The sequence below is a fragment of the Paenibacillus sp. Soil724D2 genome (assembly GCF_001427935.1).
Taxonomy (GTDB): Bacteria; Bacillota; Bacilli; order Paenibacillales; family NBRC-103111; genus Paenibacillus_E.
Genome location: NZ_LMRY01000018.1, coordinates 1 through 57,671, shown reverse-complemented (window position 1 = coordinate 57,671; position 57,671 = coordinate 1). Strand labels below are relative to the sequence as shown.

At 46.1% G+C, this 57,671-nt stretch carries 51 protein-coding genes, 6 tRNA genes and 1 rRNA gene (1 of these 58 running past the window's edge); 15 read left to right on the top strand and 43 right to left on the bottom strand.

Going from position 1 to position 57,671, the window contains the following annotated elements; genetic code table 11:
• From ASG85_RS17300 to ASG85_RS17275, 6 genes are all read right to left on the bottom strand, one after another.
• Nucleotides 1–615 carry the 5' portion of a response regulator gene (locus ASG85_RS17300; protein WP_060647207.1) on the bottom strand. Its footprint begins 963 nt before the window's first position, so the window shows 615 of its 1,578 coding nt (coding positions 1–615); its start codon is at nt 613–615; its stop codon lies beyond the left edge, outside the window.
• A gap of 118 nt (nt 616–733) precedes the next feature.
• Entirely contained in the window at nt 734–1,552 is an 819-nt protein-coding gene (locus tag ASG85_RS17295) for a carbohydrate ABC transporter permease (RefSeq protein WP_060647205.1), read from the bottom strand.
• Nucleotides 1,553–1,591: 39 nt separating this feature from the next.
• Nucleotides 1,592–2,455 carry a carbohydrate ABC transporter permease gene (locus ASG85_RS17290; RefSeq protein WP_060647203.1) on the bottom strand — a complete coding sequence of 288 codons (864 nt, stop codon included), beginning with the start codon at nt 2,453–2,455 and terminating at the stop codon, nt 1,592–1,594.
• A gap of 134 nt (nt 2,456–2,589) precedes the next feature.
• Nucleotides 2,590–3,933 carry an ABC transporter substrate-binding protein gene (locus ASG85_RS17285; protein ID WP_060647201.1) on the bottom strand — a complete coding sequence of 448 codons (1,344 nt, stop codon included), beginning with the start codon at nt 3,931–3,933 and terminating at the stop codon, nt 2,590–2,592.
• 223 nt (nt 3,934–4,156) lie between these two features.
• On the bottom strand, nt 4,157–4,624 hold the full coding sequence (locus tag ASG85_RS17280) for a YhcH/YjgK/YiaL family protein (RefSeq protein ID WP_060647200.1): 468 nt from the start codon (nt 4,622–4,624) through the stop codon (nt 4,157–4,159).
• Between the two features lie 11 nt (nt 4,625–4,635).
• Nucleotides 4,636–5,583: an N-acetylneuraminate lyase gene (locus tag ASG85_RS17275; RefSeq protein WP_060647197.1), complete on the bottom strand. Its 948-nt coding sequence runs from the start codon at nt 5,581–5,583 to the stop codon at nt 4,636–4,638.
• Between the two features lie 171 nt (nt 5,584–5,754).
• Between ASG85_RS17275 and ASG85_RS17270 the strand changes: the two genes are divergently transcribed.
• Both ASG85_RS17270 and mscL read left to right on the top strand, forming a co-directional pair.
• The gene (locus ASG85_RS17270) at nt 5,755–6,621 is read left to right on the top strand and encodes a helix-turn-helix domain-containing protein (protein WP_060647195.1); all 867 of its coding nucleotides are present in this window, start codon (nt 5,755–5,757) and stop codon (nt 6,619–6,621) included.
• A 141-nt stretch (nt 6,622–6,762) separates the two neighbouring features.
• Nucleotides 6,763–7,230 (top strand): large conductance mechanosensitive channel protein MscL, encoded by a 468-nt coding sequence (mscL, locus tag ASG85_RS17265; RefSeq protein WP_057303350.1) that lies wholly within the window; start codon nt 6,763–6,765, stop codon nt 7,228–7,230.
• 25 nt (nt 7,231–7,255) lie between these two features.
• On the opposite strand, the gene ASG85_RS17260 is transcribed toward mscL, so the two are convergent.
• The 5 genes from ASG85_RS17260 to ASG85_RS17240 all read right to left on the bottom strand — a co-directional run bounded on the left by ASG85_RS17260 (nt 7,256) and on the right by ASG85_RS17240 (nt 11,184).
• Nucleotides 7,256–8,017 carry a (S)-benzoin forming benzil reductase gene (locus ASG85_RS17260; RefSeq protein WP_060647194.1) on the bottom strand — a complete coding sequence of 254 codons (762 nt, stop codon included), beginning with the start codon at nt 8,015–8,017 and terminating at the stop codon, nt 7,256–7,258.
• A complete protein-coding gene (locus tag ASG85_RS17255; protein ID WP_235550154.1) occupies nt 8,018–8,854 on the bottom strand; it encodes a hypothetical protein in 837 nt (278 codons plus the stop codon).
• Nucleotides 8,851–9,054, bottom strand: a complete 204-nt coding sequence (locus ASG85_RS17250; RefSeq protein ID WP_060647189.1) for a copper ion binding protein — start codon at nt 9,052–9,054, stop codon at nt 8,851–8,853. The genes ASG85_RS17255 and ASG85_RS17250 overlap by 4 nt, the downstream gene beginning before the upstream one ends.
• A gap of 192 nt (nt 9,055–9,246) precedes the next feature.
• A complete protein-coding gene (gene add / locus ASG85_RS17245; RefSeq protein ID WP_060647187.1) occupies nt 9,247–10,293 on the bottom strand; it encodes an adenosine deaminase in 1,047 nt (348 codons plus the stop codon).
• A gap of 207 nt (nt 10,294–10,500) precedes the next feature.
• Nucleotides 10,501–11,184, bottom strand: a complete 684-nt coding sequence (locus ASG85_RS17240; RefSeq protein WP_060647185.1) for a DNA alkylation repair protein — start codon at nt 11,182–11,184, stop codon at nt 10,501–10,503.
• Between the two features lie 123 nt (nt 11,185–11,307).
• On the opposite strand from ASG85_RS17240, the gene ASG85_RS17235 reads away from it, so the two are divergent.
• The 4 genes from ASG85_RS17235 to ASG85_RS17220 all read left to right on the top strand — a co-directional run bounded on the left by ASG85_RS17235 (nt 11,308) and on the right by ASG85_RS17220 (nt 15,252).
• On the top strand, nt 11,308–12,105 hold the full coding sequence (locus tag ASG85_RS17235; protein WP_060647183.1) for a Cof-type HAD-IIB family hydrolase: 798 nt from the start codon (nt 11,308–11,310) through the stop codon (nt 12,103–12,105).
• A gap of 150 nt (nt 12,106–12,255) precedes the next feature.
• On the top strand, nt 12,256–13,875 hold the full coding sequence (locus ASG85_RS17230) for a long-chain fatty acid--CoA ligase (RefSeq protein WP_060647181.1): 1,620 nt from the start codon (nt 12,256–12,258) through the stop codon (nt 13,873–13,875).
• Nucleotides 13,876–13,881: 6 nt separating this feature from the next.
• Entirely contained in the window at nt 13,882–14,340 is a 459-nt protein-coding gene (locus ASG85_RS17225) for an acyl-CoA thioesterase (protein WP_057303342.1), read from the top strand.
• Nucleotides 14,341–14,400: 60 nt separating this feature from the next.
• On the top strand, nt 14,401–15,252 hold the full coding sequence (locus ASG85_RS17220; RefSeq protein WP_060647225.1) for an SDR family oxidoreductase: 852 nt from the start codon (nt 14,401–14,403) through the stop codon (nt 15,250–15,252).
• 448 nt (nt 15,253–15,700) lie between these two features.
• Here ASG85_RS17220 and ASG85_RS17215 read toward each other — a convergent pair whose 3' ends face one another.
• From ASG85_RS17215 to ASG85_RS17190, 6 genes are all read right to left on the bottom strand, one after another.
• Entirely contained in the window at nt 15,701–16,795 is a 1,095-nt protein-coding gene (locus ASG85_RS17215; protein WP_060647179.1) for a GGDEF domain-containing protein, read from the bottom strand.
• Nucleotides 16,796–16,929: 134 nt separating this feature from the next.
• Nucleotides 16,930–17,802 carry a carbohydrate ABC transporter permease gene (locus ASG85_RS17210; RefSeq protein ID WP_082562171.1) on the bottom strand — a complete coding sequence of 291 codons (873 nt, stop codon included), beginning with the start codon at nt 17,800–17,802 and terminating at the stop codon, nt 16,930–16,932.
• Nucleotides 17,803–17,830: 28 nt separating this feature from the next.
• On the bottom strand, nt 17,831–18,706 hold the full coding sequence (locus ASG85_RS17205; RefSeq protein ID WP_060647177.1) for a carbohydrate ABC transporter permease: 876 nt from the start codon (nt 18,704–18,706) through the stop codon (nt 17,831–17,833).
• 72 nt (nt 18,707–18,778) lie between these two features.
• Nucleotides 18,779–20,125 (bottom strand): extracellular solute-binding protein, encoded by a 1,347-nt coding sequence (locus ASG85_RS17200; RefSeq protein ID WP_060647175.1) that lies wholly within the window; start codon nt 20,123–20,125, stop codon nt 18,779–18,781.
• Between the two features lie 122 nt (nt 20,126–20,247).
• The gene (locus tag ASG85_RS17195) at nt 20,248–21,807 is read right to left on the bottom strand and encodes a response regulator transcription factor (protein ID WP_060647173.1); all 1,560 of its coding nucleotides are present in this window, start codon (nt 21,805–21,807) and stop codon (nt 20,248–20,250) included.
• The gene (locus tag ASG85_RS17190; protein ID WP_060647171.1) at nt 21,804–23,600 is read right to left on the bottom strand and encodes a sensor histidine kinase; all 1,797 of its coding nucleotides are present in this window, start codon (nt 23,598–23,600) and stop codon (nt 21,804–21,806) included. Before ASG85_RS17190 ends, ASG85_RS17195 begins: the two co-directional genes overlap by 4 nt.
• Nucleotides 23,601–23,752: 152 nt before the next feature.
• Here ASG85_RS17190 and ASG85_RS17185 point away from each other — a divergent pair, with 152 nt between their 5' ends.
• The 3 genes from ASG85_RS17185 to ASG85_RS17170 all read left to right on the top strand — a co-directional run bounded on the left by ASG85_RS17185 (nt 23,753) and on the right by ASG85_RS17170 (nt 26,595).
• On the top strand, nt 23,753–24,412 hold the full coding sequence (locus ASG85_RS17185) for a transcriptional regulator (protein ID WP_057303336.1): 660 nt from the start codon (nt 23,753–23,755) through the stop codon (nt 24,410–24,412).
• The gene (locus tag ASG85_RS17180) at nt 24,409–25,551 is read left to right on the top strand and encodes an alanine racemase (RefSeq protein WP_082588124.1); all 1,143 of its coding nucleotides are present in this window, start codon (nt 24,409–24,411) and stop codon (nt 25,549–25,551) included. Before ASG85_RS17185 ends, ASG85_RS17180 begins: the two co-directional genes overlap by 4 nt.
• A 579-nt stretch (nt 25,552–26,130) precedes the next feature.
• On the top strand, nt 26,131–26,595 hold the full coding sequence (locus tag ASG85_RS17170) for a RidA family protein (RefSeq protein ID WP_060647167.1): 465 nt from the start codon (nt 26,131–26,133) through the stop codon (nt 26,593–26,595).
• A 427-nt stretch (nt 26,596–27,022) separates the two neighbouring features.
• Here ASG85_RS17170 and ASG85_RS17165 read toward each other — a convergent pair whose 3' ends face one another.
• The 7 genes from ASG85_RS17165 to ASG85_RS17135 form a co-directional block, all read right to left on the bottom strand.
• Nucleotides 27,023–28,753: a methyl-accepting chemotaxis protein gene (locus ASG85_RS17165; protein ID WP_057303334.1), complete on the bottom strand. Its 1,731-nt coding sequence runs from the start codon at nt 28,751–28,753 to the stop codon at nt 27,023–27,025.
• A 130-nt stretch (nt 28,754–28,883) separates the two neighbouring features.
• On the bottom strand, nt 28,884–29,915 hold the full coding sequence (mglC, locus tag ASG85_RS17160; protein WP_057303333.1) for a galactose/methyl galactoside ABC transporter permease MglC: 1,032 nt from the start codon (nt 29,913–29,915) through the stop codon (nt 28,884–28,886).
• Between the two features lie 18 nt (nt 29,916–29,933).
• A complete protein-coding gene (locus ASG85_RS17155; RefSeq protein ID WP_057303332.1) occupies nt 29,934–31,451 on the bottom strand; it encodes a sugar ABC transporter ATP-binding protein in 1,518 nt (505 codons plus the stop codon).
• A gap of 144 nt (nt 31,452–31,595) precedes the next feature.
• Entirely contained in the window at nt 31,596–32,669 is a 1,074-nt protein-coding gene (locus ASG85_RS17150) for a galactose ABC transporter substrate-binding protein (RefSeq protein WP_414858749.1), read from the bottom strand.
• Between the two features lie 111 nt (nt 32,670–32,780).
• On the bottom strand, nt 32,781–33,764 hold the full coding sequence (locus ASG85_RS17145; RefSeq protein ID WP_060647164.1) for a substrate-binding domain-containing protein: 984 nt from the start codon (nt 33,762–33,764) through the stop codon (nt 32,781–32,783).
• Nucleotides 33,765–33,776: 12 nt separating this feature from the next.
• Nucleotides 33,777–35,504, bottom strand: a complete 1,728-nt coding sequence (locus ASG85_RS17140; RefSeq protein ID WP_156389971.1) for a sensor histidine kinase — start codon at nt 35,502–35,504, stop codon at nt 33,777–33,779.
• An 81-nt stretch (nt 35,505–35,585) separates the two neighbouring features.
• The gene (locus ASG85_RS17135; RefSeq protein WP_060647162.1) at nt 35,586–37,244 is read right to left on the bottom strand and encodes a response regulator; all 1,659 of its coding nucleotides are present in this window, start codon (nt 37,242–37,244) and stop codon (nt 35,586–35,588) included.
• 752 nt (nt 37,245–37,996) lie between these two features.
• Between ASG85_RS17135 and ASG85_RS17130 the strand changes: the two genes are divergently transcribed.
• The 3 genes from ASG85_RS17130 to ASG85_RS17120 all read left to right on the top strand — a co-directional run bounded on the left by ASG85_RS17130 (nt 37,997) and on the right by ASG85_RS17120 (nt 41,444).
• Nucleotides 37,997–38,953, top strand: coding sequence for an AAA family ATPase (locus ASG85_RS17130; RefSeq protein ID WP_060647160.1), 957 nt, complete (start codon nt 37,997–37,999; stop codon nt 38,951–38,953).
• A 3-nt stretch (nt 38,954–38,956) separates the two neighbouring features.
• Nucleotides 38,957–40,108 (top strand): DUF58 domain-containing protein, encoded by a 1,152-nt coding sequence (locus ASG85_RS17125; protein WP_060647158.1) that lies wholly within the window; start codon nt 38,957–38,959, stop codon nt 40,106–40,108.
• A gap of 223 nt (nt 40,109–40,331) precedes the next feature.
• On the top strand, nt 40,332–41,444 hold the full coding sequence (locus tag ASG85_RS17120; RefSeq protein WP_060647156.1) for a DUF4129 domain-containing protein: 1,113 nt from the start codon (nt 40,332–40,334) through the stop codon (nt 41,442–41,444).
• Between the two features lie 210 nt (nt 41,445–41,654).
• Here the strand turns inward: ASG85_RS17120 and ASG85_RS39600 are convergent, their stop codons facing one another.
• On the bottom strand, nt 41,655–41,789 hold the full coding sequence (locus tag ASG85_RS39600; RefSeq protein ID WP_268796124.1) for a hypothetical protein: 135 nt from the start codon (nt 41,787–41,789) through the stop codon (nt 41,655–41,657).
• A 619-nt stretch (nt 41,790–42,408) separates the two neighbouring features.
• Complete coding sequence (locus ASG85_RS37935; protein WP_156389970.1) at nt 42,409–42,558, bottom strand: hypothetical protein; 150 nt, start codon at nt 42,556–42,558, stop codon at nt 42,409–42,411.
• A 62-nt stretch (nt 42,559–42,620) separates the two neighbouring features.
• On the opposite strand from ASG85_RS37935, the gene ASG85_RS37930 reads away from it, so the two are divergent.
• Nucleotides 42,621–42,791 carry a hypothetical protein gene (locus ASG85_RS37930; protein ID WP_156389969.1) on the top strand — a complete coding sequence of 57 codons (171 nt, stop codon included), beginning with the start codon at nt 42,621–42,623 and terminating at the stop codon, nt 42,789–42,791.
• A 100-nt stretch (nt 42,792–42,891) separates the two neighbouring features.
• On the opposite strand, the gene ASG85_RS17115 is transcribed toward ASG85_RS37930, so the two are convergent.
• Nucleotides 42,892–43,158, bottom strand: coding sequence for a zinc ribbon domain-containing protein (locus ASG85_RS17115; RefSeq protein ID WP_063860312.1), 267 nt, complete (start codon nt 43,156–43,158; stop codon nt 42,892–42,894).
• Between the two features lie 189 nt (nt 43,159–43,347).
• Between ASG85_RS17115 and hprK the strand changes: the two genes are divergently transcribed.
• Nucleotides 43,348–44,262, top strand: coding sequence for an HPr(Ser) kinase/phosphatase (hprK, locus tag ASG85_RS17110; RefSeq protein WP_060647154.1), 915 nt, complete (start codon nt 43,348–43,350; stop codon nt 44,260–44,262).
• Nucleotides 44,263–44,296: 34 nt separating this feature from the next.
• Here the strand turns inward: hprK and ASG85_RS17105 are convergent, their stop codons facing one another.
• Entirely contained in the window at nt 44,297–44,776 is a 480-nt protein-coding gene (locus ASG85_RS17105; protein WP_162257269.1) for a hypothetical protein, read from the bottom strand.
• Between the two features lie 221 nt (nt 44,777–44,997).
• Here ASG85_RS17105 and ASG85_RS17100 point away from each other — a divergent pair, with 221 nt between their 5' ends.
• Complete coding sequence (locus ASG85_RS17100) at nt 44,998–45,963, top strand: hypothetical protein (RefSeq protein ID WP_057303322.1); 966 nt, start codon at nt 44,998–45,000, stop codon at nt 45,961–45,963.
• Between the two features lie 105 nt (nt 45,964–46,068).
• Here ASG85_RS17100 and ASG85_RS17095 read toward each other — a convergent pair whose 3' ends face one another.
• The 15 genes from ASG85_RS17095 to rrf all read right to left on the bottom strand — a co-directional run.
• Nucleotides 46,069–48,072, bottom strand: a complete 2,004-nt coding sequence (locus tag ASG85_RS17095; protein ID WP_060647151.1) for a transglycosylase domain-containing protein — start codon at nt 48,070–48,072, stop codon at nt 46,069–46,071.
• A gap of 146 nt (nt 48,073–48,218) precedes the next feature.
• Entirely contained in the window at nt 48,219–49,097 is an 879-nt protein-coding gene (locus tag ASG85_RS17090) for an aldo/keto reductase (RefSeq protein WP_060647150.1), read from the bottom strand.
• 151 nt (nt 49,098–49,248) lie between these two features.
• On the bottom strand, nt 49,249–50,907 hold the full coding sequence (locus ASG85_RS17085; RefSeq protein ID WP_060647148.1) for a thiamine pyrophosphate-binding protein: 1,659 nt from the start codon (nt 50,905–50,907) through the stop codon (nt 49,249–49,251).
• 5 nt (nt 50,908–50,912) lie between these two features.
• A complete protein-coding gene (locus tag ASG85_RS17080; protein WP_063860313.1) occupies nt 50,913–52,706 on the bottom strand; it encodes an ATP-binding protein in 1,794 nt (597 codons plus the stop codon).
• A gap of 27 nt (nt 52,707–52,733) precedes the next feature.
• Nucleotides 52,734–53,624 carry a diguanylate cyclase gene (locus tag ASG85_RS17075; protein ID WP_162251225.1) on the bottom strand — a complete coding sequence of 297 codons (891 nt, stop codon included), beginning with the start codon at nt 53,622–53,624 and terminating at the stop codon, nt 52,734–52,736.
• A 49-nt stretch (nt 53,625–53,673) separates the two neighbouring features.
• Complete coding sequence (locus ASG85_RS17070) at nt 53,674–54,711, bottom strand: HD-GYP domain-containing protein (RefSeq protein WP_060647146.1); 1,038 nt, start codon at nt 54,709–54,711, stop codon at nt 53,674–53,676.
• Between the two features lie 272 nt (nt 54,712–54,983).
• Nucleotides 54,984–56,060: a hypothetical protein gene (locus ASG85_RS17065; protein ID WP_060647143.1), complete on the bottom strand. Its 1,077-nt coding sequence runs from the start codon at nt 56,058–56,060 to the stop codon at nt 54,984–54,986.
• A 333-nt stretch (nt 56,061–56,393) separates the two neighbouring features.
• Nucleotides 56,394–56,729, bottom strand: coding sequence for a hypothetical protein (locus tag ASG85_RS17060; protein ID WP_060647141.1), 336 nt, complete (start codon nt 56,727–56,729; stop codon nt 56,394–56,396).
• Between the two features lie 242 nt (nt 56,730–56,971).
• Nucleotides 56,972–57,045: transfer RNA gene (locus ASG85_RS17055), tRNA-Pro, on the bottom strand.
• 26 nt (nt 57,046–57,071) lie between these two features.
• Nucleotides 57,072–57,148 (bottom strand) — tRNA-Arg (locus ASG85_RS17050).
• A gap of 9 nt (nt 57,149–57,157) precedes the next feature.
• Nucleotides 57,158–57,232: transfer RNA gene (locus ASG85_RS17045), tRNA-Gly, on the bottom strand.
• 39 nt (nt 57,233–57,271) lie between these two features.
• A tRNA-Leu gene (locus ASG85_RS17040) sits at nt 57,272–57,351 on the bottom strand.
• A gap of 20 nt (nt 57,352–57,371) precedes the next feature.
• Nucleotides 57,372–57,444, bottom strand: a tRNA-Lys gene (locus ASG85_RS17035).
• Nucleotides 57,445–57,451: 7 nt separating this feature from the next.
• Nucleotides 57,452–57,528: transfer RNA gene (locus ASG85_RS17030), tRNA-Met, on the bottom strand.
• 50 nt (nt 57,529–57,578) lie between these two features.
• Nucleotides 57,579–57,671, bottom strand: a 5S ribosomal RNA gene (gene rrf / locus ASG85_RS17025); the annotation flags it as partial.

Below are 57,671 nucleotides of genomic sequence, written 5' to 3'. Positions count from 1 at the left end.
GTCCAGATTCATATCCTTATCCTGCTTGCCTCGTACATCTTCCCTATTTATGCTTAACGAAATCAATACGTACGAATCCGTCTCCAGCCACTGCATACCCCATACCTGAAGCCGGTGATGAATATGCTCCTGCAGTGCCGTCTTTTGCATACACAGCCCCTGCACAAACTTTTCCTGCAGCGCTTCTGTGCCTAGACGGGCATAAGCGATTTGATTCTTAATCTGGTCCTGACTGATGAGCTCGCGTTGAACCATGTCATATACGACACCGATTTTTTCGGCAAGCTCCTCTTTATGGATCGGCTTTAGGATGTAGTCGATCGCTCCCAGTTGAATACTACGCTGGGCATATATAAAATTATTGTAGCTGCTGATCACAATGACCTTTGGCCCGTATGCCAACGCTTTCACGGACTCCAACATATCTAAACCAGTCATCTCCGGCAGCAGAATATCTGTTAAAATGATTTCCGGTCTGTATTGTTCGATTAGCTCCAAAGCCTCCTCGGCCGTGTGAACCGCGAAAACTTGTTCAAAGGGCAGCTGGCTGTGGTCAATGACCTCCTGAATTCCCCTTAAGATGTCTACCTCATCTTCAACGACAATGATTTTCACACAATCAACCCCCATTACACAATTATAACCCGAGATCGATGCGTTGTTACATCGAAGCACAAGAAGAAGACCAAGATGGCAAGCCACAGGTCTTCTTTCTCAAGTAATGGCCGTCTGCCTATCCTTTTACGGATCCTAACGTGATTCCTTTAATAAAGCTTCGCTGCAGCATTAGGAAAAAAACGATCATCGGAATGGCTGCCAACGACGCCCCCGCCATGGCATAGCCGTAATTCACGTTGTTCTCGGAATACGTAATCGTCGAGATGCCGAGAGGGAGCGTCAGCTTCTCCTTGGATTGCAAAATAATAAGCTGCCATAAATAATCGTTCCACGTGTGCATAAAGGCGAAAATCGATAGCGCCCCAAGCGCTGGCAGGAGGAGCGGCAGTACGATCGTTGCAAACAAACGAATTTCGCCGGCGCCGTCTATTCTAGCTGATTCAACGATTTCATCGGGAATCGATTTGGCAAACTGCCGTACAATGAACACCCCGAACGGAAAGGCGATCGCAGGCAGGATGACCCCCAAGTAGCTGTCAATCAAGCCGAGCTCTCTGCAAATGATGTACAAAGGAACCAGTGTAACCTGAGTCGGCATCATCATCGTGCCAATGACAACAAGGAAAAATAATTTATCACAGGGAAATTTCTTTTTGGCATACGCGTATCCCGCCATTGCTGAGAAAACAACGACAAAAACGACAGTTACCAAGCTCGTAAACACACTATTGAACAACCACAGCGTCGCTGGCGTCGTGGAGAAAATATGCTCATAGTTAAGAAGTCTGAACTGGGATGGGATCCATTCCGGGGGAATAGCCCAGATCGATACCTGAGTTTTAAAGGAGCCTGTAATCATCCAATATAACGGGAAAACAAAAACGATTGAAGCCAACAAAAGCAACGCATACCTGGAAACAACCTGTAATTTCATCTGCTTCAATTCTCCTCTACCCTAATCTACGCTGTTATTTTAGTCCGATTTGGATTTCATGAGTCGGAATTGCAGCAGCGAGATTACTAAAATAATAAAAAACAGGACGACGCTTTGAGCCGATGCTTTACCAAATTCCAGAGATACGAAAGCTGTCCGGTAAATGGTGTACACGAGTGATTCCGTTCCATGATACGGACCGCCGCCGGTAAGCAAATGGATGACGACGAATATTTGGAACACGCTAATGGTCGAGGTGATCACAATTAATACCGTTGTATGGGAAATCATCGGAAGCGTGATACTAAAGAACGATCGCAGCGGACCAGCACCATCGATTTCAGCAGCTTCATACAACTCTTTCGATACGCCATCCATCGCCGACAAATACAAGATAATAGGCTGACCGACCATCCAAGTGAGAACAACCCCGGATAGCGCTAGAATCGCGCTCAACTGCCCTGAAAACACATCAACCGCACCGAAACCGAGCTTCTCTGAAAAATACTTGATAATGCCAAAGCTAGGATTATACATCCAGCCCCAGACCAAGGAAAGTACGACCGGCGTGCTGACCACCGGCAAATAAAACACGAGTCGAAAAAAGCTTTTGCCAAGCTTATGGAATCCCTGCATCAATGCGGCGAAGACTAACGAAATGACGACGACGCAGGGAACGATGATCAGAACGAAATAAAACGTGTTGACAAACGCTTTGCGAAACAACTCTTCCCCGAATAAACTACGGTAATTTTCCAATCCAACGAAAGTGGAGGAATAAATGTCAGCTTCAAAAAAGCTTAAGTAAAACGTATAAAATAACGGAAGAATCATAAAAACAGTTAAAAATACCAGGTTAGGCCCGATAAAAAAATAACTCCACATCCATTCACGAAGCTTCATCTGCAAATCACCTCAGCTATCTTCATCATATCGTAGGCAGTTAAAACACTTTCGTCCCAGTACTGTGAGACAGACTAGGACGAAGTGACTTCACAGACCGTATTCTTCTGAATATACTTCGATAAACATTTTTCTCACTTCTTGGCTGCCAGTTCGTTTGCATTTTTCACGAAATCGTCAAGTGCCTGTTTCGGACTCTTTGCTTTCAGAAAAGCGGCTTGCATTTCCGGATAAAACTTTTGTCTTAGCGTAGAGAAGTACGCTCTGTTCTTACCTAAATCGACGATTTCCAATTTGTTAAGCTGCTCGAACAACTGGGAGGCATCTTTATTCTGAATCTCGTAAGTGCCTGACTTGCGCGCTGCTATCCCATAAGTCGCCTTGTTAATCGCTTTAATATTTTCCGGCTTGGTCAAAAACTTCACGAACTCGATAGCCATTTTTTTCTTTTCCGAATCGTTCTGTTTAAAAATCGCGTACCCGTTTTCGCCAGTAACTGTGATCCGAGGCGTCACCCCTTCTTTCACGACGGGGATGATTCCGAACGGCTCCACGGACGGATCGACCGCGCCATTCTTCTTCCCAACTTCCAGATCACCGTATACTGGTGATGTGTGATTCAAAACGGCCAGCTTGCCTTGCTTGAATAGCTCAAAATTCGCATTTACATCCATGGTAGCGGTGCCTGGGGCAACCAGCCCTTCGTCTTGAAGACTCAGCATGAAGGTTAGTGCTTCGACACCTTCGGGACCGTTAACGGTGTACTGCGTGAAATCCTTGTTCGCCCACTGGGCGCCGGCGGAAAGCAAATTGCTAACCATCAGTTGGTCCGCTTGCTCGCTTTTGGCAAAATAAGCGATGCCATACGTATTTTTATCGGCCACCTTCTTTAAGGCGTCCTTCATTTCATTCCAAGTCCAAGAGCGATCCTGTGGCACAGATACCCCTTTTTTCTCGAAAATGGTTTTATTCAAGAAGACAACCTGCGGAACACTCCCTAAAGGTAGCGCAAGCAACTTCCCATTGATCGTACCCATGTTGAGAAACGCTTCTTTCCAGTCTGCCTTATCCTCTTTCACGACATCATCAAGCTCTTCTAACACACCGTTTCGCGCATGCTTGCTGATCCGAATCGGTATGTTATCGTACAAAACATCTGGAGGATTATTGCCCGCGACAGCTACGTTAACCTTCTGCTCGATGTCTGAGAACGGCACGGATTCGACTTTCACCGTTACATTCGGGTGCAGCTTTTGGAATTCTCCTGCCTTCTGCTTCTCCCAATCTCCATAATTCTTGCTATCGTAGCCTTCAATATCCTTAAACCCCGTGCCTGCCCACATGGTTAGCGTCACTGGCTTGGCGTTACCGCCTCCTGCTGCTTCTCCGCCGGCTTGCGGCTTGGGATTCGACGTGCATCCCGCTGCAACACCCGTAATTAATAAAACGACGACTCCCTTTTTCACTAAATTCTTCATATTGTCACCCCTGTGTCTTTTGTGGTTAACAATCACAATAAAACAATAAAGTAATTTGTTACTTTGATTATAAAGAACAATGCAGCACCGTTTAAACATGCGTATATTAGCATTTTACAATACATATTTAATTTCTTTGGGCAGCATTATTGAGAAAAACATCCCGAACCGACAGCAGCGCTTCAACGCCATCCATGATCCGAGATGTCTCTTTACACTTTCCTCAAAACAATTCACGATGGATTTTGACAACAAGCTTCACTAAGTGAACGCCGTCCCCAGAATGGCAGTTAGGGCGGTGAACTTCCCCAGGCCAATATATGCTGAAATCTCCTGCCCGGAGCAAAATGCGCTTCTCGTTCTCAACATGCTCAAAGAGCGCGTAATCGCTCTCCTCCAGCCGATCTTCCACCGCGCTGTTGTTGCCAGAGGCCGTGGCGAAACCCTGCCACTCCTCTCCTTCCACTACGAGATGGATGTCTGCGTGCTGCGCATGGATTTCAGCAAGCCGTTCCTCAAATGCTCCAGTCGTCGGACTCTGCTTCATCACGTACATCAGCTTTCCTTCAATCTCGAGCGAAGACGGCATGTCAGCGACATTCACTTTGGCGACGAATGAGAGCGCGCGGCGCACAGCATCCCCGTATTGGCATTGGTTTTGCTCCCACTGGTTCATCGTATCAAAAATCAAAGCGATCTCTCCTAACGTTCGGTGTTCGCAACGAATCGGTAACGGCGCAGTACATCACTCTGCGCATAGAACGTCTCGATCTGCTCCCGCTCTTCGGCAGTGAATTGCTTCAATGGCTGACGGACGACTGGCGTTGCCAAGACGCCTTGAAGATACAGCATGTATTTCTCATAGGCGAGAACATCGAACTGAATCATGTGCGCTATTACCTTGTTGGCTTCCGCTTGCATAGACTGCAACGACGCCATAGGCGGGTTCTCCTCCGTCGAGATAAGCTCATACATCTGAGCGAACAATCCGGGCATCATATTGAACGTGCTGCCAATGGCGCCATTTGCACCTGCATATGCGCCGCCAGTATAAACTTCGTCATGTCCGTTATAGATAAGGAATTCTTGTCCGCATCTTGCGCGAATTTGCTGCATTTCAAACAGATTAAGTGAAGTAAATTTGACGCCTATACATTGCGGATGACGGCTCATCTGCTCGTAGAAGTCCATGGACAGGCTAACTCCCGTTGCACCAGGGAAATGATAGACGATCATTGGCAGTGACACAGCCGCCATGATCGATTCGTAATGCTCACGTATTTCTTTCATTGACACTTTATAATAAAACGGAACGACCGCGGATACGGCATCGACGCCTTGAAGTTCGGCATGCTTAGCCAGATTGATCGATTCCATCGTACTGATGCATCCAACATGCGCAATAATGGTTACGCGCCCGTTTGTAATCCGGACGACCGTATCCAACACCAGCTTGCGCTCTTCAGTTGTCAAAATAAACCCTTCACCGGTGCTTCCGCCTACGTAAAACCCGTGAATTCCTTGCCTGATTTGATGCTCAACCAGACGGGCTAGAGAATCAAAGTCGATAGCACCATTCTCGTGCATCGGAGTCAGCAGTGCTGTAAAGATGCCGTGAAACGCGTTGCGGTTTTCGATTGTCTTAGTCATATATTTTCCATCTCCCTTGCGCCACTGCGCATCATGTAGTTAGGTAATGACTGTATTGTAGCTCGCAAAGCAGCAGCTCATATTTCAAATTTTTAATATTCCTATCATTTCTTTACGAAAACGAAGCAGTTATAATGGTGCTACAAAGATCAGGAGGCGAAACAGCGTATCATGTACCCTCAATACCTTTTCGAATACCCGAATATCGACTCGGACTTTCCTTTTCATATGAAGAAAAAGAAGTATACCTCGGTCCCTTCCCATCGTCATGATTTTATCGAATTCTCATTCGTGCTGGAGGGAAAAGGTAAAGAACGGATTAACGGGACCGAGCATGACATGCTGCCCGGCACGATTGTACTCCTGCTTCCTTATCAGATTCATGAGTACCAAGCCGATGCAGACGAGACACTGCTGATGTATATTTGCAATTTTGATATGAAGCTGCTCACTTCAGGACCTGAATCCGCTTGGGGCCTGCATGAGTTTTTACTCGGCCGTGACAACACCCAGCCGGCTCACATTCAATTACAGGGCAAAGCTTACGAGGAAGGCCTCCGACTGTGGGAACGCATATACAATGAACACGATTCATCATTGGCCTGGAGGCCGATCATGCTCAGATCTCTGCTGCTGGAAGCGTTGTCGTTGTTTGTCCGAAACAGCGACAACCACGAAACAGCACGGACGGAGAGGCAGCGTACCGTATCCTCAAAGGACATTTGGTCCGTCGTGCAATATGTTTACGATCATTATTTGGACCCATTATCCTTAACGTCATTATCCGAACAGTTTCACATTCATCCGACCCAATTGAGTACGCATTTCGGGGAATCGTTCGGCATCCACTTTGTTGATTTCCTGCATGAGCTTCGGATTCGCCATGCCTGCAGCCTGCTGATTTCTTCCAATCTGCCCATCTCTCACGTAGCGTATGAGTCCGGATTTTCCTCATATCCCACGTTTTCACGTACGTTTCTGCGCATTAAAGGGATGACACCGAGTCAATACCGGAAGCAGCAGGAACGAAGACACTGAACCTAAAGCCAAGAAATTTCCGTCAAGATTGGCACAAAAGTAGGAACGAACAACCATCCTACAAACACCCTCCAATTGTTTGCGTGCAATCAAATATGCTACAATACTAACAATTATTGTCTCATGGGGGTAAGCGAAGCGATGCTGAAGGAATTTAAAGATTTTGCGTTCAAAGGGAATATGGTAGATTTAGCAGTTGGGGTTATTATCGGGGGCGCTTTCGGGAAAGTCATTACGTCTATCGTGAATGATTTGATCATGCCGCTTGTTGGGCTGCTAATTGGCAAAGTGAAGTTCAATGATCTATTTATTTCATTAAACGGCGTTCATTACAATACCCTTAAAGATGCGGTTGCAGCCAGTGCGCCTACCTTTAATTACGGACAATTTATTTCAACTTTCCTAGACTTTTTAATTGTTGCTTTTGTCATTTTCCTTGTTATTAAACAGCTTAGCAAGTTCCGTAAAAAAGAAGAGCCGAAAGAAAAAACAGTAACATCCAAATCTTGTCCGCACTGCTTGTCCGAAATTCCCGTACAAGCTACACGCTGTAAGTTCTGTACTTCAGAGCTGTCATCAGGTACTGCTGTGTCAGGGAGCATTCAATAAGGTATGGTAAAAAGCCCGAATCGGATTACATCGATTCGGGCTTTTTGGTGCGCAGATCGGCGATCTCGCCTTGCGCAAAAGCGTTTGTCTGCAGCAGCTCAAGCAGCTGCCTCGCTGTAGCTTCGGGCGATTGCAGCTCGCCCTGCTCTTTGAGCTGGACGAACCTGCTCACCTGCGGGAAGTCCACTTCTTCAGCAGCGCGAATCTCCCGCTGCATATCCGTGTCAACCACACCCGGCGCGATGGAGTAAATCTCCACCGGGTGCGGTTGGTTCATCTGCTCGACGCCTACGCAGCGCGTCAGCATATCGAGCCCGGCTTTGGCGATGCAGTAGGCACCCCAGCCGGGGTAAGGCTTCTTCCCCGCGCCCGAGGAGATGCCGACGACCCGCTTCATGATCGGCCACGCCTGCGTGAGCCGAATGAAGCTGTTCGTCAGCAGCGCGGGCGCGATGAGATTGACCTGCAGGCTGCGCTGCAGGTCGTCATGGTCTGCTCGGCCGATCGACGTCATCGGCTCGAGCATGCCAGCATTATTGATGAGCGTGATGGAATCCGCTTCATCCACCGTGCAGAGGATTCGCTCCATGAGCGAATCCAGGCCTTGCGTGTCCGCCAAGTCGTAAGCGTGGAAGGTAAGTGTACCTTCCGCGCGCAGCGCCTCTTGGCGCAAAGCTTCACTGTAGCTGCGAGAAATGCAGTGAATCGCAGCTCCCTGTTGTAGAAGCTGCTGAATGATCGCAGCACCGAGTCCTTTTGAACCGCCTGTAATAATATACGTTTCCATTTACGGCACCTTTACGACAAACGGAACTGTTATCACTTGACCATCCCGTTGAAATTCGCCCCATATTTTATAAATTCCACTCTTCGGAAATGATGTCTTGAATTTGGCTTCTGGCCCTGATGATTTCTCATCTACAGGATGAACATGCAGATATTGGTCTGCTTTCTCATCAAGAATAACCACATGTCCTACTGCACCTAAATAGGGCTGTAAATTGGTTATTGCCGCTTTCGTAGCTGCATCCTTAAAGGTATAGGTCAAATTCAGGTCCATTCCTGCCATGAGATGATCAGCCGCCAGCGATATCTCCATACCATTCACCGTTGCGGTAAGCTTACTGTCTGGCTGCAAGGCTATGGCTGGCGCAGCTTCTCCACCTGCTTGGATAACGTGACTTTTGACTATTTGCGCTTGCCCGCTAGGTTTAAAGTCAGCGAACAACTTATAGTTCCCGCCTGCAGGAAGCGCTGTACGAATCGTGAATAGTCCCTTACCTTGATAGGTCGGGTGAATGTGCTTGTAATAGGAAAGATCCTGGCTAACCAGAATAAGATGCATCTTTTTCTCATGGTTTAGGTCAAACTCATCTACAGATTTCCCATCTTTATCAAGGATCTGTATCGTCATCTCAGTTTCTTGTTTGGCTTGTACGGGGTCAGACGAAAGCTTAAATACGGCCTGAGTACCGTCTTTATCCGCCGATTCACCGCTGCCATGGCCAGCATGTTCCTGTTCTTTATTTTCTGAATGAGCTGAGTGTTCGGTGGTTGTTGCTTTACCACAAGCACTCAATAATATAGCCGCTGTGAGGAGAATTACGCCTATTTTCTTCATCATTGCACCACATCGTAGCCTTGCTCTTCGATCGCATCTTTGATCGCTTCCATGCTAAGCTTACTTTCATCAAACTGTACTTCGACTTCTTTGTTAGCCAGATTCACTTTGCCTTCTGCACCCAGCTCCTTCACCGCTTTCTCAACCGAATTCACACAGTGATTGCAGGACATTCCATCAACTTTCAAAATGATAGTAGACATTCCAACACTCCTTCTATTATGTTAAATGATCTCATTAGGGTATTCATTGTTTGAGCAGTTCATCCACAACGGCCTTTGGCTTCTTTGAATACCGATATTAGATTTATAGTATACCCCCCTATCCTATATTGTCAAGTCTCATAAAAAAAGAACCCGCTGCCTGATCGCAACGAATCCTCTCTCATTAAGCTACTAGTTGAGCACGCCTAAACTACTCATTTCCTCTTCCATCTCTCGTCTTAACGACAGCTTATCATGATCTTCCATAAAAGCGGCATCTACGCCATTCATGATCAGTTTAACCAGCTCCGGTGTTGTAAAGCCAAATCGCTCTTTGAGTACCCGGTATTCATTCGTAATATTGGTTCCGGATACACTGGGGTTATCTGTATTAATCGTTACGACCAGCCCTTGCTCCAAGTATTCGCGAATCGGATACGTTTCCCAACCGGAAACGGCCTTCGTTTGGATGTTGCTGATCGGGCACATTTCGAGCGGGATACGGCGATCCTTGACCATTTCCAATATGGACTTGTTCTCCTTCAATCGAACACCATGCCCAATTCGAACAGCGCCGAGATTCGTAACGGCCTCAAACACGTTCTTCGCTCCCGCTGCTTCTCCAGCATGGATTGTGACTGGAATACCAAGTCTTCCAGACTCCGCAAACACCTCCCGGAAATATTCCGGCGGATACGACGCCTCATCACCAGCTAAATCGACAGCGACTAAGCCTTTCCCTACATACTTAGCAGCCGCTTCGATCACTTCTAGGTTGCTTTCGCAAGAGTGATTTCTCATGCAAATCGCAATAACGCCGACTCTCACAGCAAAATCACGCTGTCCCCGCTTCATTCCCTCTACCACATGATGAATCGTTTCCTCAACCGTCAAACCGGTGTTCCGGTGCAGCTGCGGTGCGAAACGAACTTCTACATATCTGCAATTATGCTCAGCGGACTGTTCGACAACCTCATAGGCAACCCGCTCCAAGGCTTCAGCTGATTGTAAAAACCGTGTAGTAAAATCAAATTTGCTTAAATATTCAATGAGACTCCCACACTCCTCACCTACTCGCATATGCGGAATGAGTCCATCTTTATCATAAACAGGGAGTTCAATACCTTGCCTACGAGCGAGATCCAGAATCGTCTCTGGCTTCACACTGCCATCCAAGTGCAAGTGAAGATCAACCTTGGGTAATCTCGCTAATAGATCGTTAGCCCGCATGTTATTCATCTTCCATCTCTCCTTTTTCTTTCATTCTCGTAACGCGCTTTTAAAGAATTTTAATAACTTTACTCGAATGTTATGATTATGTCAATATACATGACAATATTTCATTTTATTAATATATGCGTCAGGTATAATGACATTGCATGAATTTCTGGAAATAAAAAAGATCCACACAAGGATTTATTCATTCCCCTCTGTGGATCTCCTATTTCATTTTTCATTACGATGAATCACTTTCAACGCTTCCCGCACGCTTAGCGGCGAAAGCTCTGTACTTGCAACGAAAGACTGCACCGCCGCAGGGTCTGTCTTCGAATACTCACGAAGCGCCCAGCCTATTGCTTTGCGGATGAAGAATTCCTTCGAATCGGCCATGCGCCTGATACAGCTAAACAGAAGCGGTACATCCGTCCGTTGTTTATATTTTAGTTGGAACAATATCGCCGTTCTTTGCAGCCACATATGATCCGAAGCCAGCCACTTATCCACATAGGATGGAATCAACTCAGGAAACCTCTGCAAATGAAAGCCGATTAAGTGATCAGCGATCATATCCACGGTGTCCCACCACGATTTGGTCACGACGAAATGCTCCAAGACATCGATATGCTCCCGTTCTGCAGTCTTTCGCAGCCCAGTTAGGACCAATAATGCCGTGTAGGCAAACTCGCGCTCCGGCAACTCCCAGAGCTGTTCGGCAACTTTGACCCCCTCCTCACCCTTGGGGAAGCCATGTTCCTTGGTGAATTGCTTGGTCAATGCTACTCGTTCTGGATTTCGGATCCCGAGAAATGGGAAATGATTTTTCATGTAGGCTTCCATACTTGGCGCATTTGCCTTGTTGCGGTGCTCTCTAAGCCAAATCTCTAGCTTGTCCGTATAAGGGGATGCCATCGGTTACGTGCCTCCTTTTTAACCTATCAACTATAGGCTTTATTGTAGCAATTCCAAAGTAATTCGGGTATGCTTATAGCAGAATTTTTCATATAGACTACTTATCGGATCGGAGAGAACTACATGACTTACAAACTAGTTGCCGCTGACTTAGATGATACGCTGCTGCGTGATGATCTAACCATCTCACAAGAGACTATTGATGCAATGCACCAAGCTGTTGCCAAAGGAGTAACCGTAACGATTGCAACGGGAAGAAGCTTCCCATCCGCAGCCAAGATAGCCAACCAGATCGGACTTAATGTTCCGATTATCACTTATCAAGGCGCTTTAATCAAAAATCTACTTGATGAAGAAGTCCTCTACGAGCGTACAGTTCCAGTTGAAAGCGCCCGCCTCCTGCTCGATTTCTGTGAAAAACGCAACCTTCATTTACAGCTTTACCATGGGGATGAGCTTTATGCAGGTGAAGATAACGATAAAATTAAAGCCTACGTGCGTCTCTCCAAAACGCCTTATATCATTGGTGATCTGCGCCAATGGATTGATATCCCGCAACCTAAGATGCTTATCATCGATACGCCGGAAGTTTGCGACCAACTGCGCGAAGAGCTGCTGCCTCTGCTCGGAGACAAGCTGCACATTACGAAGTCCAAACCGCACTACTTGGAATTCATGCACAAGGAAGGTACCAAAGGGCATGCGATCACTTTCCTTGCTGAGCATATCGGCTGCTCCTTAGATGACGTTATTGCCCTGGGCGATGCTTGGAATGACCGTGAAATGCTGGAAGTAGCTGGACTTGGCGTTGCCATGGACAACGCGCTGCCGCAGCTCAAGGAGCTGGCGAACTACGTGACGAAGAGCAATAACGACGATGGCGTCAGACATGTTATTGAAAAGTTTATTTTGAATACGTAAGAGCTGATAGCGTTAAACCGATTCCATCTGCATGGTCCACATGCGGCGGAGTCGGTTTTTTATTTACAATCACTTGTTTTTGGGGACATATCCTGTCCTTCCGGCTTATATATTACAATAGAATCAGACAATCTCCGGAGGTGTTTCCACATGGGAAATTTCCCATTAACGCTGCGCTCTCTCTTTGAACGTTCACAAACCCTGTTCCCCAAAAAAGAGGTTGTTTCACGTACAAGCACCGGTATCCATCGGTATACGTACGCTGATTTTGGGAGACGAGCGAAGCAGTTATCCAGCTCCTTGCAAGCACTTGGTGTAAAGCCTGGAGATCGGGTTGCTACTTTTGCTTGGAATCATCACTGGCATCTAGAGGCTTATTTCGCCATCCCCTGTATGGAGGCTGTGCTGCACACCGTCAACATCCGACTCCCCGCTGAGCATATTGCGTATATTCTTAATCATGCGGAAGATCGTTTCCTCTTCGTTGATGAGACCTTACTCCCTATCATCGAGAAGATTCAGGATCAACTTACGACGATAGAAGGCTATATTTTGATGACGGACAAAAAGGAATTGCCGCCTACTTCTTTACATCCCGTCTATTTATATGAGAACATGATAGAGGGCGGCGACCCTCAGTATATATACGCTGCCGATATAAATGAAAGCGCTCCCGCAGGCATCTGTTATACATCTGCGACAACGGCTAATCCCAAGGGTGTGGTGTATTCCCATCGCGGGATCTACCTGCATTCCCTCTCCATTGGCTTGGCGGATACACTAGGACTCTCTGAACGCGACATCGTTCTGCCTATTGTGCCGATGTTTCACGTTAATGCTTGGGGACTTCCATTCGCGTCTGTCTGGTTCGGCAGCAAGCAAGTGCTTCCGGGACCTTCGCCGACACCGGACATCCTGCTTCGTTTGATCGCTGAGGAGAAAGTAACGATTGCTGCTGGTGTTCCAACAGTATGGACAGCCGCACTTAAGGTACAGGAATTACTGCAAGTAGACTTATCATCCCTTCGCGCAGTTATCTGTGGTGGATCTGCTGCCCCGCGCAGTCTGATTGAAAGCTACGAGCAGCGGCTCAAGGTTCCATTCTATCATGCCTATGGGATGACAGAAACGTGTCCTCTCGTTACCGTAGCCCGCCTCAAAAGCTATCAGGAAGAGGCCTCATACGATGAACAGTACGATGCGAGAGCTACTCAGGGCCTGCTAGTGCCTGGACTTGATATGAAAATCGTCGGACCTCGTGGTGAGGTAGCTTGGGATGGTAAAGAAATGGGTGAAATCCTACTGCGCGGGCCATGGGTAGCTACGGAATACTACAAAGATGCCCGAACGCAGGAATCGTTCCAGGACGGTTGGTTTTACAGCGGAGATATCGCGGTTATTGATCCTGAGGGATTTGTGAAGCTGGTGGATAGGGCCAAAGATCTGGTCAAAAGCGGCGGGGAATGGATCTCGTCTCTCGACTTAGAAAACGCATTAATGGCGCATCCGAATGTGTTCGAGGCTTGTGTCATCGGCGTGCCGCATCCCAAATGGGGTGAACGGCCTCTCGCCTTCGTCGTCCTGAAAGACGCCGCATTACAAACGGATGACAACAAAGAAGATTTACTCACCTTTTTGGCAAACAAATTCACGAAGTGGTGGATTCCGGACGATGTTGTGTTCCTCCACGAAATACCTAAATCGTCGGTCGGTAAATTTATGAAACGCGAGCTTCGCGAGCAGTATCAAACCTACTTTACAGGAGACTAGATCGCAATGAACAATTTCGAATTAGAGGGCTTCCGCTTTTATACACCAACGAAAGTTCGTTTCTGTGAAACCGATGCGAACGGACACCTGAGTCACCTTTCTTCTGTCATTTACATGGAGCAAGCCCGCTGTGAGTATATGAATGGTTTGGGTTTATTTTTTGCAAATGCGGATGGTAATCTGGCTGATAAAACCTTCTTTCTCGTCAGCCAAAGCGTCGAATATAAGTCTCAAGCTCATTTTAACGATAACCTCGATATTTATATGAAAGTGAGCCGGATCGGCACTTCATCGATTGAAACTCAGTATGCCATTGTTAAGCGGGAGAATAAGCAGCTTGTGAGCTTCGCTACCAGCACTGGCGTCTATGTCGATGTTCATACACAAAAAGGCACCCCGCTTCCAGAAGATTTAGCAAGCCGGATCGAGCAATTCGAAGCTGCGTTCCTAGAGCAGCAGCAATAGAGCAGCATTCACAGCATTAATTATTAGCAGCGTAAACTGATGATGGAGGGCGCGATGGATATGTTCGATTCAACCTTGCTGAAGGATAAAGTTATTCTTATTACAGGCGGCGGTACCGGTCTGGGGCGAGCAATGGGCGAGAAATTTCTGACGTTAGGCGCTAAACTCGCGATTACCAGCCGACGCGAGGAGGTACTTGCTAAAGCAGCTGCCGAAATGGGTAGTGATGGCAAAGAAGTATTCTACAAAAGCTGTGACGTGCGTGACCCGCTTCAAGTTGCCGAGATGGTGGCCGCTGTGGAACAGCACTATGGCCGTATCGATGTATTGATTAATAATGCAGCCGGCAACTTCGCCAGCCCGACAGAACATTTATCTCCTCGCGCCGTGGATGCGGTGCTGAATATCGTCCTTCATGGGACGTTCTACACCACGTTAGAAGTGGGCAAAAGATGGATCGAGCAAGGCGTCGGCGGTACGATGCTGAACATCGTCACCTCTTACGCCTCCACCGGCTCGGCTTTCGTTGTACCGTCGGCTGCGGCCAAGGCCGGCGTGCTTGCGCTGACGCGCTCGCTTGCCGTTGAGTGGGCGCGGCACGACATCCGGCAAGTCGCCATCGCGCCGGGGCTCTTCCCGACCGACGGCGCGTGGAGCCGACTGGCTCCGACGCCTGAGCTGTCGGAGAAGCTCTTGAACCGCGTGCCGCTGCGGCGGGTCGGTGAGAAGGATGAGCTCGCGAACCTCGCGGCTTATCTGATTTCCGACTACGCCGCCTACATTAACGGCGAAGTGGTCACGATCGACGGCGGCGAATGGCTGCAGGGCGCCGGGCAGTTCAACGATCTGCTCGAGGTGACCGAGGAGCAGTGGGTTGGGCTTGCGGAGATGACGCGCAAGGGCAAGTCATGAGTGGTATGTAGGATCATTTGCTTAATCGTTTGCGTAATGTTGTATTTCATGCAACATTACGCAAGTTAATCTGTGTTTTCCCCGTGAATGTTGCAAATAATACAACAATTTTAGCCGAATAGTAGCTTTTCAGCGATAAAAAGGCTAAATTGTTGCACGATATGCAACATCTTCTGCTTGTCAGGGAAAAAATCAAGGAAATTGTTGTACGATGTACAACTTGCCTTCCTATTACCCTACCTGTTTACCTCAGTTTACCTACTTCCCCTATTTCCTTATTTACCTATTTTCTTTTATCTATTTTCTTTTACCTATTTCCTTTTATCTATTTACCTATTATCTAATATCCCAACGAAAGTCATCTTGCGGGCGGGGATCTTTTTTAGCTTTAAGGGTGCCGCGAGAATAACCTGCAAAATATTTCCAGGTAATATCTTCTATGATTCATTCAAGCAGATTGATTCGAACAAACCAAATTCCTACCAGATGATTTGGCTTTATACAGAGCCTTATCTGCTTCTTCTATGATATTCTCATTGGTATCAGGGTATGTGGCAACGCCTACAGATACCGTAATCTGTATGACCTTCCCCTCATTCAGCAGAAATTCCTGGTTTTTGACAGCCATTCTAATTCGCTCCCCAATGATTAAGGCATGTTTATGTGGACAATCGTATAGCAAGATAGCGAACTCTTCCCCACCGATACGTGATACGATATCGAAAGAGCGAGAGGCATCTTTTAACAATTTCCCCAATTGTTTTAACACCGTATCCCCATTAGGATGACCGTAGGTATCATTCACTCTTTTAAAATGGTCAATATCAATGATCATCAAGGTCAAGGCTTCGTCCTTATCCTTTGCTTCCAGCAATAAAGAATTGAATGCCTCATCAAATGTACGATGGTTATTGAGCTCAGTAAGAAAATCAAACGTAGCTGCCTTTTCAATCATTTGGAAATGGGTTTTCGCTTTAATCAGAAATTGTGTCAAATAAGCTGTTAACGTTCCGCCTAAAGTCATCATTATCAAATAGATAAGGGACGGAATCGTACCCTTATTCCCCATATTGATATGAAAAGTGATGATCGTAAAGAGATTGTTAACCAATAGAGCATACGTCCATTTTTTCCAATAGGATAGGTTCCTTGTACAAACCAACCCAATCATAACCGAAATTAAAAGAGTGTTTGAAGCAGCAAAAATGGTAGCAGGACTTAGAGCGCCAAATGCCAATAAGCGCATAAGGGAGATAATGATCCCCGTAACTATGGCAGAGTAAACTCCACCGAATAGTGCCGCTATCGTAACTGCCAGATGTCTAAAATCCAAAATCGTACCGTTCAGCTCAACTGTAAATTCCATAAGGACAATACCTAAAATGCCAGTTAAAACACCTATATGAAGTCTGGTATACAGAGTAGTAGGCGTACCTAAGTTCCAATCCTTATAAATCACTTGACTGGTCAAAAATAAATAAGCGGTGACGATAGAGAAATTGGCAATCAAATCCTGTAATGTTTCAAAAGTAATGTCATTCATGCTATCCCCCCTCCAAAATCGTAGCATAATTTTGTTAGTAAACTATGAGGACGAGCTTGAGGGATGGTCATGAACACAAATAAAAATCGCCACCCTTAGGATTCTTTTTCGGAATCCAAGGATGGCGATTTTAGTTATCCTTTGACAGCACCAGCCGTCATTCCCTTCATGATCTGCTCCTGGAACAGCAAGAACACGATAATGGTTGGCAGTACGGCAATGGCAAGTGCAGCCATCGTCAATTCGTAATCGGTCATATACCCTGTAGCAAAAGCAGATAAACTCAGCGGCACTGTCTTAAGCGCAGGCTTGCTGATAAAGACTAACGCGAACGCAAAATCATTCCAAAAACGTAAAAATCCTAAGATCGCAACCGTAGAGAGCGCTGGCAAGCTAAGCGGAAGCATCATCCGAAAGAAAATGCCCCAATAGCCAGTGCCATCGATTAACGCCGCTTCTTCAATTTCTTTGGGAATCGTAATTAAATAAGCCGCGATGACGAAGATGGCTAATGGCAGTTCAAAGGCCACATAAGGTAAAATGAGTGCACCGTACGAGTTCAGCAGGCCGATTTTTTTCATAATAATAAATAGAGGTACGAGTGTACTATGGATTGGAATAAGCATTCCGAGTAGGAATAAGCCCATAAAAAATGGCTTCCATTTAAATTCAAAACGCGATAAAACAAAGGCTGCCAACGCTCCAATGACTAGGGTCAGTACCAGTGAGGCCACCGTCACTACGGTAGAGTTCCAGAGTGAAAGGCCCATTCCTGATACTTTCCATGCCCGGACGATATTGTCCCATTTCCAAACAGTCGGCAGTAAAAAGGGCCGCGAATGAAATTCCTCATTGGACTTTAAAGCACTCATAAATAACCAAATCAACGGGTACAGTGTGACAAGTGCATACAGGGTCAAACAGACGTTGATGACACCGCGCGCCCACCCTCTTCGCTTCTTACCTCCAGCGGGAAAACCCGTCTGCATCGATACTACCTGCTCCATAGATGTCCCTCCTGAGAGAATTTATTTCCTAACGATAGTCTCGTTTCATGAGATATTGGCTGCCAACGATTAAGAACAAGCTAAGAATAATAATTGCCGTGGAAATGGCGCTGCCAAAACCGAAACGATACACATTGAATGTGCTGTTGTACATATAAGAAGCAAGCAGTTCCGTGGAGTGCGCCGGTCCACCGCCCGTCATGACATAAATAAGATCGAACGCCTTCAAGCTTCCGGATATGCAAAGCACAACGGCCACCTTGACGGTATCCCAAATCATAGGCAATGTCACTGCAAACAATTTGCGCACCGGACCCACGCCGTCCAGCTGAGCGGCATCTTCAATCTCCGGTGAAATATTCTGTAGTGCGGCAATGAACATAATCATGTATGGACCAATATAATTCCAGATGATCGGCACCATGAGCGCGAACATCGATACTTTCGGATCGGAGAGCCAAGATTTCTTCCAGCTATCAAGCCCGATACCCTCTAGTAAGAAGTTGAGAATACCGATTTGCGGGTGGTAAATGTATCCCCAGATGATCCCGACAACAACCGAGGATAGCACCATGGGCATAAAGACGGAGGCTCGAATAACACGTTGAAATAGCGTACTGCGCATGAGGAGAAGCGCTAATACCATAGCAATCGGTACCTGACCGAAAACGGAAGCTCCAACGATAAGCATGTTATTTTTAAAGGCTTTCCAGAAGATTGGATCTTGGATCACTTCTGCGTAGTTGTCAAACCCGATAAATTTGGCTGCTCCGATACCTTTCCAGTCGAAAAAGCCGTAGTACGCCGACCAGAAAATCGGTACAATGACAAAAAACAGATAGAGCACTAAGGCCGGAAGCAGCCCTATGGTAATGAATCCTCTGATTCTTGCGGATACGGTCATAACTTCCCTCCTTGCTATCTTTTTTGAAAAAAGGCTCCAGCCGGGCTTTGGCTGGAGTCCTGTGGCCATACATTATTTGCCGACGGCTTTGGCTTGCGCGTCTTGAATTTTTTTGGCAATGTCCTCAGGCTTGCCGCCCATAAGGAGCTCTTGAAGACCATTGTTCACGACATCGGCACTAGCGGAGCTAAGCTTGCCATCGTAAACTGGCGTTTTCTTGACCGTGTTCATCATTTTGTACACTTCTGCAAACAAGGAAGATACTTTGGTTGTATCCAAATCTACTTTGTAGCTAACGAGCTGGTTGCTTTCCAAGATGGCTTTCTGTGCTTCTGGGCCAGACAAGGTATAGATCAGTTCGTAGGCTGCGGCTTTCTGAGCGCCGGTAACTTTCTTACTCATCCCAAGTCCTGTTCCTACTACGCCTGAAAGGGTGTTCGGATCACCTTTGCCGTTAGGCACGGTTGGCAGAACGGTAACAGCCATGTTAGCTAATGCTTCTTTGGATGTATTCGACGCTAAGTTCGGTAATGCCCAACCACCATCGATCATCATGGCCGCTTTACCTTGAGCAAACATTTGTTCCATTTGTGTATTATCAATGCTGTTGAAGCCTTCTTGGAAAGCGCCAGCCTTACCAAGCTGTTGAAGATACGTCAAGGCTTGAACGAATTCTGGATCCGTAAATTTAGCACCATTCTGATCCACTGCTTTCAGGAACCATTCCGTACCCGTTACACGGTCTGCAAGTGAGCTGAGAATGCTGGACTGCGCAACCCATGCCGCTTTGTTGCCAAGTGCGATTGGCGTAACATTATTCTTTTTGAACGTATCCACCAGCTTCATGAGATCGTCCCATGTCTTAGGCGGCTGTACATTATATTTGTTAAAGATTTCTTTGTTATAGTAAAGGATCGAAGTAGGAGATAGAGCCATCGGTGCGCTGTAGGTTTTGCCTGAGATCGTGAAGTCATCAAAGGACCCTGGCATAAAACCGTTCTTCCATTCCGCTTTGCTATCCAACAGCTCATTAATCGGCTGAATCAAGTCACCACTGACGAATTCCTTGGTCATGACACCTGGCCACATCACGAAAAGATCTGGCATTTCATTAGCGGCAGCAACTGTTTTCAACCGCGGACGGTAACCATCGGGCGGAATTCCCTGTATATCTAATTCGACATTCGGGTGATCCTTCTTGAACTTCTCCATATATTCACGCATCGTTTTGGCGCGAAGATCTTCGCCTGTATAGTTGTGCCAAATCGATAATTTTACTTTCTCAGCTGGTTTGGCTGCATCCGTCGATTTGGGAGACGTGGTACCAGCCGCACCCTCTTTTGTTCCACTTGAACCACAACCGGCTAAAAAAGCTAAGACAACCGTAGACGCCAGTGTAACGATCAATGACTTTTTCATTTGTTTAGACCTCCTAAAGTTTTCTTAGATACATAAGCTCAAGCTCTCTCTATGAACTTTAGTATAGTGGACATATTCAGGAGGGGGTACGGGAGAAACTTCGGAGCAGTGGGGGACATTATTCAGTCTTTATTCCCATGTCGAAATTCAGACGGCGTTCTTCCTGTATACTTTTTGAACTGCTGCGTAAAGTATTTGATATCTTCATAACCAACTCTTCTGGCAATATCGCTGACTTTGGTCTGAGTGCCCTGGAGGATATCCGCAGCGCGTTTCATCCGTTCCTGAGTGACGAATTCGATATACGTACAGCCTGTCTCCCGCTTGAATATCTCGCTAAAATGATTGGGATTCACATGGACGAATCCAGCCACCTGTTGAAGTGAAATCGGCTGATGCAGATTGTCCCGGATATAGGCAATGGACTTGTGAATATAGGCGTAGCGATTCTGATCCAAGCCTTGATGAAAACGCGTCATTACGGCAGAAAGCACCTTAAAGACTTCATCTTCTGGACGCCCTTCCCCCTCATAGGTAGGGAGTGTACTAAGAGGAACCGTCCCCTCTTGGGAAGAACTGGCCCTTTCAAGCCATCGATGACCGGCTATGATCATTGACTGCAAATAGCCCTGCACCGTCAGCGGCGTCGCTGCGGCATCTTCCATTAGAGCCCGCACCTTCTGATTCACCCAGTGTCTCAGCTCTGTGGCATTGCCGCTCATCAAGATCGCCGTAAGCTCCGATTCTTCCTTCTCGGTGCAAACCGTACGACCTCCGCTGCGCTCCCTGATATCTTCAACAGTAAACAGTCCTCGTGCTCCTAGCAGCCCTTGGTAAGTAAAAACTTCTTTCGCCGTACGATAAGATTCCTGTAAGCCTTCGTAATCCTGCGTTACAGTTCCAAGTGCTGCAAAAGCCGAGCATTTGAGTGTTTCGGTAACGCGTTTAAGAGCCTTTGTCAGCCCAGCTTGATCAGTAAGCCCAACTTCGTGACGCACGACAAGCAGCAAATGGTCCTTTTTCATAAGCGTAACGCACGGGAGCAGCTCGAGGAGGATATTCTCTGCGGCTCCTTGCAGAAGCTCCAAGATAGGCGTCTCCCCCCATCCGGATACAGAGATAAGGAGAACTTGCATCGCTGCAGACTCACCTGACTCTGGGTGAACATCTACACCATTCTTGCGAAACCATACTTGCAACTGTTCCTGGGCTTCCCTATCGTCGTTCAAGCCCCTTTTGAGCACCCGTTCTAACAACTGATTGCGCAGTGCAGCCTGTTGAAGATTATCCTGTTTAATCGACTCCCATTTATCCATAATGTTCTGCTTCGCTTTCAGCGCAGCTTTAATAATCTCTTCCGGACGACTTGTCTTCAGCAAGTAATCGGTCACACCTTCGCGCAGTGCCTGCTGGGCATAACTGAAGTCATCGTAACCCGTCAGGATAACGATCTCCGTATCCGGCAGTATCGCTTTCACCTCGCGTGCAAGCTCGATACCGTCCATACCTGACATACGAATATCGGTCAGCACAATATGCGGCTTCTCTTCAGGAATACGCTCCAAGGCTTCTTCAGCGGAAGAGGCGGCCGGAAGCAGTTCTAGACCGAGCTCTTTCCAATCAATTACGGTACAAAGGCCTGTTCGTATAATAACCTCATCGTCTACAATCAAGATTCTCATGTCGCTAGTTCTCCCATCCAAAGAGGAATTGAAAATGAAATGCTCGTCCCAACGCCAGGCGTACTCTCAACAATAAGCCCAGACTCCGCTCCATAATGCAGTAATAATCTCCGGTGAACATTGATGAGTCCGTAGCTAGTAACAACTATCTTCGATTCTTTCGCGACTTCGCTTAGCATGCCCAGCTGACGATTGGCCAAAGCGAGCTGATCTTGAATCGCGCGTTGCTTCGTCTCATCCATGCCTATTCCAGTATCTTCAACAACGAATTTCATTTGACTATCCTTCAGTTCTCCGTGCACATAAATGTGACCCTTCGCTTTTTTCTTCTGGATACCATGAATAAGACTGTTCTCAATCAACGGCTGTAGAAGCAACTTCAACATCGAGGTTTGCACCATCGCGGGATCGATAAAAAATTCAATCTCAAACTGATCAGGAAACCGAATAGCTTGTATATAGGCATAATTCTGTGCATGAGAAATTTCCTGCTGAACGGCGCAAAATTCCTCGCCCTTATTCAAACTAAATCTTAAGAAATCACTGAGCGCACCCACCATTTCAGCAATTTGTCGATCCTTATTCATTAAGGCAATCCAATGTATGGAGGAAAGTGTATTATACAGAAAGTGCGGATTAATCTGCGCCTGCAGAGCCATAATATCCGCTTCCTTTTTCATCGCTTCGTTCAGCTGTACTTGATCCTTCAGTCTACCTATCCGTTCACTCAGCTTATTATAACTGTGGACAAGCAGTCCGACTTCATCGACGCTTTTCACCTCATAGGTAGGAATCGTCTCATCTGGATTCAGATCCTTCAGATATTTGGTCAGTTTTATCAAAGGCTTCGTTACCCATTGCAAGAAGTAGAGCACCATTCCCATTGCGAGCAGCAGTGCAATTACAATCGTAACAGCTGTCACTGTAAGCACGTAACCATTTTGCTTTTGATAGATCTGTGTAGGGATGAAACCAACCAGTTTCCATCCTAACCGAGGAATCGGATTAAACAGAACCGTGTGCGGCTGTTCGTCTCTTTGTACGTTGAGCACACCGCTTGTCTCCGTTAGCTCACCCATTTTCGGAAAAACTTCTCCGACAGTTCGTGCTAACCAACTTGGATCGCCACCCGACATGATCTGATCATACTGATCTAACAAAAGAACGAACCCGCTGCTTTCCCATCCTGCACCTGTCAAATAACGCCCGATTTCTGCCTGATCAAGCGAAACGGTAAGCGTACCTACAGTCTTGAAAGTACTGACGTCACGAATGGGTCTGACGAGTGAAATGACCTTCTTCGGTCCGTCCGATGTTTGAATTTCATACAGTGGAGACCACCATTTGGAAGCTAGCTTGTAAACGGATTCATATTGCTGTGAGAGAGGAAATAATCCTGAATTGGTTATGGTCGTTGTAGAAAGTGCAGGGTTGCCGTTTTTCGGTGTAATCGTAATGTTGGAGATGTATTTTTTGGAATACGATAGATTCCATAAGGTGCCCACGATAAGAGAATAGCTGTTGACGTCCCCTTCTTCGTTATTGAGATACGTTTGAATATCCTTTTGCCCGATCAGAAAGACCGACATATTCTCAACATCTTGAATAACAAAATCAAGCTTATCCGACATTTGCTTCAGCGTGTTCATGCCCGCCTGCTTCGCTTTGTCCTCCGTCACCGATGTTGCGATGCTATAGGAAACAATCCCCATTGAAAGCAGGGGTAATACAACCGCGAACAAAATAAGCAAAGACAGTTTACGTTTCAGGGATTTGGCAAACCAGCGTCTCATGGGTGTTCCCTCCTTCGGTCTTGTTTTACATATTAACATGAGCATCGCTAGAAAATCATACTTTTTTTCAGCTAAACAAACTTTTCGTTTGACATTCAATCGGTTTATGTTACCATTTTGCTCAGATAACCTTACAAAGGGAGATGACAGGCGTGGAATCAATTCAAGATGAATTTGGGTTTTTGACGGATCTTGTGACAGGACTTGCCGCTCAATTCGGTGACAACTGCGAAGTCGTGCTGCATGACTTGACAGGTCCTTACGACAGCTCCATCGTCGCGATTGCGAATGGTCACATCACAGGACGTAAAGTCGGAGATCCCGGAACGAATCTCGGTTTGGAGCTGCTGCGGGGTAATCATGTCAACGGCAACAAGTTTAACTACTTAACACAAACCAAAGATGGACGCATTCTGCGCTCCAGTTCGATGTATATGAAAAATAAAGCAGGCACTATCGTTGGCTCGCTGTGCATTAACTACGATATCACAGAGCTGATGATCGCCGAGAAAACGCTGCAGACGCTTATACGTCCTGGGGAACAAGCAGAAGTAAAGGAATCATTCGTTACGAGTGTAAGCGATCTGCTTGATGCCCTAATTCAAGAAGCACAAGAGCAAGTAGGCAAACCCGTTGCGTTTATGACCAAGGAAGACAAAATGCGCATGATTCAACTCCTGGATGCCAAAGGTGCTTTTCTGATTAAAAAAGGCGGCGAGAAGATTTGCACTTATTTGAATATTTCAAAGTATACCCTTTATAGTCACTTAGAGGAAGGCAAAAATGCCGTGAAAGAGAGTGTGGAAGGATGATGAAAACGTTGGAGAATCTGGAGACATCGGAAACACTGGAAACATTAGAAACACCTTGCCTGCTTATTGACACGGAACGCATGGAACGAAACATTCAAGCAATGGCTGATGTTATTAGCCAACATCAGGTGAAGCTGCGTCCGCATGCGAAGACACACAAACTTCCTTCCGTAGCACTCCAACAAATTGCGGCTGGCGCTGTCGGTATCACGGTAGCGAAAGTGTCCGAAGCAGAGGTTATGGCGGCGGGTGGCGTCACCAATATTTTCATCGCTTACCCGCTTGTGACTCCTAGCAAGATTGAAAGAGCGATTCGCTTGAGCGAGCAAATCGAGCTGATCGTAGGCGTCGATAGCTTGGCAGGCGCTCAGCAATTAGAGCAGTGCGCTAGCCGACTTGGCCACTCGCTGCAAGTCCGGTTGGAAATCGATACCGGCTTTCGCAGAACCGGCGTACTTTACGAGCAGGCCTCCGCGCTCGCCGCGGAAATCGCCCTCATGCCGCATTTGCGGCTGACCGGCATCTATACGTTTCGCGGCTGCCTGCTAGCAAGGAAGCCTACCCTCGACGTGGCTGCAGCCGGTCAAGAAGAAGGCACACTAATGGTGAAGTTGGCCGAGCGTCTTAAAGCGCAGGGCATCGCTATCACGGACGTTAGCGTCGGATCCACACCGACGGCCGCTTCGGCCGCTACGGTAGAAGGCGTAACGGAGGTCCGCCCAGGCACCTACGTGTACTATGATCGGATGCAAGCCCGATTAGGCCTCTGCGACATCGAAGACTGCGCAGGCAGCGTGCTGGTCACGGTCGTTAGCCGCCCGGCGGCGGATCTCGCGATCATCGATGGCGGCAGCAAAACATTCGCTACCGATGTGCAGCCGGACACAGCCCCGCTTCAGCTGCGGGGCTTCGGCCACATCATGAATCTAGAAGATTCCATTCTCGTTCGCTTGTCTGAAGAGCATGGCATGCTTGATCTTGGGCCACTTGCCCAAGCAGCCAACATACAGGTAGGCGACAAGCTGCGTATTATCCCTAATCACATTTGCAGCACAGTCAACCTGCATAATCAGGTTATTATGCAGCGCGGTGATACATATGAGCGCCTTCCGGTGCTTGCACGAGGTATGTTGGAGTAAGCTTATCAATCTGGCATCATTACGCCATTTAAAGACCGTCGATTCATTCATCTAATCTTATACTACATTGAGATCTCTTAATCGAAATCCATCGTCATACATGATTACTTGAGGTGCAGAAAATACAACATCGGTAATCATTAATGCTCACTTGAGGTTGCCGGATGAATGAATGATGGAAAAATGAATGAATGGATGTATCGATGAATCATGGAAGAATGAAGGCATATTCTCAGTTGAATGATGTTGCAGAAAGTGCAACAATTGCTGCCCAGATCTCGCCTCTTTCCCTTCGATGTTGCATTATGTACAACAATTGAGCCCTATACAGGTCATTTCGCAACTAATGGGCTCGAAATGTTGCACAAACTACAACATCAACAGGTCAAATGGCCTTTGCGAGTGGGAATTGTTGCAGAAAATACAACAATGGTAACCACGGATGCTCACTTTCGTGTATTAATCGCTGATTGAGTTATAACCGAAAATGGCGTCCATGGTTTCTGAATAAAGAGGCATAACGAATGAATCGGCAGTCTCGATTCGATTTCATCATCATTTAACTAGGAGGTCAACACGATGTCCCAAATTGAACAACGTCTACTAGAGCTAGGTATCACGCTTCCCGCTTCCCCGGAACCGCGTTTCACGTATATCCCTTGTAATCAGACAGGGAATCTCATCTATTTATCCGGTCAGGATTGCCGCATTAACGGTGAACTTATGTTCGAAGGCAAACTTGGCCGTGAAGTAACCATTGAGCAAGGGCAAGCGGCAGGGCGCCAAACCATTATCAATTGCTTAGCTGTTATGAAGGGCTATCTTGGAGATTTGGACCGCGTTGTCAAAATCGTAAAAATGCTCGGTTTCGTCAACAGCGCTCCAGGCTTTGGTGATCAACCCTATGTCATCAACGGCGCATCTGACTTGTTAGTGGCTGTGTTCGGCGAGAAGGGCAAACATGCTCGCTCAGCGATTGGCACGAGCGATCTGCCTTTTCACACACCGGTGGAAATTGAACTTATCGTAGAAGTGAGAGATTAGGCACTATAAAAATAAAGGACCTGCGGCGCTGCCTCAGGTCCTTCTTTTGTGCTTAAAGCTGTTTACGATTGCATGTTCCGCAAAGGGAACGTAGATGCCTTATTTGACGAAAAAACGCCCGTTTCATGACCCAAGAGGAACGAGGATTCGTTATTTCGCTGCTTCGCGTCCTAATTAGCTCTATTTTCCTAAATAGAGCCGTCACGTTCCGTTAGATTCGACTTTCAGCACAATTTTCCCGAAATAGCGTCTTGTCGTTCCTCTTAAGCACTCTTTAGCCGCTGTTTAGCAATCTCATGCACTCTTCAGCATTCTTCAGCATTCTTCAGCACTCTTCAGCCCTCTTCAGCACTCAAAAGCAGCCAAATTAGCCAGCTCATCCAACCCAACCGAGGAATTCTCCGAAATTCGGAGTCAACTTTACTCCTCACACGCGGAATCTTCCGATTAAGGTCTGCAAATCAGCAGCCATGCTGTTCAGCACTGTCGCTGAGGAGAAAATCTCCTCCATGCTGGCGTACTGACCCTCGATGTTGGAAGATACATTTCTTGCTCCCGCAGCGGTCTGCCCGGCTACTTCATCGATCGCGCGAATCACATCCACGGCTGCACGTGTTTTCTCGGATATAGCGCCCGAACTTCCCGCTACTTCCTCGATCTGCTTCGCAACTTCGTCCATCGCATCGCGAATACGTTTGAAGGTATCTCGCGCTACGCCGACTACCTCAAGCCCCGTCTGCACCTCTCGGCTCCCTGCCTCGGTGGAACTGACAACCTTTCTTGTTTCATCCTGAATACTGGAAACAAGATGGGCGACTTCTTCCGCCGCTGCTCCAGTCTGCATAGATAACTTGCGGACCTCGTCGGCGACGACCGCAAAGCCTTTACCAGCGGCTCCGGCACGCGCCGCTTCAATGGAGGCATTGAGCGCAAGCATGTTTGTCTGCCGCGCAATACCTGCAATCATCGCGTTCGCATTGACGATTTGTTCAGACCGTTGACCAAGACTCTGTACCGATTCTGCAAGTTCCATCATCTTCTGATAAATAGCATTCATCTGTGTTATCGCTGTCTCGACAGCCGCATTGCCCTCGCCTGCCTCTTGCTGCGCGAGGAAAGACTGATGGTTAGCCGACTGCGTGACGCTTGCAATTTGAATAACGGCTGCTGACATTTCCTCCATGATGGAGACTCCCAAGTGTACACTGCGCACTTGCGCATCCGTACCCATCGAAATCTCTTGAACTGTGTATGTAATACGCTCCGAAGATTCGCTAACTTGTTCAGAATTGCTGCTAAGCGCTTCCGAGGCAGCAGCTACGTGCTGGGCGCTGCTACCTACCTGACTAATTAAGCTATGCAGATTGGCTTTCATTTGATTAAAAGCGGTGGCCAAATGTCGTAATTCGTCCCTATTCTTCACGTTAATGTCACCAACCGTTAAGTCGCATGCTGCGATTCGTTCGGCTGCCTGTACCATAGATCGTATGGGATTTACAATCGTGCGAGACAGCAAGAGGCCGATGGCCAAGGCGAAAAGAAAGGCTGCTATACTGACCCAGATCAACGTTTGAACGGTCGAAACAACCACATCATGATTGCGGACCGAAGCTTCCTCTTGAACGTTCCTTTCCAGTTCTTCAATCTTCGCGGCAGCCTGCGTCAATGTTTCCGTTGTCGGAATAGCCCACTGCATCGCTTCCGCTTTGGCTAGAGCCACATTCCCTTTGTCGGCGTATTCCGCCACTTTCTTCACTAAGCGAGCAAACGTCATGTTCGAATCTGCCATAGATTGGATAGCACTTTGCTCATCCTCGTTCTTTGAAACCTCTCCCATCTTTGTAATGATCGAAGAAAGGGTTCCATTCATTTCTGTCAAAAGCTTCTCTTTGTCCTTCGTAGGGTCTAAAACGTATCCGAACAGCATACTGTTCTGTATTTGCGTTTTCTCTTTGATCTCTGACACATTTCGAATAATTGTGACATTATCATTTAGGAGCTTGGAATAAGAGCTATCCACTTTGTTTAAGTATGTATACGACATGCCGCTGGTTACTGCAACGAGTAAAGATACAATAATAAATGTGCCTACAATTTTGCTTCTCAAGGAAACTGATACTATTTGCTTTCTCCAGCTAGCCGAATTATGATTTGCCATGACTATGCCCTCCACGTCAGTAATCGCTTTCATTTAATACAGGATAACAGGCTGTCGTTAAATCGCGACAGCCTGTTTCACATTATTACCTATAACCAAATGATATAAAGCGTCTTGGTGTTTACTGTCTTTATTTGGAGTTCATGTATTTACGCATATCGAAGGCAACAGCCGCGACGATAATTACGCCTTTAATAATCAACTGCCAGTAAGGACTAATTCCGATAAACGTCAAACCATAGTTGATAACACTGAAAATTAAAACCCCTGCAAGAACACCAGGTACAGTCCCGATACCACCGGAAGTGGATACGCCACCGACGACGCAAGCTGCGATCGCATCAAGCTCGTACATATTCCCGTAGTTATTCGTTGCGCCACCTGTTCTTGCTGCTTCCAGCACCCCTGCTAGACCATATAAAGCGCCAGCAAGCGAATAGATGTAGATGAGGTAACGGTTTACGTTAATACCTGAAACAACCGCTGCGTGAATGTTGCCGCCGATTGCGTACATATATTTCCCCAGCTTCGTTTTATTGAACACAATCCAAACGATGATAGCTACAACAATGGCAATAATGACAATGTAAGGAATGGAATAAGTCGAACCGGTTCCGATCGCGCCTGTCCCCAGCTTACTGAAATCTGGTCTCAATCCGCCAATCGGCTGTGACTGATTCGGTTTCATATCAAAGTATAAGGAGTTAGCTCCGTATACAGCTACCATCGTACCCAAAGTTGCGATGAACGGTGGAACCTTGAATCTTGCAACAATGATCCCATTGATTAGACCTACCAATAGACCGGCTGCGATCGCAAGAAGGATCGGCACGATCAATGGCAGCTCCGGCAAATTCGGGAAAAATCTTCTTCCATACTCCTGCGTTTGCAGCATGGAAGCGGAGATAACGGCAGTCAAACCGACGATACGTCCTGTCGAAAGGTCCGTTCCCCCTGTGATTAAGATGAATGCCGCACCCAATGCGATAATAACGCGCGTGGATGACTGCAGTAAAATATCACGAAGGATATTTACGGATAAAAAGCGTGGATCATATATCGCGATACCGATAACTAACACGACTAGCACGATGTAAATTGCGTATTTGGTCACGAACCCACTAATATCTCTGGATTTCAATGTTTCTGTCTTCGTACTCATGGTTCTTGGCCCCCTCCATTATGCCATATGCTGTGCAGCAAGGCGCATGATCTCTTCTTCAGTTGCTTTATTTCCTTCCACAATGCCTGTAAGGCGTCCTTCACACATGACCATGATTCGGTCTGACATCCCTAACAGTTCGGGCATTTCAGAAGAGATCATGATAATACTTTTCCCCTGCTTCGCAAGGTCAGCGATGATGGAGTAAATCTCGAATTTAGCACCTACGTCAATTCCCCGTGTTGGTTCATCAAGCAGAAGTACGTCCGGTTCTGTGAGCAGCCATCTGGCAAGCAGCACCTTTTGTTGGTTACCGCCTGACAGGTTCTTGATCAGCGCGTGCATATTCGGCGTCTTCACCCGAAGCATTTCGATACTTCGTTCAACTTCTACTTTACGCTTAGCTTCGTTAATGAAGCCCAGTGGGTTCATATATCTGCCCAAGTTCGCAATCACAGTGTTCTCAAGAACAGATAATACGGGGAAAATACCCGTTACACGACGCTCTTCCGTGAGCAAAGCGATTTTCTGCTTAATAGCATCGATCGGCGACTTGAGCTTTACTTGCTTGCCATGCATGGAAATGCTGCCGGAAGCAACACCTCTCATCCCGAACAAAGCTTCAATTAACTCCGTCCGCTGAGCACCAACAAGACCGCCGACTCCAAGAATCTCTCCCTTACGAAGATCAAAGGATACATTCTTAAATGATCTTGGGATGACAGATGTCAGTCCTTCGACTTTCATTAATACACCGTTCGGCACATTGCTGCGCTCAGGGAAACGCTCCTTCAGATCTCGTCCGACCATCTTCGAAATAATCATGTCAGTTGTTAACTCCGACGATGCCCACGTACCGATCTTGGTACCGTCGCGCATAATCGTCACTTCATCTGAAATTTCAAGAATTTCTTCCATTTTATGTGAAATATAGATGATCGAAACGCCACGACTTCTCAGGTCGCGAATGATGCGAAACAGCTGCTCAACTTCGTTACCCGTTAGGGAAGAAGTCGGCTCATCCATAACAATGACTTTCGAATTGAATGACACAGCCTTGGCAATTTCAATGGATTGTACTTTAGAAACAGATAACGTTCCGACCAGTGTATCCGGTTTAATATCCATCTGGAGCTGTTTGAATAAGCTCTCTGTATCTTTACGCATCTTCTTGTGATCCACTAATTTCAAAGGTCCGATCCCTTTTAGCGGAAATCTGCCAAGCCAGATATTCTCCATTACGTTACGATGAGGAACGGGATGAAGCTCTTGATGGATCATGGAAATACCGTTTTCTAATGCATCTTTCGAACTTTGAATGGAAACGACCTCGCCATTCAATTTGATTTCTCCGCCATCCGGCTTATAAATACCGAACAAGCATTTCATCAGCGTCGATTTGCCCGCACCGTTCTCTCCCATCAGCGCATGCACGCTTCCCGGGCGAACTTTGAGGGTAACGTTATCCAGCGCTTTGACGCCGGGGAATTCTTTGGAGATTTGATTCATTTCCAATAAATAGTCATGTACAGTCATGGTAACTCCCCCTACAGCTCACGATAATCCCCACAAAGTGAAGCCTTTCTTCGTTGTCTCTTTACCTTTGCACGGGTTCCCAAATAAGGAAGGCAAGAGCGCCCGCGTATGATACATCGCTGCTCTTGCCCGCTTCTATTCGGATTACTTCGCTTCGTTCATGTTAGCTTTTGTAATCTTTTTGTAGGAAATCCATACATACTTACCGTCTGTTACATCGTAGCCTGTTGTTTCTTTGCTTGGTGTTTTACCGTTAGCAAGTGCTGCTGCTACATTCGTTGTTGCTGCGCCTTGGTTTTTCGCATCGTTCAGAACTGTTCCGAGCAATGTGCCGTCGCTAAGCGCTTGAAGAGCAGGAGCTGTAGCATCTACGCCTACAACCGGTAAGAATTTGTTATCTTTGAAATAGCCTTTTGCTTTCAAAGCTTCGATAGCGCCAAGAGCCATATCATCGTTGTTCGCAAGAACAGCTTCGATTTTGCTTTCGCTGGAAGCTAGGAATGCTGCCATTTTTTCTTGACCTTTAACGCGGTCCCACATAGCTGTATCTTCCGCTACTTTTTCTACACCTAGACCAGCATCTGTGATCGCTTGGATGGAGAACTTCGTGCGAAGCTCAGCATCTTGATGTCCTGGCTCGCCTTTGAGCATAACGTATTGGATTTTACCGTCTTTGTTTTTATCCGCTTCTGGGTGAGCTTTGAAGTAGTCAACCAGCAGTTGGCCTTCCATTGTACCGGATTGCTCTGCTTTAGCGCCTACATAGTAAACTTTATCCCATTTCTTCATGTCGTCAGCAAGCGGCTCACGGTTCAAGAAAACAACTGGAACGTTTGCAGCTTTTGCTTTATCGATGATAACGCCTGCCGCTGTACGGTCAACTGCGTTAATTGCTAGAGCGTTTACTTTTTTCGTGATGAAAAGATCCACTTTATCATTTTGTGTTGGTTGTGAGTTCTGGCTGTCAACGATATCAACTGTTGCTTTATCCTTAGCAGCATCAGCGATCGCGGCACGAACACCAGACATGAATGTATCGTCAAATTTGTAGATAGCTACACCAATTGTTGGTTTTTTAGCTGTGTCTGCTGTTTTTGGAGTTGCTGCTGCACCAGTAGTTGCTGCTGGAGCAGGTGAAGGTGTTGCTGCTTTATTGCCACAGCCTGCCACGGTTGCAACCAATGCGCCTGCTACTGCAAGAGTAATCAATTTTTTCAAGATAAGACCCTCCCTAAAAGGTTGTGTTGTTTATTATTTACATTCCTTACTATACTGGATCAAAACAGCAAAACAAATGCAATATCCTCATATGTTCTATCGAAATTCTCATCACTTTATAAATGGGAATAACAGCTTTTGATTGTCTGACCAAAACATATTACCTAGATCAATGGCTTTAATCCCTGTATCCACGCGGCTGGGAACCTTCTTCCCATTCGAAGCTGCAACCGCGTTCTTCACACCTAAATATCCGATACTGAATGGATTTTGAATAATGGTCGCTTGGATGACTCCTTCTTGAAGGAGCTCCAGCTCTTCGGAGGTACTATCAAACGTAATGATTTTCACTTTATCCTGAAGGTCCATACTTTGAATCGCATGCGCAACGCCAATGGACGAGATTTCATTCAGAGCAACAATTCCGTCTAATTGGGGATACTTCTCCATCATGTTACGGGTTAGCTGCGCAGCAAGCTCATAGTCCGTCATACTGTAAACCTTATCAATCACCTTAACATCCGGATATTTAGATAATTCTTCTAAAAGACCCTGTTCCCGAAGCTCTGTATTGCGCTCTCCTTGCATAAAGCTAACAATAGCAATATCACCGCTTGTCCCAGCCAACTCGATGAGCTGTTTGCCAGCCAATTGCCCAGCCTCATAATTATTAGCTCCGATGAAGCTCTTGGCTTTGCGTGACTCTACTTCAGAATCGATCGTGATAACAGGAATTCCCCGTATTGACGCATCATCTACAACCCCAGATAATTGCTTATAACTGTTAGGAGCGAGTACAATGGCGTCCGGTCCGCTGCCTATCGATTGCTCCACTAGAGCGATTTGTCCCTTCACATCCGCTTCATCGCCTGGTGCACGGAAATCCAGCGCTACATCAAATTCTTTCGCGGCCACCTCGGCGCCGATCTTCACCGTCTTCCAGTAGTCACCGTTTTGACTTCGGAGTACAACCTCAAAATGTTTTTTCTGCTCCGTTGGTGTGGTCTCCTCCGTTTGTTTGGAACAGGAGGACATGGAGATGACGGCTACCAGGACGGCAAATAGTAGGGGTCTTACTTTCATTGTTTTATCCATGGCTTCTCCTTCCTATTCATCTTCCAAAACTACTGGAATCCAAACCTTGACTGTCGTTCCTTCTTCCAGCTCACTTTCAACCTTGACCCCATACTCCGAACCGAAATATAACTGGATCCGCTCATGTACATTTCGTAGCCCTACCCCTGACCCTTTTTCACTTTTCACATGACCGGTCATGATGTTTTTGAGCGTTTCTTCCGACATACCAACACCGTTATCTCTAATCTCAAATAAAATCTTCTCACTGTCCTTGCCAACCGAGATGTGAATGAGGCCTTCGTCTACCATATATTCAATGCCATGATAAAGCGCGTTTTCCACAAAAGGTTGTAAAATCAGCTTCAGTGTCTTATAAGTGAGTACCTCTTCATCCACCTGAATCTCGTAATCGAACTTATCTTTATACCGCATCTTCTGGATAATCAAATAATTCCGAATGTGCTCGATCTCTTCCCCGATTGTAATGATATTCTTGCCCTTGCTCAGCGATATCCGAAAAAACTTAGACAAGGACGTGATGGTTTTGACGACGTCTTCTTTCTTCCCATTACCCACCATGCGAACAACGGAATTGAGTGTATTGTACAAAAAATGCGGATTAATCTGAGACTGCAGGACCTCCAGCTCATTCTTCCTCTTCGTCTCCTGCTCATGGATACTTTGATCCATCAGCTCACGAACCCGTGAGACCATCAGATTGAATCTCCGCGAAAGCTGCTCCACTTCATCAGCGCCCCGGACATGAATATAGGTGTCAAAATGGCCCTTTTCAACCATTTCCATCGACTTCTTTAGTCGCTTAATGGGTTGTGAAATACGCGCAGACATGAAGGATGAGATCAACAAAATGAAAACAAGGACAATGACGAGAAGCCAAATCATGAACGTACTGATTTCCTTCCGTGTTGTAACCATTTCATCCATGTAGGAGACGCCAATAATTTTCCAACCGATGTTATTAACCGTCCTGACCACATTGAGCCGCGACTCGCCATCGCTGACATCCATGTATTTTCCATACGAAAATTTGAGCGCTTGCTCCACATTTTCATACTTCAAGCCAATATAAATAAGCTGCTGCTGCGGGTGGTAGACGATGTTACCGGCAGAGTCATCAATGATGTAAACATAGCCCTTTTTGCCAAGAGAAACCGTACGAAACACGTCATCCAGCGTCTTGAAATTAACATCTACGAGCAGCACAGCCTCTACCCATTTCCCATCCTTTTCAATGGAAACACCTTTGCTCATGGATACGACCCATTTGTATGGATCCTTGAACAGATTCTGTATATGCGGTAGGGAAAAAGTGAGATGGTTCGGATTATCCAGCGCAGACTTAAACCACGACTGCTCGAGAAGTCGCGTATTTTTACGCATCTCGGTCGTGGGAATGCCGGTAACTAGTCCACCATCTGCTGTAAAAAGGTGAATGGAGACGATATCCTCGCGCGTACTCGCGATCGTTTCCAACTGCTCGAGCAGCTTGTCCGTAGGAATGCCGCGGCTCTTAGCAATTTTTGCATCGACCACCTCGAAAGTGTCCGCCATGCCTTTAATATAGTGCTCCAAGTTAAACTGTACCTGCTCAATCACCTGCTGCGTATTCAGAAAAGCGCTCTCTTCCGCTGTTCTAGAAAATTTATTATAAAGCACCAGCGAAACGATCAGCATGACGATCACCGTAATCAAAATAAACGACATTGTAATCGTAAATTGAATGCTTTTCACCCTCATCGTGTCCAGCAGTACGTTATACAAGGCCTCGAATAGTGTTCTTACTTTACGTTTCAAGCTTTACCACCCGCTCCTTTACCACTAAAGCCCTTTGGAACTGTTATTTCGGTACTCTTTGGGGGAAACACCGACATTTTTACGGAACGAAAAGCTGAAATAATTGGCATCGGCATAGCCAACCTTCTCGGCAATTTCCAGTGCCTTCATATCCGTAGAACGCAAGAGCTCCTTAGCAGCTTCCATACGAATATGATTCAAATAGTTCACGAAGGTCATTTTCGTCTCTTTTTTGAAAATACTGCTGAAATACCCCGCGCTAATATGCAGGTGGCCGCACACTTTATTAATCGTGATATCTCCTTCGTGATAATGGCTTTTCGTATAATCCTTGGCCATTTCGACCAGGTTTTTGTACGTATATTGACGATCCGTCGCGATATGATTCATCATGCTGGCACATAATTCGGCAAGCCAATGCTTAGCTTCTTCCAAGGATGTGAATTTATTAATCTCTGTAAAAGGAATAAAATGATCGCCAAATACCTCATCGACGTTAAGATTCGAGTCCTTGGCCGCTTTCAGAATACAAGTCAATATTTCGAGTAAATAAATTTGGTAGTCCTTAACGGAAACACCGCCTTCTATCCCTTGAAAAAGCTCATCCATCGTCTCCCGAATCTCCTGACTCGTCCCGACCTTAATGCAGCGCGTCAAGGCATGCTCCTTCACATCGTCAAAACGAATCTTCTCCACGTTTCGCTTCTCCACATCATCGATGTAGATCATGCGGTTGTTGCCTAAGATAAGCCGGTAATCCAGCGCCAACACGGCGTCTTCATACGAATAGCTAATCTTGGTTACGTCTTTCATAACAGTTCCAATCCCAACGGTAAGTGTAAACTTCAAATATTTCTCAACGTTCTGGCGCACTTCTTCCAGCACCTTCATCGTTTCTTGAAGCGCAGCTTCTCTATCTGTACTTTCCCTCGCGGCGAGCACAACCACTTGATCGTTATGCATGAAAACAAGACCAAGACGCCGTTTATCGGCGATCTCTTCCGTAATATTCAGCAGGGCAAAATATTTCAGCGCTTGATCCTCGGAGTATTTCAAAGAAACGGACTTCGCCAGCTCGCCGCGATTCTCCAAATCCTCTTCATGAATGAGCACACCGTCGATGCTAAGCACCGCTACAACATAGCTATTCCCACTGAGCTCAATACCATAGTTTGCCGCCTTCTCATACACTTCATCGCGCGGGAGTTTCCGGTTCATCAGGGTCGCCAAGAAATTTTCCTTAAGCACAGGCATGCTCTTGCGGTAATGCTCCTTCAGCAGCTGTACATTTTCCCGATGAGACACTTCCTCCTGAATCTGCTCCTTCACCTTCAGCAAAGCATTGATAAGCTCTTGCGCGGAAAAAGGCTTAAGCACATATTCATCAATATGAAGCTTAATAGCCCTTTGGGCATATTCGAACTCATCATGCCCCGTAAGAATGATGAGCTTAATCGTCGGAAAACGCTCACGGACCGCTTCAGCTAGTTGGAGCCCATTCATGAACGGCATCTGAATATCCGTCACAACCACATCCGGCTGCAGCCGCTCAACCATTTCCAGCGCTTCCCTGCCGTTCTCCGCCTTCTCTACCACTTCAAAGCCAATAGCTTCCCAATTTATCTCACGGACGACACCTTCTCGAACGTCCTCTTCGTCATCCACTAGTAGCAGCTTGTACATGCTCTTCCTCCTAAAGCTTTTCGTATAAAAAGCTTACTTCATAAACACTTCTCGTAAGCGTATTCTTAATAAACATCATTGTACTAACTGCCTATGGAATACACAACTGGTTGATGCTCTAATGAGGAAGTAATGGCAAAAATCACCTTTTGTCTGTTAAAATTAAGTGAGAGAAAGAAAACCCACTAATAAGGACATCAATCTGGGACAATCTCCTGCTTAGCATGGTGCAGTCTTAAGGAATTAAACATTAATTCAGCCACAGCTGAATTGGTCCTTTGCGATCAAGCTCCATTCGGCCGTCGCTGRACTTGGACTTTGGAAACAAACTCCACTCTGCCGTCGCTGGACTTGGACTTTGCGATCAAGCTCCATTCGGCCGTCGCTGGACTGGACTTTGCAAAACAAACTCCACTCTGCCGTCGCTGAACTTGGACTTCGCGATCAAACTCCACTCGGCCGTCGCTGAACTGGGTCATCGCGATGATGAAGGGAACCTGAGTACGCTATTTCTTGCAAAATGCTCGTTTCCGTTCCCCAAAGGGAACTACGATGCGTTATTTTGTCAAAATCGAGCAATTCTCGGCAATTTTCAAGGAATAGCGGAACGAGGTTCCGCATAAGCCCCTGAAAACAGCTAAACGAAAGAAATAACGAATCGACGTTCCCTCATTGGACAGGAATTGTAGTAAAACTGCTTACAAGACACGGATTACAATAAAACTGCTCACACAAACAAGGAGGAAAACCCATTGGATTTCGCACAAATAGGACGAATCGCTTCACTTATTAAAGCAAACGTAGGTAAGGTCATTGTTGGCAAGGACGATACCGTCGAGCTTATGGTCATTGCACTCATTGCTTCCGGGCATGTGCTGCTAGAGGATGTTCCCGGTACAGGGAAAACGCAGCTTGCTAAAGCTCTGGCCCGTTCCCTCGATGGCACAATGAAGCGCATCCAGTTCACGCCCGACTTGCTGCCGTCAGATGTAAGCGGCATCAATTTCTTCAACCAGAAGCTGGGCGAATTCGAATTCCGCCCAGGTCCTTTATTCGCTCACATCGTGCTTGCCGATGAGATTAACCGCGCGACCCCGCGCACGCAGTCCAGCTTGCTGGAAAGCATGGAGGAACGCCAAGTGAGCATCGACGGTGAAACGCGCATGCTCGAAGCTCCGTTCCTCGTCATTGCCACGCAGAACCCTGTCGAGAATCAGGGGACGTTCCCCCTCCCGGAAGCTCAGCTCGACCGCTTCCTGATGAAGCTCTCGCTGGGCTATCCTTCCGCAGCCGAGCAGGTCCAGATCTTGAAGCGCTACCAGCAGCATGATCCACTCGATCAGCTGCTGCCGGTTGTGGGCCGTGCTGAGCTGCTCGAAGCTCAGCACTTGTTCACGCAGGTGCGCGTCAGCGACGAGCTGCTGCAGTACATCGTGCAGCTCGCGGAAGCGACGCGCGCGCATGCGGATGCCGCGCTTGGCGTCAGCCCGCGCGGCGTTCGCGCCTTGATGAAGTCGGCGCAGGTGTACGCGGCGCTTCGCGGCCGCGACTACGTGCTGCCGGACGACATCAAGGCGCTGGTGGGGCCCGTCTGGGCGCATCGCATCCTGCTGCGTACGCGATCGCGCCAACAAGACCAGCAGGTGCATGCGCTGCTGGTCAGCATCCTTGCAGCTACCCCCGTTCCTACGGAAGTAAAGCTGGGGTAGCCGATGAGCATTAGCTGGATTCTCATCATCACTGTCGCTCTGTTCCTCCTCCAGCATCAGCTATTTGCCCGCTGGGGGTTTCGCGGGCTTCGCATTGAGCGAGCCTTCAGTACGACGCATTGCCATGCCGGGGACGACATTGTCATGATCGAAACGATCGTCAATCGCAAGCTGGCTCCAATTCCTTGGCTTCGCTTGGAATCAACAATTCACGCGGGGCTTCACTTCGCGAAGATGAGCAATCTCGCAGTGAGCAGCGGAGCTCTTTTCCAGAATCATCGCAGTCTGTTCAGCCTAATGCCTTATACAAAAATAGTTCGACGTCACGGGGTACACTGTGCGAAGCGAGGTTGGTATAAGCTCGAAACGGTGGCCGCTTCAATGGGAGATTTGGTTGGTGTGCAAGCTGCTTCTTCAATCCACCGCATGCAGTTGGAGCTCCTTGTTTACCCTCGCTTGGTAAGCAGAGATGATATCCCGCTCCTCTCCAGCCGATGGCAAGGCGATATCACCGTCAAACGCTGGATCATGCCGGATCCGTTCCTCGTTTCCGGCTCACGGGAATATCGTTTTGGAGATACGATGAACAGCATCCACTGGAAGGCGACTGCACGCAGCCAGAAACTCCAAGTATATAATCGAGATTTCACTGCTGACCCTAGGCTGCTTTTGGCCGTAAATACACAAATAACGGAAACGATGTGGGATGCTGTGACCGATCCCGAGCTTGTTGAGAAAGCTCTCTCGTACGCAGCTACACTTGCTGAATATGCCGTGAGCCAAGGTATTCCTGTTGGTTTTGGCTACAACGGCTCTCTGCAGGGTCAACCTGGAGTTCCCGTGTACCTCGCCCCCGAAGGTGGTTGGCCAAATTTGGAACACCTTTTTGAAACGATGGCCAAGCTTGCCATCTCCTGCTCTCGCTCCTTCGAAGACTTCCTGGATCATGGAATCGAACAAGAAGGGAACGTGATGGACATCATCCTGCTGACTTCCTTCGTGTCTAAGGGGATCGAAGAAAGTATTGTGCGACTTGAATCGTTAGGACATTCTGTTTTTATCATCCCGTTGCAGCATGGCCTTCTTGAGCTGAATGGAGAGGAGGTAGGTGTTTCCAATGTTAACGCCTATTCAAACGCCTTCTCAACGAACTAATTTTCTTGTGAGAGAATTTTATCTAGCTATCTTGTATGGTTTACTCGAACTCATTATTTTCTTTCCGATTATAGTTCTTATCCAGGTCTATTTATCTGAGACCTTACTCTGGATAACTTGCTTACAGTTCTTACTCTGTTATGTGTTTGGCTGCTTTTTTGGACGTATAAAATGGCTAACTCGCACTCTCTACGAGTTAATGCTCTGTGCGGGAGCAGGTTTAATGATAGCCTACCTCCTGCAAGGCAACAACTGGCATGGCTGGACCTGCGCAGCCATTGGGTTATTACTTGCTTATCGCGGAATTCGCTGCACCAAGGATGGATGGCTCTCGCTCTTCCCTGCGAGCATATTTGTTACCGCAGGATTGGTTTATTTCGTAGGAGTCCCCATTATGGCACGGTTGGATCTTTTCCATCCGTATATAGGTTGGATGAATGGATTCGGGTTCTGTTCGCTGGTTATTTTTTTCTTAGCTACGAATCGCTCTCAGCTCCTTAGCGCCACGTTAGCAGGCAATGAACGCGCTGCAGCATCGTCACTATCTGAGTCAGTGAAGCGTTCAAGCCGCATTTGGTTAATTACATTAATTGCTTGTATCGCAGCTGTTGCCTACTTTCAGCAATTGCAGCAAGGAATAGGCTCTCTTCTTCGTGCTTCGATCGCTTGGCTGCTGCGTCTTTTGCTGTCCGAGCCGTCGTCTGATCAGCCGCTAGAGCCAAGTCCTTCAGCACAACCATTGCCGCTTCCACCTCCTGCTCTCACTAGGGAACCAAGCTGGTTTGACATGCTGCTTCACTATGCCCAGGTCATTTTCGGCTATCTCATAGTTATCGCTCTTATCCTTTGCGCCATCTATATCATCATTGCCAAGCTGACACCTGCTCTGGTCTCGCTTATCCGACGCTTGATGAACCGTTCATTTAGAAGCAAGAAAGGCGAAGGAACTGAAGGCTTCACGGATGAAAAAGAGAATCTTCTAGCTTGGAAAGAACTACCGCGCATGTGGTGGCAGCAAACGATGAAGAGTTGGTCGAGGGGGAAAGCAAATGAACCAAAATGGCCACATTTGCCGAACAATCGGGAGCGCATCCGTTTCCTTTATCGTGTTTTGATCCAGCAAGCTGCTGAGGAAGGCTATACTTACAATAAAGCCCATACCCCAAATGAAACAGAATTGGAGCTATCCAACCAATATCAGCTGTCCAGCCAAGCCGTTCATGCCATTACATCAGCTTACAACCAAGCGCGTTATAGCGATGACGATATATCTGATTTAGAGCTTGATCAAGTACTGCAAACTCTTGATCCTCTCATTCTCAATGAATTGAAATGAACACCCTATTCCATAACTGTAAACATGTTTTTCATCACTAACGTGATGAATTCAAGCAATCTCAACACTCTAACGATGAAATTCAGCGTTGCAGACGCTACTTCCGTGGGAAATCATCCTTTTCCCTTCCTGTAAGCATGTTTTTCATCACTAACGTGATGAATCCGAGCAATCTCAACTCTCTAACGATGAAATTCAGCGTTGCAGACGCTACTTCCGTGGGAAACCATCCTTTTCCCTTACTGTAAGCATGTTTTTCATCACTAACGTGATGAATCCGAGCAATCTCAACTCTCTAACGATGAAATTCATCGTTCCAGACGCTACTTCCGTTGGAAATCTCACTTTTCCCTTCCTGTAAGCATGTTTTTTATCACTAACGTGATGAATTCAAGCAATCCCATCACTCTAACGATGAGATTCATCGTTCCAGACGCTACTTCCGTGGGAAATCTCCTTTTTCCCTTCCTGTAAGCATGTTTTTCATCACTAACGTGATGAATCCAAGCAATCTCAACTCTCTAAAGATGAAATTCAGCGTTGCAGACGTTACTTCCGTGGGAAACCATCCTTTTCCCTTACTGTAAGCATGTTTTTCATCACTAACGTGATGAATTCAAGCAATCTCAACACTCTAACGATGAAATTCATCGTTCCAGACGCTACTTCCGTGGGAAATCTCACTTTTCCCTTCCTGTAAGCATGTTTTTCATCACTAACGTGATGAATTCAAGCAATCTCAACACTCTAACGATGAAATTCATCGTTCCAGACGCTTTTTTCGTGGGAATCGCCCTATTCCCTTCCTGTAAGCATGTTTTTCATCTCTAACGTGATGAATCCGAGCAATCCCTATACTTAACGATGATAAACATCGTATCAGATTAACAAGCTCTGCCTTTCACCATCGGAATTTTCCGGACAAAATCTCCGCCCCGCTAGCACAAATAAGGGGCTGGATTACTCACCCAAACCCCTCATCTGCACAACAAAGAGGCTGCGCAGCAAACAACTGCTCAGCCTCTTCTCTTCTTAACACCGCTAATGACGATTTATCCGCTTCTTCGCCAACCCAATCCGCATCCCAGCATTCACATTCAAAAAAATCAGTCACACTTTTGCACACGGCTGCATATACATAATTGTTTGAATACATTCGACTGAGGTGGTTTTGAGATGTTAGCATTAAAAACCGGTTGTGAAAAAGAAGAAGTTGTTCACACATTATGTGAAATGGGCTTGGACCAAATCGCAAAATGGATCATGGTATTACCTGAAGACAGGTGGGAAAGCATGTTTCTCTCAACATGGCCAACACTTGCTAAAAAATGCGGCTTCAACAGATAAGCTGCTTTCTTTTACATAACATACGAAAGTCACTGTTGGCATTCGCTCTGTGCAATCCTTTGCATAGAGCCTTTTTTGTCGTCATGGCAGTCAAACTCAATTACTTGTTTGGTGACCATCTTTTTAGCTTAGGGATATTTCGAGTAAAAAGGCCTGTAAGAAACCGCGGAAAACCAAACTCAACCAGCTTCTGCTTCACCCGATCCTTCATCTGCTCTACGGTTAAATCAGGCAAAGTGAATTCACCGTTTTGGTAGCAATGACTGCAGTATACCTTGCTCTTCCTGCCAGACTTCTCTGTTCCTCCGCCTTGCTCATCACGAGCGAGCGGCATCCCGCAGCTTTGACAGTTTTTATAAGTGTCCAATTTTTTTACTCCTCCTAAAAGCTTCTCCTATTATCATACCAACAAAGCATTCAATTGTAACGAAAAGCTGACTATTATCTATTCAAGCGCTTTCATAGCAGGATAGTAGCTACTCGCAAGCGAATCTACTAGAGATAGATTGTCAATATCAATTAGAATAGTAAAAGTAAAACGTTAAGGAGGACTGTTGTGAAGCCCGTCACAGTGAAAGATTTGGTTGAGCGTTTCTCGCTCGAAATACTTGCCGGACATTCGGAACTGCACCGTCCGATTACCAAAACAAAGGCACATCGCCCTGGACTTGAATTTGTCGGCTATTTTGAATACTTCCCGCAAGCGCACGTTCAGCTGTTAGGCAGGAAAGAAATTACCTATTTGCACAGTCTCAGCGAGAACGAAAGAAATCTTCATATCGGTAATATTGTCAAATATCACCCGCCTTGTTTCGTCGTGACGAGAAACCAAGAAGGCTTGAAATATTTAACCAAATATTGCGAAGAAGAGAGAATCCCGCTCCTCCGTACGGCTTCCCCCACGAGTAAGTTTCAGGACTTAGTTGATTTGTATTTGAGCAAATCGCTCGCTCAGGAGATTGCCATTCACGGTGTTTGCGTCAATGTCTCGGGGATTGGCATTCTGCTTCGCGGTAAGTCTGGGGTTGGCAAGAGTGAAACCGCCCACACCTTAATTCGCAGAGGACATCGCCTCGTAGCCGATGATATTGTCGTACTGAAGAAGATTAGCCCCGAGACCCTGCTCGGTACCCATAATGGGAAGACGAAGGAATTCTTGGCGCTGCGCAGCATCGGACTGATTAACGTCTCGCGGCTTTACGGCCGCAAAGCTTTCCAAGACGAAACACGAATCGTACTCGATATTGAGCTTACGAAGTGGCAGGAGCACGCGCTCAACAACGATTTGGAGCTTGAACCCTGTTTCACCGAGTATATGGATATTAAAATTCCACATATCGAAATCCAACTACAGCCTGGACGAGATGTTGCCGGACTCGTTGAAGCCGCAGCCAACAACTGGTATTTGCGTCAGCAAGGGTACCGCGCTGCTGAGGAATTCATGCAGCGTCTGCAAAATGACACCGATTAAAAGAAGCCGCCCATCCTAGGATGAGGCGGCTTACTTATTTAGCTTTTTCTCTTTTCGTTAACCAAGTCGGGGTACTGATCCTTACCGTGATATCATCGCGGTCACCGTGATCCATACTTTTCCAGCCCCTCTCTTGCCACAGCTGATACGGATACAGGATTAATGAAAGCCCCACCATGATGAGTAAGATGTGATAGTGCTTCACACTGACAAGATCCGCTATGCCTAGCTTTTCCTCAATCCGATGAAACACAAAGGCATAAAAGGCATCCAACAACAGATTAGCAACGACATATAACCAAAACCGCCCAAATGTAAAGTGAAAAACCCACAAAGTTCCGACAAGAAAAATCCCATAGGCAAAGGCTGTATTTGTCACATAGCCCCATGGAACGATGGCATCTTTTAATATCCACAACTTATATGTATAGCCAATCTCATACACGATCGTGACCAAAAGAGCCGAGAAAATACAGACAGGCATATACCTATAAATACTTTTCTTCTTCATCAAAAATAAAGATAACCAGGGCAGCACAAATCCTGACCAAAGCAGCAATTTATTGAGTATGTTGACAACCTCCCCTGCCGTTTAGTTGATTTTACCATTGCCTGATTGCGTCCATCTTATGCATGGTTTAGGCTCGGTCAGCTCTGTTTTTGGCTTTTCGGCGATGCGGGGTACCGTCCCAAAACAACCTTTCGAATCGAAAGCTGTTAGTGGAGGTGCTTCTTATGCGCAAAAGATTAACAATCACGATATTATCTATTACCCTAGTCGTTTTGATGCTTTGTGGGTGGACGGCCTATGCGGCAACTTCACCTAACACAACGATTTCGACTTCCGTCCTGGGGACATTTAAATCCATCGCTTCGGATGCTGTCACTATAAACACAAATACCGGTGATCAAATAATTCCATTAGCCAAATCCGTATGGGTTTACCGAAATGATCAAAAAGCCCAACTGGCTGATTTAAAGCCTGGGGATCAGATCGAATTAATCGTCAATAGCAAGCAGCAGGCTGCCTATGTGAAAGCGACCTCAACTGGTGCCGGGGCACCCGTGACTGAGGCCGTTCCTGCGACACCAGCGAGCCCTGAGCCAACATCGACACCAGCACCGTCAGCAACAAGCGGGCAACCTGCAGCAACTGTGCCAATTGAACCTTTATCCAGCACACAACCCCCTTCCAAGAAGAACAATGAAGTTTATCCTAACTTGGAGGATATAGACCTGAAGGTGGATGGGAAGCATTTTAAACTGCATATTACACAAACCAAGGGTGCGAATGGCATCTTGTACGATCTGAATATGAAGCCTGAAAATAGCGGTACGATTCATCTCAAAGGGGACCAAGCCGCTGCATGGATCAAAATGCTGCTTGCTTCCGTTGACCTCAAATCTTCAAATGCTGAGCAGGCATTAAAACAGCTGCTTGCTGAGCACTATAACTTGGATGCAAGTAAACTAAATATCCATATGAAAACGAAATGGGAACAAGAACAAGCGCCCAATACGCTAAAGAAGCAGGATTCCCACGAAGTTAAGAACGCGCAAAAAGATGATGACGAAGATGAGGATAAAGACAAGAATAAAGACAAGAATAAAGACAAAGAAAATAACAACACTAAATCCAAAGTACACGGTAACAATGAACATTCAGGAAAAAACGATGATCACAAAAAGAGTGAAAAGTAGAATCGCAGCAGCCACAATGATGACTAAACTCATAAAACTGGCCCATCATCACAATAAAAGCCGCCGATATCCATTAAGGAATGTCGACGGCTTTTTGCTGTATATCTATTTTTTCTTCCCCTTGCCATGTCCGTGCTGACTTTCTTTTTTATCTTCCTTATTGTCCTGGTCTGAGTCTCCAGATGAGGACGATGAGTTCGAATCCTTAGCAGTTTGAGTCTCTGCCCCCACAATCGGCATATCAAAAGGAACAATAGGTGTTTGGGCCAAGGCCCTACTCATCATCTCGCGAAATAAAACAGCAGGAACAGCTCCGCCGGATGTCGTTAAGTAGTGCGCTTTATCCGTACGATCATAACCAACCCACACCGCAGCCGTTAGCTCCGGTGTGTAACCAACGAACCACGCATCTTTAGCGCTTCCGCTGCCTAAGCCTTCGAATTCCTTCGTCTGCGGCAGCTGCGTTGTGCCAGATTTACCTGCAACAGGGCGATTCATAGCTGCATTCTTGCCTGTTCCCTGCGCAACAGCCACTTGCAGCATCGTTGTCATCGCATACGCTGTTTCCGGCTGCATCACGGGAGTCCCCTTCGGACTTGCCCCAACGAGCAAATGACCGCTGCTCGTCTCGATCTTCGTGATCGTATGCGCTTGATGCAGAACACCTTTGGCGGCGAAGGCGCTGAATGCTTGCGCCATCTGAAGCGGCGACACCCCTTCTGAGAGCCCGCCAAGTGCGATGCCAAGCTGACGATCCTGAGCTGGTAAAGTAATGCCCAGGGACTTAGCAAATTGGAGTCCACGATCAATCCCTATCTCGTGAAGCAGCCACACGGCTGGCACGTTCCAAGAAGAAACAACAGCCTCTTGCATCGTCACCTGTCCTCTCGTTTGGTGATCCCAATCTTGTGGCTGGTAGCCTTCGATGTTTAATGGACCGTCAAATAAGAGGGAAGATGGCATATAGCCTTTCTCCAACGCGGGTCCATAGACAACAATCGGCTTAAAAGATGACCCTGGCTGTCTCTTTAACTGCGTGGCACGGCTAAACCCACGGAAGACTCCTTCTCCTCGTCCTCCAGCTAAGGCGCGAATCCCGCCGGTTCGCTGATCTACAATTGCAGCGCCGCTTTGAATGAGCTGATCTGGCTTGCTTTCCGGAAATAGACTCTCGTCTTTAAAAACATCCGCAACTGCGTTCTGCACCGAGGGATCTAGTTCCGTCGTGATTCGCAAGCCACCCGTCAACAGCTGTTCTTCTGTAAACCCATACTCATGAACAGCTTCATTAATGACCGCGTCAACGTAAGCCGGATAGCGTCCCTTCAACTCGTTGCCTTTATCGGACTTAACGACACCTAACGGTGAAGATTTGGCTTTCTCATAGTCCTGCGCGGTGATTTTACCTTCATCACGCATCAATACAAGCACAGTATTCCTTCGCTCTAGTGCCTGACCTTCATCATTAAACGGTGAGTAGCGACTAGGAGCCTTAGGGAGAGCGGCAAGAACGGCTGCCTCAGGCAAGGTTAAATCCTTCACATTTTTGTTGAAATACGTTCTAGCTGCTCCCTGTACCCCCCAGCTCCCTTCCCCGAAATAAATGCTGTTTAAGTACATCTCTAGAATTTCATTTTTACTGTAGGTTGTATCTATTTTAATCGCATAAGCAGCTTCTCTCAGCTTTCGGCCAAGTGTTTTGTCCGCATTGAGAAACAGATTACGAGCCAGCTGTTGTGTGATCGTACTGGCTCCTTCCGAATAGCTGCCTCGCAGCACATCGCGAGCGACTGCACGGAAGATGGATCTCATATCAATACCCGTATGCTCATAGAATCTTCTATCTTCTACAGACACAACCGCATCTGTCAGTACCTTCGGCAATTGTGAGAACTGGACAGGCTCAATTTTTGAAGCAGATAACTGTGAAGCTGGTTTACCGTTCTTATCCAGCACAAGTGTTGACTCTGGCAGCGGCTGGCTTAACTTCGATACATCGAGCCCACGAATGTAGGAATAACAAGCCACGAATACAATCACACACGCCATCAGTACAACAACGCTAAAAATTTGCCAAAACCTTTTTTTCTTCCAAAATGATTTAAACATCTTACCTTCCTCCTTACGTACGCTTATATATATTCGCAGGATTCCTGCAGTTAGCGACGCACGAGGGAAAGGAACTCTTACCAATTTAAACGACGAATAAAGCCCCCAGCATATAAAAACAACTGAAGGGCCCCTAATTTAAAATATTAAGCGATTGAGGTCGGCGCTCCGAAAATACTGGTGTATCCGCTGATACTGCCCAGGATACGCTCCGCTTCCTCATCGTTCATAGAGCCATATCGCTCCACGGCATCGACGATTTTAGGAAATAAATGAATGTCCCCCGCGCTTGCGAATCCGCAAACACCAGGGAAAGATAACACAAAATGCACACAAGCATCTATCATCTGCTGCTGGTCAAAAGGTTCATACCAAGTCGCATAAGGGCGCTTCTCCCCCTCTCCCCATGGAGCCTTAGCAATCGCTTTGATGACCCTGACAGCTGCATTTTGCTTGTTGGCTTCTTCCATGAGTGCATCGAAAGCTTCCCGATACTCCGGCAAACTATACATATAATAATTGAGCGGCAGGAGCACGGTTGCGAAAGGAAAACGATGTAACGCTTCCAAATGTACACTCGGAGCATCATGCCCATGTCCAGTTATGCCAATCTCCTTAACAATACCTTCCGCTTGCGCTTCCAAGGCTGCTTCCAAAGCTCCGCCTTTTTCTGTGCACCGGTCTAACTCCTCCATAGAGCCTACCGCATGCAGTTGAAGTAAATCTACAGAATCAACCCGCATCCGTTCCAAAGAGCGATAAATTTCTTCTTTCGCTTCCTTCTTCGTTCTTTGCCCTGTTTTCGTAGCTAAGAAAATATCCTGGCGAATTTGACTGATCATAGGACCCATACGTACTTCGGCATTCCCATAACTGGCAGCGGTATCAAAATGGTTAACCCCATGCTGCAAGGCAAAAGAGATGGATGCATCCGCTTCCTCTTGCGTCACATTCCCGAGACTTGCTGCACCAAACATAACGACTGAGCTTTCGTAATTCAAACGACCTATTGTTCGTTTCAACATGAATGAAGTGCCCCTTCCTTATTGTTCTTACTCTTCTCCACCATATCATTTACTTGGCCAAGAATACAGTTCTTCGCTGAACTAGATGCAAAAAAAAGCTTTTGGATACAAACATCCAAAAACTTTTTATTCCTACGTCCATGTATGCCAATTAATACGTTGCCCCTTGCAAGAACTTAACTCGTTCACCCATTGGCGGAATTTCGTTGCCATCCACAATAACTTCAACAACCACAGGCCCTCCGTGAGAAAGCCACTCTTGAATATGCTCTCCCTGCAGTTGATCCAAAGATCTAACCTCGGCATGACGCAAGCCAAGCGATTGGGCAACACCTGCAATACTAACTCTCTCTTGCGAGAAGTCTTCCAGACATCTTTTGTACTGCAGCATGTGACCATGATAAACCATCCCAAGCCGGGCATTGTTAATGACAACAAAAAGAATCGGAAGATTGTATTCCTTAGCGGTTAGCACTTCGAGACCATGCATGAAGAAACAGCCATCGCCTGTAATACAAATTGTTGGTCGAGTCGGTTCTGCTAATTGTGCTCCTAATGAACCCCCAATTCCAGAGCCCATGCCTCCGAAATTGATATCAATATCGAATTCTTGTCCGCTCTCAATCAATAAGTTTTGGATCGAATAGGTCATGAATTCACCGATATCTAGGAAGAATCGAGCATTCTTCGGTGCTGTCGCACTGAGACGACGGATCGCCGACAACGTATTCCATTTCTCTTCGACCTGTTCAGAAGCTGCTGCTGCTTCCCCTAGCCCTTGAAATGCCTCATTTGCATATGATCTATCTTGTCCATCGGCCGAAAGTTGATCTAATAATTCCGCAATGACAAGCTTGATTTCACCATGTACAGGATACTGGGTTTCGTAGCACTTTCCTAACTCACTTTGATCGTAATCGATGTGAATGAGCTCTCTACCCGCAACCAATCGCGATTCCCAGTTGCTTGTGGCTAGCTCGCCTAAGCTTGAACCGATGATCAGCAGTACCTCATGATCGTTACCGTTCAAGTAATCACTCGCTTTGATATTCGCTGATAAGCCATATATCCCTAAGGAAAGCGGATGATTTTCGGGAAAGGCCCCTTTACCGCGTGGCGTTGTTGCCACTCTCCACTCAAGTGTTTCAGCCAGCTGTACGATACTGTCAGAGGATGCTTTAGCGCCATTACCTAGCAGAATCGCTCCACGTAGACCTGCTGCTTTGATCCGCTTAGCAGCCGCCTCAGCTGCCGCCAAATCCATCGTTGGCTGTTGAACTGGAGGTAAAACCGGAAGCTCTCTATCGCCAATATCCGTCATTTGAATATCAATGGGAATTGCCAAATGCACAGGACCTGGCACGCCGCTAATCGCTGTGTGATAGGCCTCTGCCAGAATCTCCGGCAGTTGATTAGGGTCTAGAACCGTTCGGCTCATCTTCGTAATCGATGCAAAGATCGGCTCTGCATACAGCTCTTGCGCGCCGCCCTTGCCCATTTTTCCAGATGGCACCGAGCCTGTGATGAATATAACAGGAAGCTTCTGCTTCCAAGCATTCGCAGCCGGCGTCACGAGGTTCGTCGCTCCCGGTCCGCTAGATGCCACGCAAATCGATGGGAGACCAGTAATTCTCGTATATGCACCTGCCATGTAACCTGAGCTGTTCTCATGCTTAGCTACAATAGGCTTAAGCTCAGGAATGTCCAAAAGGGCGTCATAGATTGCATTGATTGAGCCTGCTGGAATACCGAACACATATCTCACACCTTGCTGCACTAAAAATCTCAATCCTACTTCAATCGCCCGCATATTGGTTACTCCCTTCCTTTAGGTAAAGTAAATTTGAATACCGAACCTTGACCTTCCGTGCTCTCAAACCAAATTCGACCGCCATGCAGTTCGATAAGCTGTTTTGAAATCGCAAGACCTAGGCCTGTCCCATTAATTTGATTATTGGCTTGGTAGAATTTCGTGAAAATATTTTTCTGCTTCTCATAAGGGATCCCTATGCCACTATCATGCACTTCAACCGTAAGTACCGTTTCTTCGAATATCGTTTTAATGGTAATCACACCCATAGGAGGCGTAAACTTAATCGCATTGGAGAGTAAATTCAATAGAATCTGCAGAATGCGTTGTTTATCGACGCTTACTATCGTATCCGTTTCTGCATCTGATTCAACAACCAGAATCAGTTTCTTCTTATTGATCAGTGACTGTACGATAGTAACTGATTCCTTGATGATTTCTTTGAAATCAGCTTCGGTATACACCAGTTCAAATTTACCGTTTTCCATTTTAGCGAAATCCAGCAATTCATTCACTTGATCCAGCAAACGCTCGATCGACTTGGACGCTATATCTAGTAAATCCTTCTGCGAATCGTTGAGACCCCCGAGAATCCCTTTGCTAAGAATGTCTACAGATCCTTTAACCGCTGTAATTGGCGTACGCAGCTCATGCGAAAGTGTCGCGATGAAATCGCTCTTCAACTCATTCAGATGCTCTAGTTCACGTACTAGACCCTCTAGTTTGAAGTTAGCATGCTGCAGTTCTATAGAACGTTCATTGACGGAATGATCCAATGTCTCCGTATGCTGAGCATTCGAAAGTGCTGTAGCTGTAGCATCAGAAATCGATTGGCAGAATTCCAATATGCTCGCTTCATACTTCCTTGGCTTTCCGATAGACGGAATCGCAACGACACCGTAAACGGAACCTTTGGCCACGAGCGGGAAAACCATAATGCTTCGAATATCAAAAGAGACGAATGCTTTATGATTAGGCCGCGGATCCGCGTACACATCCTCAATTGCCGCTGATTTCTTCTGAGTAATGACTTCATACAACAGGCGGTCATTTTCAATGGTTAACTTGACTTCTCTATGCTTAACCTTCCATTCGTCAACCGTTACATTCTCAGAAGACAATTGGTAAGGTTCAATCGTATGCTCTTTTTCATTATATAGATGAATACCGATATCCTTAGATCCACTGGCTTTACGCATGTAATGGAAAAAAGTGTTCAAAACATCTTTGACCGACAAAGACTCCGATAAAGCTTTCGTCGCGTCAAGAAGAAGCTGCTGCTTCTCCATCAGAAGCTGCCTTTGCTCGAACATACGGATATTACGAATCGCCACACTGGCCATGTTAACAAAAGCTTCAGTAACTTCCATCTGCTCTTGGGTAATATTCATCGGTTTTCCGAAATCGTGGACGAAGACAAGCCCAAACACGTCATTTTCTACAATGACGGGAATCCCGAGGATTGATTTAATTTTTAACAATTGTCTCTTGGATTGATCCAACCTCAGGTCGATACTCGTATCCGAGATATAGTCGCTAGCTTGGTTGCGTAAAATATCCCTAACAAACTCATCTTCTCTAGGATCAATTAACAGCTCCGTTATATCCACAGGCAATTTATTGCCTTTATATCCTTGAAAAGTACCATCCGGCTGTTTCAGGAAAAAACCAACAAGATCTGCTTGCGTAATCTCTCCTGCTATCGCGTCAACGAAGACCTGCAGGATTTCAGACATTTCAAACTGAGAATTAATGACCTTCGTCATTTGAAATAACTTTTGAAAACTTTTCAATTCCATGACCATGCCCCACCCATTCCCCTTTTATTATCGAATCTTTATTTGATGTCTTCCATTATTCTTGGCCCCAAGAAGTGCAGAATCAGCTTGCATAATGATTTGATCGAACGAGGTAGGGTCGAAATTATTCGTCAACCCGATGCTCACTGAAAATTCCTGTGATTTATGCGGTGCTAGGCTAACCTTTAAACCATCGACAGCCTTAATAATGCTGTCTGCAATCTCTACACAGTTCGCTTCATTTTGGAGTAAGACCAAGTACTCGTCCCCGCCATACCGAAAGGCTAGATCATGCTCGCAAGAGATTTTCGACGATATGATGGTTGCTACTTCTCTCAATACTTGATCTCCAACCAAATGACCATAGTTATCATTAATGTCCTTAAAATAATCCATGTCGACCATCATAGCGGCTTGAAACTTCTTGGTTCCCTCTTTGATCATCCGAATGGTAATATCCAAGTATGCTCGATTATATAAACCAGTTAACGCATCCACATACACCAATTTGGCTAATTGTTTATTGTCTTTCTTCAAGTTTTTAACCTTCGCTTTTTGGTGGAGGGCAATTTCAACCTTTCGTTCCAGTACATCCAGATCGAATGGCTTGGTCAAATAATCAATGGCTCCTAAGCGTAGTCCTTGTAAAATGTCTTCCTTCTGTGCATTTGCAGATAAGAAAATAATCGGAATATCAAAATCGCTTTCAGCTGTTAATTGTTTGCATATTTCAAATCCAGTCACTTCAGGCATCATCACATCAAGTAAAATAAGATCAGGTGCAATCTCTTTGACCATAGAGAAAGCCTCTTTGCCATCCTCAACCGTGATGATTTCATAGTGTAACGAATTTAAAAATATACGCAGTATATTTAAATTATGGGGTTCGTCATCGACGATAAGAATGCGACATTTCATTAATCTATCCCAGCTTTCATTCCTAAAATAATTGCATGTTGATAAGTTATTATCCATTCATCTGCATCTGCTCATCGATGATACTTAAGAAAATTCGTACCAATTCCTCATCAAACTGCTTGCCTGCGTGAATAAGAAGTTGTTCCCTGACTTCATGCACGTGCAGCGAATCTCGGTATACTCTCGTAGAAGTCATCGCATCAAATGCATCTGCAATACTTACAATGCGGACAAGCAAGGGAATCTCTTCACCCTGCAGATTGTCTGGATATCCTCTCCCATCCATGCGTTCATGATGCCATTTTACAATAGGCAGAAGATGCTCAACATCCGGCAAATCCTTTAGCAGCTCATAGCCAATTACAGGATGCTGGCGAATAACGTTAAATTCTTCATCTGATAACCGCCCAGGTTTCATCAGAATATGATCGGGAATTGCTATTTTACCAATGTCATGCAAAAGAGCCCCTAACTTCAATCGTTCCAGTTCGGCCTCACTTACCCTCGCTTTCGCTCCAAGCAAAGTAGAGTAGAAAGCGACATTGTAACAGTGATCGACCGTGAAGCTATCTTTAACCCTCAACGTATTAAAAAGATTCTCGTAGGCTTTCTGTTTCAGTACTTGTCTCCGGAATTGAATCTTTTTAATCAATTGCTCCATATGCAGTTTAATGAGGTTGCACAGATGCAATTGATCCTCCGTAAGTTGAATATCTGTAGGAAATGAGAATAATAAAGCTCCGTAAGAAGGACCATGCTTTATATGAAAACCGTATATGCACTCGTATTTACTCATGATAAGATAATTTTTCAAATGACTATCTGCATTATGTACAGATAAACGTATACCATCGGGATTTCTGAAAAAAAACTGTGTTTGCAGCACTATTTGCTGTAACTGGTCCATGACTGCCGTACTAATATTAACCGAATAAGATGCTGGGGTGCTCTGATGTTTCTCGTCTATAAGAAAGAGAGAGATATGTTCGCAGCCAATTGTTTTCTTGGCGATATCACTCAATTGTCCGATCGATTCGAAGATGGAATCAGAATTTATCACATTTTTAAAAAACAATGAATTCTGCATAGATGTACCTCTTATTCTTCTCAAATAAACTTCCCCAACTATTTAATTAGTACTAGTTCTTCTTAATAAGGAGATTCTCCTCTATTATAAATAAAAATTTCCATTATTTTAATATTTTTTTACTCATTTGTTGATATAATTACTCACTTTTTGTTAATTTCTTGGATTATTATCTCGATTGCTGTCAGATACCTTGCGTAAATCCCGAAACAAAAGGAAAAAGGCCAGCATATTTCTAATGAAATAGACTGACCTTAAATAGTCATAAAGTTCTAGTTAGCTGACATAATCGGCTTAATGAGTGATAACAAGACCTGTATGTCCTCTTTACTAATTTGGGAGAAAGGGTTGGACGGATTGTTGAGAGTTAATAGAATCTGCTTGATGTCGATTGCTGTAATTCCCGTAAAGTATCTTTGCTTAAGCGCATATTGTACCTGATAAGAAGAATAGTTGTCTTGAATATAGACCGGTGAGCCATAAAGTGACAAGTGATTATTATAGTCCATTGTATAGATGGATATAAAATTTGCTCCTTGAGGAATCATGATAGGCGTCGGAATGGAAAGCCTCCATGGTGCTCCTTTGGCTACATGACTTATTTCAACAGGACTCACATTATACCCTGTAAAATAAGCATAGTATGCCTTAATGTTCGACTCATTGTTGTCCTGATTCCATGTGATATGTCCACGGATACTTCGATAGTGCTCGTCCCAATCTGTGAATTGAATCGTTGGGGGAAGCGGATAATAGGCAGGTATGTCATTCTCTTTACCACTTTCTAGTACAGAGTATATTGCAATCTGCGTTGCGCCATTCGGGATTATGATAGGCTCGTTAATATTTAAACCGTTGTAATTCATATGGTTATCTATGATAGGAGGTTCCAAGGCAGAACCGATCAACTGTAATTTCGTTCCATTTGCATCGGTAAAATAAATCGTTTGACCAGCTAGTTGAAGGAGAATATTACGATCTGACGATACTTCCCATCTTAGCCAACCAGCTATTTTCCCCGCTTGCGGGTAATACAGTTGCCCTTCGAAATTACTCGGCACAGGTAAATTCGATGTTGTAGAGACATATGTTAAGGGATCCGATAAACGATTGTCATACATGAAGACAATGGGCCAACTTCCAGGTTCTTCTCCATTGCTGTTATTTACTACTACCCCGATTTCTACGACATCTAATGGCAGCGTCGGCAGAGTAAACTGATAAGCTTTATCTGCCCTTTTTCCGACAATACCCAAATGATGGTAGACATTTAATGCATTCTTTGTACGATAGTATACACGGTACCCTGTAACTTGAGATTCATTCGTAGAACCAGTCCAATTCAGCACTCCATCAATAACTCCACCGGCCCAATTGGTATCTTTGAAACTCCAAGCCTATTCTTGTCGCTCCCGCTGGAATGGGTATTGCCGTTGGCAAAGTAAATTGATTAAGCGTCGTACTAATATTTGAATACACGTTACCAACTACCGAATTATAGCTGTCTAAAAATTTTATATTTATTTGGCTATTGGCTGGAACCGTTCCATACGTATTCCATGTTACCGTTCCTTGAATTTCAGTTAATGAAGAGTATTCAAGATTGTCTTTAAAGTTAAAACTCTCAAAAGCGGTATAACCGCCTCTATGTTCTAACGTCACATTATGCGAATAGTTACCACTCACTTGACCGCCGATATATGTATCATTGAAATATCCAGGAGCTGAGATATAGATGCTATAATTTGCAACTGGTAAATTTTCTTGTTTTTACCATGACCGACTCCGTCTAACTGAATTCGTAATGGAAACGGTAAGCTCTCTGAGGTAACAAAGACCTTAGCTGAGCTAATTGGTTGTGACTCAGTATTTTTCACGGTGACTTCAATAGAAGCAACTGAAACACCTGAGCTACCCGGCAAAACCGCTGCAGAAACCTTATCAAGATGAGATAACGTTACCAACAATATGATTATAACGATCAAAGCCGCAATCCATTTTGAATGACTTACTTTCATCAAACTCTCCCCTTAGACCAATAATCTGTTCATATTTTATTCGACATGATATGACATTTTCCTCTATTTTATAGGTAAAAATAACCTCTTTCTCAGTTAACGCACAACTGGGAAAGAGGTTAATGTCTGCTTCGCTTCCTTAACGCCACTAACCTTCAACAATGCAATTAACCGTTATCGTTTAATACAAAAAAAAGCATAATCTAGCAGTGAATTCACTACTAGATTATGCTTTACTATGATCGGGACGACACGATTTGAACATGCGACCCCCTGCTCCCAAAGCAGGTGCTCTACCAAGCTGAGCTACGTCCCGAAAGTAATATGTATTTCTAAAAAAAATGGCGCGCCCTGAGAGATTCGAACTCCCGACCTTTTGATTCGTAGTCAAATACTCTATCCAGCTGAGCTAAGGGCGCTTAATAAAATGGAGCGGAAGACGGGGATCGAACCCGCGACCCTCGCCTTGGCAAGGCGATGCTCTACCGCTGAGCCACTTCCGCATGGGTACCTCAGGAGTATAAATACTGCTGAGGATTTGATGCGCGTAGAGGGACTTGAACCCCCACGGTCACCCGCTAGATCCTAAGTCTAGTGCGTCTGCCAATTCCGCCATACGCGCATGCTGTAAATAAGGCAAAGTGAGTCATGTAGGATTCGAACCTACGACACCCTGATTAAAAGTCAGGTGCTCTACCAACTGAGCTAATGACTCGCATCATTGGTTGCGGGGGCAGGATTTGAACCTGCGGCCTTCGGGTTATGAGCCCGACGAGCTACCGGGCTGCTCCACCCCGCGTCATAGTTAGATGTGATCCCTACATTGTTACTAATACCCTTGCGGGTACTGCTTGGCAACGTTCTACTCTCCCAGAACCCTGCGGTTCAAGTACCATCGACGCTGGAGGGCTTAACGGTCGTGTTCGAGATGGGAACGCGTGG

Excerpts from the sequence above, each read along its gene's own strand:
- ASG85_RS17295 (WP_060647205.1), bottom strand. The coding sequence starts at position 1,552 with ATGAAATTACAGGTTGTTTCCAGGTATGCGTTGCTTTTGTTGGCTTCA.
- ASG85_RS17290 (WP_060647203.1), bottom strand. The coding sequence starts at position 2,455 with ATGAAGCTTCGTGAATGGATGTGGAGTTATTTTTTTATCGGGCCTAAC.
- ASG85_RS17285 (WP_060647201.1), bottom strand. The coding sequence starts at position 3,933 with ATGAAGAATTTAGTGAAAAAGGGAGTCGTCGTTTTATTAATTACGGGT.
- ASG85_RS17275 (WP_060647197.1), bottom strand. The coding sequence starts at position 5,583 with ATGACTAAGACAATCGAAAACCGCAACGCGTTTCACGGCATCTTTACA.
- ASG85_RS17270 (WP_060647195.1), top strand. The coding sequence starts at position 5,755 with ATGTACCCTCAATACCTTTTCGAATACCCGAATATCGACTCGGACTTT.
- mscL (WP_057303350.1), top strand. The coding sequence starts at position 6,763 with ATGCTGAAGGAATTTAAAGATTTTGCGTTCAAAGGGAATATGGTAGAT.
- ASG85_RS17260 (WP_060647194.1), bottom strand. The coding sequence starts at position 8,017 with ATGGAAACGTATATTATTACAGGCGGTTCAAAAGGACTCGGTGCTGCG.
- ASG85_RS17255 (WP_235550154.1), bottom strand. The coding sequence starts at position 8,854 with ATGATGAAGAAAATAGGCGTAATTCTCCTCACAGCGGCTATATTATTG.
- ASG85_RS17250 (WP_060647189.1), bottom strand. The coding sequence starts at position 9,054 with ATGTCTACTATCATTTTGAAAGTTGATGGAATGTCCTGCAATCACTGT.
- add (WP_060647187.1), bottom strand. The coding sequence starts at position 10,293 with ATGAATAACATGCGGGCTAACGATCTATTAGCGAGATTACCCAAGGTT.
- ASG85_RS17240 (WP_060647185.1), bottom strand. The coding sequence starts at position 11,184 with ATGGCATCCCCTTATACGGACAAGCTAGAGATTTGGCTTAGAGAGCAC.
- ASG85_RS17235 (WP_060647183.1), top strand. The coding sequence starts at position 11,308 with ATGACTTACAAACTAGTTGCCGCTGACTTAGATGATACGCTGCTGCGT.
- ASG85_RS17230 (WP_060647181.1), top strand. The coding sequence starts at position 12,256 with ATGGGAAATTTCCCATTAACGCTGCGCTCTCTCTTTGAACGTTCACAA.
- ASG85_RS17225 (WP_057303342.1), top strand. The coding sequence starts at position 13,882 with ATGAACAATTTCGAATTAGAGGGCTTCCGCTTTTATACACCAACGAAA.
- ASG85_RS17220 (WP_060647225.1), top strand. The coding sequence starts at position 14,401 with ATGTTCGATTCAACCTTGCTGAAGGATAAAGTTATTCTTATTACAGGC.
- ASG85_RS17215 (WP_060647179.1), bottom strand. The coding sequence starts at position 16,795 with ATGAATGACATTACTTTTGAAACATTACAGGATTTGATTGCCAATTTC.
- ASG85_RS17210 (WP_082562171.1), bottom strand. The coding sequence starts at position 17,802 with ATGGAGCAGGTAGTATCGATGCAGACGGGTTTTCCCGCTGGAGGTAAG.
- ASG85_RS17205 (WP_060647177.1), bottom strand. The coding sequence starts at position 18,706 with ATGACCGTATCCGCAAGAATCAGAGGATTCATTACCATAGGGCTGCTT.
- ASG85_RS17200 (WP_060647175.1), bottom strand. The coding sequence starts at position 20,125 with ATGAAAAAGTCATTGATCGTTACACTGGCGTCTACGGTTGTCTTAGCT.
- ASG85_RS17195 (WP_060647173.1), bottom strand. The coding sequence starts at position 21,807 with ATGAGAATCTTGATTGTAGACGATGAGGTTATTATACGAACAGGCCTT.
- ASG85_RS17190 (WP_060647171.1), bottom strand. The coding sequence starts at position 23,600 with ATGAGACGCTGGTTTGCCAAATCCCTGAAACGTAAACTGTCTTTGCTT.
- ASG85_RS17180 (WP_082588124.1), top strand. The coding sequence starts at position 24,409 with ATGATGAAAACGTTGGAGAATCTGGAGACATCGGAAACACTGGAAACA.
- ASG85_RS17170 (WP_060647167.1), top strand. The coding sequence starts at position 26,131 with ATGTCCCAAATTGAACAACGTCTACTAGAGCTAGGTATCACGCTTCCC.
- ASG85_RS17165 (WP_057303334.1), bottom strand. The coding sequence starts at position 28,753 with ATGGCAAATCATAATTCGGCTAGCTGGAGAAAGCAAATAGTATCAGTT.
- mglC (WP_057303333.1), bottom strand. The coding sequence starts at position 29,915 with ATGAGTACGAAGACAGAAACATTGAAATCCAGAGATATTAGTGGGTTC.
- ASG85_RS17155 (WP_057303332.1), bottom strand. The coding sequence starts at position 31,451 with ATGACTGTACATGACTATTTATTGGAAATGAATCAAATCTCCAAAGAA.
- ASG85_RS17145 (WP_060647164.1), bottom strand. The coding sequence starts at position 33,764 with ATGGATAAAACAATGAAAGTAAGACCCCTACTATTTGCCGTCCTGGTA.
- ASG85_RS17140 (WP_156389971.1), bottom strand. The coding sequence starts at position 35,504 with ATGAGGGTGAAAAGCATTCAATTTACGATTACAATGTCGTTTATTTTG.
- ASG85_RS17135 (WP_060647162.1), bottom strand. The coding sequence starts at position 37,244 with ATGTACAAGCTGCTACTAGTGGATGACGAAGAGGACGTTCGAGAAGGT.
- ASG85_RS17125 (WP_060647158.1), top strand. The coding sequence starts at position 38,957 with ATGAGCATTAGCTGGATTCTCATCATCACTGTCGCTCTGTTCCTCCTC.
- ASG85_RS17120 (WP_060647156.1), top strand. The coding sequence starts at position 40,332 with ATGATAGCCTACCTCCTGCAAGGCAACAACTGGCATGGCTGGACCTGC.
- ASG85_RS37930 (WP_156389969.1), top strand. The coding sequence starts at position 42,621 with ATGTTAGCATTAAAAACCGGTTGTGAAAAAGAAGAAGTTGTTCACACA.
- ASG85_RS17100 (WP_057303322.1), top strand. The coding sequence starts at position 44,998 with ATGCGCAAAAGATTAACAATCACGATATTATCTATTACCCTAGTCGTT.
- ASG85_RS17095 (WP_060647151.1), bottom strand. The coding sequence starts at position 48,072 with ATGTTTAAATCATTTTGGAAGAAAAAAAGGTTTTGGCAAATTTTTAGC.
- ASG85_RS17090 (WP_060647150.1), bottom strand. The coding sequence starts at position 49,097 with ATGTTGAAACGAACAATAGGTCGTTTGAATTACGAAAGCTCAGTCGTT.
- ASG85_RS17085 (WP_060647148.1), bottom strand. The coding sequence starts at position 50,907 with ATGCGGGCGATTGAAGTAGGATTGAGATTTTTAGTGCAGCAAGGTGTG.
- ASG85_RS17080 (WP_063860313.1), bottom strand. The coding sequence starts at position 52,706 with ATGGAATTGAAAAGTTTTCAAAAGTTATTTCAAATGACGAAGGTCATT.
- ASG85_RS17075 (WP_162251225.1), bottom strand. The coding sequence starts at position 53,624 with ATGAAATGTCGCATTCTTATCGTCGATGACGAACCCCATAATTTAAAT.
- ASG85_RS17070 (WP_060647146.1), bottom strand. The coding sequence starts at position 54,711 with ATGCAGAATTCATTGTTTTTTAAAAATGTGATAAATTCTGATTCCATC.
- ASG85_RS17060 (WP_060647141.1), bottom strand. The coding sequence starts at position 56,729 with ATGAAAGTAAGTCATTCAAAATGGATTGCGGCTTTGATCGTTATAATC.